Annotated in this window: 49 protein-coding genes, 2 tRNA genes and 1 pseudogene (2 of these 52 only partly in view); 22 read left to right on the plus strand and 30 right to left on the minus strand. The window is 66.4% G+C overall.

Annotated elements, in window-relative coordinates:
- Positions 1 to 1,145, plus strand: the 3' end of a protein-coding gene (locus tag NX784_RS28855; protein WP_307736082.1) for a S8 family serine peptidase. It extends 1,999 nt beyond the left edge of the window; the window shows 1,145 of its 3,144 coding nt (coding positions 2,000–3,144); its start codon lies off the left edge, out of view; its stop codon occupies positions 1,143 to 1,145.
- Positions 1,146 to 1,230: 85 nt separating this feature from the next.
- Here NX784_RS28855 and NX784_RS21640 read toward each other — a convergent pair whose 3' ends face one another.
- The gene (locus tag NX784_RS21640) at positions 1,231 to 1,677 is read right to left on the minus strand and encodes a hypothetical protein (RefSeq protein ID WP_258818765.1); all 447 of its coding nucleotides are present in this window, start codon (positions 1,675 to 1,677) and stop codon (positions 1,231 to 1,233) included.
- Between the two features lie 130 nt (positions 1,678 to 1,807).
- On the opposite strand from NX784_RS21640, the gene NX784_RS21645 reads away from it, so the two are divergent.
- The gene (locus tag NX784_RS21645; RefSeq protein ID WP_258818766.1) at positions 1,808 to 2,986 is read left to right on the plus strand and encodes an MGDG synthase family glycosyltransferase; all 1,179 of its coding nucleotides are present in this window, start codon (positions 1,808 to 1,810) and stop codon (positions 2,984 to 2,986) included.
- Entirely contained in the window at positions 2,973 to 3,446 is a 474-nt protein-coding gene (locus NX784_RS21650; RefSeq protein ID WP_258818767.1) for a hypothetical protein, read from the plus strand. Before NX784_RS21645 ends, NX784_RS21650 begins: the two co-directional genes overlap by 14 nt.
- Here NX784_RS21650 and NX784_RS21655 read toward each other — a convergent pair.
- The 3 genes from NX784_RS21655 to NX784_RS21665 all read right to left on the minus strand — a co-directional run bounded on the left by NX784_RS21655 (position 3,415) and on the right by NX784_RS21665 (position 7,054).
- Positions 3,415 to 4,146, minus strand: a complete 732-nt coding sequence (locus NX784_RS21655) for an HAD family hydrolase (protein ID WP_258818768.1) — start codon at positions 4,144 to 4,146, stop codon at positions 3,415 to 3,417. The two genes, NX784_RS21650 and NX784_RS21655, sit on opposite strands and share 32 nt — an antisense overlap.
- Before the next feature lie 78 nt (positions 4,147 to 4,224).
- On the minus strand, positions 4,225 to 4,911 hold the full coding sequence (locus tag NX784_RS21660; protein WP_258818769.1) for a hypothetical protein: 687 nt from the start codon (positions 4,909 to 4,911) through the stop codon (positions 4,225 to 4,227).
- Between the two features lies 1 nt (position 4,912).
- Positions 4,913 to 7,054 carry an alkaline phosphatase family protein gene (locus NX784_RS21665; RefSeq protein ID WP_258818770.1) on the minus strand — a complete coding sequence of 714 codons (2,142 nt, stop codon included), beginning with the start codon at positions 7,052 to 7,054 and terminating at the stop codon, positions 4,913 to 4,915.
- A gap of 316 nt (positions 7,055 to 7,370) precedes the next feature.
- On the opposite strand from NX784_RS21665, the gene NX784_RS21670 reads away from it, so the two are divergent.
- On the plus strand, positions 7,371 to 9,374 hold the full coding sequence (locus NX784_RS21670; protein WP_258818771.1) for a carbohydrate binding domain-containing protein: 2,004 nt from the start codon (positions 7,371 to 7,373) through the stop codon (positions 9,372 to 9,374).
- Positions 9,375 to 9,406: 32 nt separating this feature from the next.
- Here the strand turns inward: NX784_RS21670 and NX784_RS21675 are convergent, their stop codons facing one another.
- Both NX784_RS21675 and NX784_RS21680 read right to left on the minus strand, forming a co-directional pair.
- Complete coding sequence (locus tag NX784_RS21675; RefSeq protein ID WP_258818772.1) at positions 9,407 to 11,086, minus strand: GH39 family glycosyl hydrolase; 1,680 nt, start codon at positions 11,084 to 11,086, stop codon at positions 9,407 to 9,409.
- Positions 11,087 to 11,247: 161 nt separating this feature from the next.
- Positions 11,248 to 11,592, minus strand: a complete 345-nt coding sequence (locus NX784_RS21680) for a zinc ribbon domain-containing protein YjdM (protein WP_258818773.1) — start codon at positions 11,590 to 11,592, stop codon at positions 11,248 to 11,250.
- Between the two features lie 113 nt (positions 11,593 to 11,705).
- On the opposite strand from NX784_RS21680, the gene NX784_RS21685 reads away from it, so the two are divergent.
- The 3 genes from NX784_RS21685 to NX784_RS21695 all read left to right on the plus strand — a co-directional run bounded on the left by NX784_RS21685 (position 11,706) and on the right by NX784_RS21695 (position 16,490).
- Positions 11,706 to 12,731, plus strand: coding sequence for an extracellular catalytic domain type 1 short-chain-length polyhydroxyalkanoate depolymerase (locus NX784_RS21685; RefSeq protein ID WP_258818774.1), 1,026 nt, complete (start codon positions 11,706 to 11,708; stop codon positions 12,729 to 12,731).
- A 258-nt stretch (positions 12,732 to 12,989) separates the two neighbouring features.
- A complete protein-coding gene (locus NX784_RS21690; RefSeq protein WP_258818775.1) occupies positions 12,990 to 14,069 on the plus strand; it encodes a sensor histidine kinase in 1,080 nt (359 codons plus the stop codon).
- A gap of 333 nt (positions 14,070 to 14,402) precedes the next feature.
- Positions 14,403 to 16,490 carry a putative bifunctional diguanylate cyclase/phosphodiesterase gene (locus NX784_RS21695; protein ID WP_258818776.1) on the plus strand — a complete coding sequence of 696 codons (2,088 nt, stop codon included), beginning with the start codon at positions 14,403 to 14,405 and terminating at the stop codon, positions 16,488 to 16,490.
- 22 nt (positions 16,491 to 16,512) lie between these two features.
- On the opposite strand, the gene NX784_RS21700 is transcribed toward NX784_RS21695, so the two are convergent.
- From NX784_RS21700 to NX784_RS21710, 3 genes are read right to left on the minus strand one after another with little or no spacing between them, the layout of a single operon-like run.
- A complete protein-coding gene (locus NX784_RS21700; RefSeq protein ID WP_258818777.1) occupies positions 16,513 to 16,959 on the minus strand; it encodes a hypothetical protein in 447 nt (148 codons plus the stop codon).
- A gap of 29 nt (positions 16,960 to 16,988) precedes the next feature.
- Positions 16,989 to 17,861, minus strand: a complete 873-nt coding sequence (locus NX784_RS21705; RefSeq protein ID WP_258818778.1) for a slipin family protein — start codon at positions 17,859 to 17,861, stop codon at positions 16,989 to 16,991.
- A 46-nt stretch (positions 17,862 to 17,907) separates the two neighbouring features.
- Entirely contained in the window at positions 17,908 to 18,498 is a 591-nt protein-coding gene (locus NX784_RS21710; protein ID WP_258818779.1) for a hypothetical protein, read from the minus strand.
- A gap of 372 nt (positions 18,499 to 18,870) precedes the next feature.
- On the opposite strand from NX784_RS21710, the gene NX784_RS21715 reads away from it, so the two are divergent.
- The gene (locus tag NX784_RS21715; RefSeq protein ID WP_258818780.1) at positions 18,871 to 19,122 is read left to right on the plus strand and encodes a transcriptional regulator; all 252 of its coding nucleotides are present in this window, start codon (positions 18,871 to 18,873) and stop codon (positions 19,120 to 19,122) included.
- 147 nt (positions 19,123 to 19,269) lie between these two features.
- On the opposite strand, the gene NX784_RS21720 is transcribed toward NX784_RS21715, so the two are convergent.
- The 4 genes from NX784_RS21720 to NX784_RS28860 all read right to left on the minus strand — a co-directional run bounded on the left by NX784_RS21720 (position 19,270) and on the right by NX784_RS28860 (position 22,161).
- Positions 19,270 to 19,521 (minus strand): DUF1059 domain-containing protein, encoded by a 252-nt coding sequence (locus NX784_RS21720; RefSeq protein WP_258818781.1) that lies wholly within the window; start codon positions 19,519 to 19,521, stop codon positions 19,270 to 19,272.
- A gap of 172 nt (positions 19,522 to 19,693) precedes the next feature.
- A tRNA-Phe gene (locus NX784_RS21725) sits at positions 19,694 to 19,769 on the minus strand.
- A gap of 67 nt (positions 19,770 to 19,836) precedes the next feature.
- A complete protein-coding gene (locus NX784_RS21730) occupies positions 19,837 to 20,334 on the minus strand; it encodes an acyl-CoA thioesterase (RefSeq protein ID WP_258818782.1) in 498 nt (165 codons plus the stop codon).
- Positions 20,335 to 20,424: 90 nt separating this feature from the next.
- Positions 20,425 to 22,161, minus strand: a complete 1,737-nt coding sequence (locus NX784_RS28860) for a methyl-accepting chemotaxis protein (RefSeq protein WP_370662960.1) — start codon at positions 22,159 to 22,161, stop codon at positions 20,425 to 20,427.
- 216 nt (positions 22,162 to 22,377) lie between these two features.
- Here NX784_RS28860 and NX784_RS21745 point away from each other — a divergent pair, with 216 nt between their 5' ends.
- On the plus strand, positions 22,378 to 23,076 hold the full coding sequence (locus NX784_RS21745) for an alpha/beta fold hydrolase (protein ID WP_258818783.1): 699 nt from the start codon (positions 22,378 to 22,380) through the stop codon (positions 23,074 to 23,076).
- 103 nt (positions 23,077 to 23,179) lie between these two features.
- Here the strand turns inward: NX784_RS21745 and NX784_RS21750 are convergent, their stop codons facing one another.
- Both NX784_RS21750 and NX784_RS21755 read right to left on the minus strand, forming a co-directional pair.
- Complete coding sequence (locus tag NX784_RS21750) at positions 23,180 to 24,634, minus strand: catalase (protein ID WP_258818784.1); 1,455 nt, start codon at positions 24,632 to 24,634, stop codon at positions 23,180 to 23,182.
- Positions 24,635 to 24,897: 263 nt separating this feature from the next.
- Complete coding sequence (locus NX784_RS21755) at positions 24,898 to 25,539, minus strand: hypothetical protein (RefSeq protein WP_258818785.1); 642 nt, start codon at positions 25,537 to 25,539, stop codon at positions 24,898 to 24,900.
- 225 nt (positions 25,540 to 25,764) lie between these two features.
- On the opposite strand from NX784_RS21755, the gene NX784_RS21760 reads away from it, so the two are divergent.
- Positions 25,765 to 26,337, plus strand: a complete 573-nt coding sequence (locus NX784_RS21760) for an SMI1/KNR4 family protein (RefSeq protein ID WP_258818786.1) — start codon at positions 25,765 to 25,767, stop codon at positions 26,335 to 26,337.
- Between the two features lie 55 nt (positions 26,338 to 26,392).
- On the opposite strand, the gene NX784_RS21765 is transcribed toward NX784_RS21760, so the two are convergent.
- From NX784_RS21765 to NX784_RS21780, 4 genes are all read right to left on the minus strand, one after another.
- Positions 26,393 to 26,821, minus strand: coding sequence for an organic hydroperoxide resistance protein (locus NX784_RS21765; RefSeq protein ID WP_258818787.1), 429 nt, complete (start codon positions 26,819 to 26,821; stop codon positions 26,393 to 26,395).
- A gap of 43 nt (positions 26,822 to 26,864) precedes the next feature.
- A complete protein-coding gene (locus tag NX784_RS21770; protein ID WP_258818788.1) occupies positions 26,865 to 27,308 on the minus strand; it encodes a MarR family winged helix-turn-helix transcriptional regulator in 444 nt (147 codons plus the stop codon).
- Positions 27,309 to 27,383: 75 nt separating this feature from the next.
- Positions 27,384 to 28,235, minus strand: coding sequence for a CAP domain-containing protein (locus tag NX784_RS21775; RefSeq protein WP_258818789.1), 852 nt, complete (start codon positions 28,233 to 28,235; stop codon positions 27,384 to 27,386).
- A 158-nt stretch (positions 28,236 to 28,393) separates the two neighbouring features.
- Positions 28,394 to 28,837, minus strand: coding sequence for a nuclear transport factor 2 family protein (locus NX784_RS21780; RefSeq protein ID WP_258818790.1), 444 nt, complete (start codon positions 28,835 to 28,837; stop codon positions 28,394 to 28,396).
- A gap of 142 nt (positions 28,838 to 28,979) precedes the next feature.
- On the opposite strand from NX784_RS21780, the gene NX784_RS21785 reads away from it, so the two are divergent.
- Positions 28,980 to 30,146: a branched-chain amino acid ABC transporter substrate-binding protein gene (locus NX784_RS21785; RefSeq protein ID WP_258818791.1), complete on the plus strand. Its 1,167-nt coding sequence runs from the start codon at positions 28,980 to 28,982 to the stop codon at positions 30,144 to 30,146.
- 19 nt (positions 30,147 to 30,165) lie between these two features.
- Here NX784_RS21785 and NX784_RS21790 read toward each other — a convergent pair whose 3' ends face one another.
- Entirely contained in the window at positions 30,166 to 30,540 is a 375-nt protein-coding gene (locus NX784_RS21790) for a COG4315 family predicted lipoprotein (RefSeq protein ID WP_258818792.1), read from the minus strand.
- 133 nt (positions 30,541 to 30,673) lie between these two features.
- Between NX784_RS21790 and NX784_RS21795 the strand changes: the two genes are divergently transcribed.
- Together NX784_RS21795 and NX784_RS21800 are read left to right on the plus strand one after the other, a co-directional pair.
- Complete coding sequence (locus NX784_RS21795) at positions 30,674 to 31,189, plus strand: YgjV family protein (protein WP_258818793.1); 516 nt, start codon at positions 30,674 to 30,676, stop codon at positions 31,187 to 31,189.
- A 77-nt stretch (positions 31,190 to 31,266) separates the two neighbouring features.
- Positions 31,267 to 34,539, plus strand: a complete 3,273-nt coding sequence (locus NX784_RS21800) for a DEAD/DEAH box helicase (protein WP_258818794.1) — start codon at positions 31,267 to 31,269, stop codon at positions 34,537 to 34,539.
- A 273-nt stretch (positions 34,540 to 34,812) separates the two neighbouring features.
- Here NX784_RS21800 and NX784_RS21805 read toward each other — a convergent pair whose 3' ends face one another.
- Positions 34,813 to 35,802, minus strand: coding sequence for an alpha/beta fold hydrolase (locus NX784_RS21805; RefSeq protein ID WP_258818795.1), 990 nt, complete (start codon positions 35,800 to 35,802; stop codon positions 34,813 to 34,815).
- A 199-nt stretch (positions 35,803 to 36,001) separates the two neighbouring features.
- On the opposite strand from NX784_RS21805, the gene NX784_RS21810 reads away from it, so the two are divergent.
- Both NX784_RS21810 and NX784_RS21815 read left to right on the plus strand, forming a co-directional pair.
- On the plus strand, positions 36,002 to 37,543 hold the full coding sequence (locus NX784_RS21810) for a carboxylesterase/lipase family protein (protein ID WP_258818796.1): 1,542 nt from the start codon (positions 36,002 to 36,004) through the stop codon (positions 37,541 to 37,543).
- Between the two features lie 121 nt (positions 37,544 to 37,664).
- Positions 37,665 to 40,112, plus strand: coding sequence for a glycoside hydrolase family 31 protein (locus NX784_RS21815; RefSeq protein WP_258818797.1), 2,448 nt, complete (start codon positions 37,665 to 37,667; stop codon positions 40,110 to 40,112).
- Here the strand turns inward: NX784_RS21815 and NX784_RS21820 are convergent.
- Entirely contained in the window at positions 40,109 to 40,972 is an 864-nt protein-coding gene (locus tag NX784_RS21820) for a helix-turn-helix domain-containing protein (RefSeq protein ID WP_258818798.1), read from the minus strand. The two genes, NX784_RS21815 and NX784_RS21820, sit on opposite strands and share 4 nt — an antisense overlap.
- Before the next feature lie 137 nt (positions 40,973 to 41,109).
- Between NX784_RS21820 and NX784_RS21825 the strand changes: the two genes are divergently transcribed.
- Entirely contained in the window at positions 41,110 to 42,057 is a 948-nt protein-coding gene (locus tag NX784_RS21825; protein ID WP_258818799.1) for an alpha/beta fold hydrolase, read from the plus strand.
- Positions 42,058 to 42,104: 47 nt separating this feature from the next.
- Here the strand turns inward: NX784_RS21825 and NX784_RS21830 are convergent, their stop codons facing one another.
- The 3 genes from NX784_RS21830 to NX784_RS21840 all read right to left on the minus strand — a co-directional run bounded on the left by NX784_RS21830 (position 42,105) and on the right by NX784_RS21840 (position 45,648).
- Positions 42,105 to 43,115 carry a hypothetical protein gene (locus NX784_RS21830; RefSeq protein ID WP_258818800.1) on the minus strand — a complete coding sequence of 337 codons (1,011 nt, stop codon included), beginning with the start codon at positions 43,113 to 43,115 and terminating at the stop codon, positions 42,105 to 42,107.
- 119 nt (positions 43,116 to 43,234) lie between these two features.
- Positions 43,235 to 45,439: an OsmC domain/YcaO domain-containing protein gene (locus NX784_RS21835; protein WP_258818801.1), complete on the minus strand. Its 2,205-nt coding sequence runs from the start codon at positions 45,437 to 45,439 to the stop codon at positions 43,235 to 43,237.
- Between the two features lie 133 nt (positions 45,440 to 45,572).
- Positions 45,573 to 45,648: transfer RNA gene (locus tag NX784_RS21840), tRNA-Phe, on the minus strand.
- A 133-nt stretch (positions 45,649 to 45,781) separates the two neighbouring features.
- Between NX784_RS21840 and NX784_RS21845 the strand changes: the two genes are divergently transcribed.
- From NX784_RS21845 to NX784_RS21870, 6 genes are all read left to right on the plus strand, one after another.
- Positions 45,782 to 47,020: an FAD-dependent monooxygenase gene (locus NX784_RS21845; RefSeq protein WP_258818802.1), complete on the plus strand. Its 1,239-nt coding sequence runs from the start codon at positions 45,782 to 45,784 to the stop codon at positions 47,018 to 47,020.
- Between the two features lie 27 nt (positions 47,021 to 47,047).
- Positions 47,048 to 47,770: a DsbC family protein gene (locus NX784_RS21850; protein WP_258818803.1), complete on the plus strand. Its 723-nt coding sequence runs from the start codon at positions 47,048 to 47,050 to the stop codon at positions 47,768 to 47,770.
- A 54-nt stretch (positions 47,771 to 47,824) separates the two neighbouring features.
- Positions 47,825 to 48,283: a (2Fe-2S)-binding protein gene (locus tag NX784_RS21855; RefSeq protein WP_258818804.1), complete on the plus strand. Its 459-nt coding sequence runs from the start codon at positions 47,825 to 47,827 to the stop codon at positions 48,281 to 48,283.
- Between the two features lie 9 nt (positions 48,284 to 48,292).
- On the plus strand, positions 48,293 to 50,497 hold the full coding sequence (locus tag NX784_RS21860; protein WP_258818805.1) for a xanthine dehydrogenase family protein molybdopterin-binding subunit: 2,205 nt from the start codon (positions 48,293 to 48,295) through the stop codon (positions 50,495 to 50,497).
- A 2-nt stretch (positions 50,498 to 50,499) separates the two neighbouring features.
- Complete coding sequence (locus tag NX784_RS21865) at positions 50,500 to 51,096, plus strand: nucleotidyltransferase family protein (protein ID WP_258818806.1); 597 nt, start codon at positions 50,500 to 50,502, stop codon at positions 51,094 to 51,096.
- A 77-nt stretch (positions 51,097 to 51,173) separates the two neighbouring features.
- Positions 51,174 to 52,994 (plus strand): M61 family metallopeptidase, encoded by a 1,821-nt coding sequence (locus NX784_RS21870; RefSeq protein WP_258818807.1) that lies wholly within the window; start codon positions 51,174 to 51,176, stop codon positions 52,992 to 52,994.
- On the opposite strand, the gene NX784_RS21875 is transcribed toward NX784_RS21870, so the two are convergent.
- From NX784_RS21875 to trpC, 5 genes and pseudogenes are all read right to left on the minus strand, one after another.
- The gene (locus NX784_RS21875; RefSeq protein WP_258818808.1) at positions 52,991 to 54,550 is read right to left on the minus strand and encodes a hybrid sensor histidine kinase/response regulator; all 1,560 of its coding nucleotides are present in this window, start codon (positions 54,548 to 54,550) and stop codon (positions 52,991 to 52,993) included. The genes NX784_RS21870 and NX784_RS21875 overlap by 4 nt on opposite strands.
- A 6-nt stretch (positions 54,551 to 54,556) precedes the next feature.
- Positions 54,557 to 55,363 carry an alpha/beta fold hydrolase gene (locus NX784_RS21880; protein WP_258818809.1) on the minus strand — a complete coding sequence of 269 codons (807 nt, stop codon included), beginning with the start codon at positions 55,361 to 55,363 and terminating at the stop codon, positions 54,557 to 54,559.
- Between the two features lie 131 nt (positions 55,364 to 55,494).
- Positions 55,495 to 56,037: pseudogene (locus NX784_RS28970) on the minus strand (carbon-nitrogen hydrolase family protein); the annotation flags it as partial.
- A gap of 25 nt (positions 56,038 to 56,062) precedes the next feature.
- Positions 56,063 to 56,572, minus strand: coding sequence for a TonB C-terminal domain-containing protein (locus NX784_RS21890; protein ID WP_258818811.1), 510 nt, complete (start codon positions 56,570 to 56,572; stop codon positions 56,063 to 56,065).
- 63 nt (positions 56,573 to 56,635) lie between these two features.
- On the minus strand, positions 56,636 to 56,760 hold the end of the coding sequence (gene trpC / locus NX784_RS21895) for an indole-3-glycerol phosphate synthase TrpC (protein ID WP_258818812.1). Its footprint extends 676 nt past the window's final position; only the last 125 of its 801 coding nucleotides appear in the window; the start codon falls outside the window, past its right edge — the gene reads right to left on this strand; the stop codon is at positions 56,636 to 56,638.

Consider the following 56,760-nt stretch of genomic DNA (forward strand, 5'->3'; position numbering starts at 1 on the left):
GGGGCCAGGGTGCCGGCCACGTGGCGCCGTCCGTCGCCGTCGACCCGGGCCTCGTGTACGACGCGTCCGAGATCGACTACGCGCGCTTCCTGTGCGGCCTCGGCATCACGAACGTGTATGGCCCGTCGACCTGCTCGGCCATCGGCACGATCCAGCCGTACAACCTGAACCTCGCGTCGCTGACGGCCGCCAACGTGCTGGGCATCCTGACGATGACCCGCACGGTGACCAACGTAGGCGGCACCGCGGCGACGTACAACGCGAACGCCATGCTGCCGGGCTTCACGGTCGACGTGCAGCCTGCCACGCTGACCTTGGCGCCGGGCGCGAAAGGCACGTTCACCGTCAAGCTGACCCGCACCACCGCGCCGCTGAACACGTGGGTGTACGGCAAGCTGACGTGGAGCGACGGCATGCACACCGTGCGCAGCCCGCTGACGGCCCGCGCCGCCACGATCGCCGCACCGTCCTCCGTGGCGAGCGAAGCGACGTCCGGCACGAAAGTAGTCACCATCGGCACCGGCTTCGGCGGCCCGCTGGCGATCGCCAAGTCCGGCCTGATCCCGGCCACCGAGTTCAACTCGACGGTCGTGAAGGCCTCGGACACGTCGAACGCCGTGTGCACGGGCGGCGGCGGCACGGGTGTGAACGTCCACACGGTCACCATCCCGGCCGGCACGACGAAGGCGCGCTTCGCCCTGTACGACAGCGACACGAGCGGCGACGGCCTGTCCGATCTGGATCTCGTCGTGGCACGCGGCGCGACTGTCGTCGGCACCAGCGGCGGCTCGACGTCCAACGAGATGGTCACGCTGACCAACCCGCCGGCCGGCGACTACAAGGTCTGCGTCGTCGGCTATGCGCCGGTGGGCGGCAGCGCCACGTACAAGCTGTCCACGTGGGTGCTGAACCCGGGCGCGACCGGCGGCAACTTCAAGGTGATGGCACCGAACATGGTCGCCCTGGGCGGTACGGCGTCCGTGTCGCTGTCGTGGTCGGGCCTGCCGACCGGCAAGCGTCACCTGGGTGCGGTCGGCTTCGTGAGCGGCGGGGCCGTGGTCGCCACGACGATGGTCGAAGTCGACACGACGGATCCGATCCCCCTGTTCCAGAACGCCGGCGACAAGCAGGCGAAGGTCGAGTAATCGTCCTGGCAGGGCCGCCACAAGCGGCCCCTGCGACAAAGCCGCGGCGCTCTGCCGCGGCTTTGTCGTTTTTACGGTCTGTCAGTCAGCGCGCGACGGGCGCCGTGCCGCCGGGACCGTTGGTCGGCGCACGCAGCTGGCAGTGGCCGGCAACGCACGCGGCACCCGGATCGGGGACGACGGAGCAGGTCGACATCATGCCGGCCTTGGCATCCTCCGCGCGGCGCGCGGCCGCGTGCTCGGCCACGAGCGCGCGCAGGCGCGTGCCGTCGCCGTTCTTGCTGGACCACGCGAGATAGCGTTCGGGACCGCCGCACGCCTTCGCGCCAACGCCGATCGTGTGGCATTGCGCGTCGCTGTCGCACGCGGCATCGCCGCGCTCGGCCTCGATGCGCGCGAGCAGGGGCGCGCTGCCTCGTTCGGCGCCGGTGGATGGGAGTTGCGGCGCATCGCTGCGGCAGGCGCTGCTCGCCAGCAGCAGCGCCAGGCCGGCCAGATGCGCGAGAGAACGGGAAGGGATGAGCGGGTTCATGCCCCATGATCGCGTGCGCGGCCGCGCGTGGCAAGGGGCGCACGGTTGCTTCCACCGTGGCCCGGTCACGGCACAGTCATATTCCACCGCTACAGTGCCATGCATGGATATGACCGGCGGGGCAGGCACGATGGGTGGGCGTTTGGCGGAGGGCGAAGGCAGGGCAGGCAAGCGTGTCCTCGTGCTGAGCGTGCCCGCGGGCGCCGGCCATACGCGCGTGGCCGACGCGATCCGCGCCGGCGCGCTCGCGCGCCCGGACGACACCGACGTCATCCACCTGGACGCCACCGCCTACGCGACGCCGCGCCTGCGCAGGGTCTACGCCGACCTGTACATCACGCTCGTGCGGCGCGCACCCGCCGTGTGGAGCTGGGTGTACCAGTTCACGAACGGCGCGGCGCCCGACGGCTGGGCGCACCGGCTGCGGCGCCGGATCGAACGCCGCGACAGCGCGCCGCTGCTCGACAAGATCGCCGAACTCCAGCCGGACGCCATCGTCTGCACCCATTTCCTGCCGGCCGAGATCCTCGCGCACAGCGTCGCGGACGGCACGCTGGCATGCCCGGTGTGGGTGCAGGTGACGGACTTCGACCTGCACCGCATGTGGGTGCACCGGCACATGGCCGGCTATTTCGCCGGCAACGACGAGGTCGCGTTCCTGATGCGCAAGCACGGCATCCCGGAGGACGCGATCCACGTCACGGGCATCCCCGTCATGCCCGCCTTCAGCCGCCTGCCCGACCGCGCCGCATGCGCGCGCGAGCTGGGCATCGATCCGGACCGGATGACGTTCCTGCTGATGGGCGGCGGTGCGGGCCTGGGCGGCCTCGCGGCGCTGGCGCAGCGCCTGCTGGCCATTCCCGGCAATTTCCAGCTGATCGCGCTGGCGGGCCGCAACGCGGAAGAGCTGGCGGTCCTGCAGCAGCTGGCCGCGGCGCACCCGGGCCGCCTCGTGCCGCAGGGCTTCACCGACCGGGTCGAACGGCTGATGGCCTGTGCCGACGTGGCGATCACGAAGCCGGGCGGGGCGACGACGGCGGAATGTCTGGCACTGGGCCTGCCGATGATCGTGAATGCGTCGATCCCCGGACAGGAAGAGAGAAACGCCAATTTCCTGCTCGAGCAGGGCGCCGCGATGAAGGCATTCGACGCGGCGTCGCTGGAGTATCGCGTGCGCTACCTGATGGCCCATCCGGGCGAAGTCGACCGGATGCGCGCCCGCGCGCGGGCGCTGGGGCGGCCGCATGCCGCCGCGGCCGTGCTCGAGGCTGTCCTGAAACAACCCGAATCCATCGATGCCTACGTTTGAACTTACCCATGCCGGCCAGTTCCTTGCAACCTTGGCCGCCGTCGTCGTGACCGCCTATTTATTTGCCCGCGTCGAAGTCGAGATCGAAGGCGACGCGGGCTGGGCCGCCAACCTGCCCACGTGGCGCGTGGAAGACCACCCGCTGCTCGACATCTTCTGGGGTGGCCGTGCGATGACCGGCTACCACGCGTGGATGTTTTCCTTCATCGGCGTGATCTTCCATTTTCCGCTCGCCTTCATGGGGCAGTGGTCGCCGCAACTGGAGGCGCGGGCGCTGGGCGCCGTCATGCTGTTCTGGATCGTCGAGGACTGGCTGTGGTTCGTCGTCAATCCGGCATTCGGCTGGCGCCGTTTCAAGCGCGAGCTGGTGCCGTGGCACAAGCGCTGGTTCGCCGGCGCGCCCGTCGACTACTGGATGTTCGGCGTCCTCAGCGCGCTGCTGTTCTGGTACGCGTACTGAGCGCGCCGGCGCGGCGGCCGCCGAGGTCGAGCGCGTGGCGCACACGCTGGCACAGTTCGCCGGACGTGCGCGCGATCAGCTCGTGGGGAATCTCGAATTTTTCCGTCAGCCGGTCGTAGTCCTCGAAGCCGTACGACACCATGAACGGATGCATGCCGGTGCTCGACGCGGCCACGAAATCCTTGTGTTCGTCGCCGCACACGTACGCGCGCGCCGGGTTGATGCCGAACTGTTCGCGGATGGCGCGGAACTGGCTCGTCTTCTTTTCCGACAGCGGGATGTGGACGAGGAAGTCGAGCGCGTTGATGTCGATGTCGTGGCGCTGGAACAGCTGGCGCAGCGTCTCCAGCGGCTCGTTCGTGATGTTGCGCGTGACCATGCCGACGACGACGTCCGGCGCGGCGATCAGTTCCCGCACGAGGTCGGGGATGCCGTCGTACATGGCCGCTTCCTGCCGGTAGACTTCCGTGAGACTGTCCACGAGCCGCGCGCGGCTGTTCTTGCGCAGGTTCTTCTTGATGATCGAGGGGAACTCCTTCAGCCCGCCCAGGTATTTGAAGAGATTGTGGCGCTTCTGGAAGCGGGCCTCGTCGCCGATGTCGAGACCGTGCCGCGAGAACGCGGCTTCGATGGCGGAAAAGGCGTCGATGGTGGTGCCGTCCGCGTCGAGGATCAGCAGGCGTTTCCTGGATTTGTACATGGGCATTGTGGCAGGATTCCGTTGCCTCATCATACGCGCCGGCCTGTTACCGGCGTATGACAGGCCGGCGCGTCCCCATCAATCGCGTTCGATGTCCGCGTTCGCGTCGTTGCGGATGAAGCCTTCGTCGTGGATGACGAACACCTTGTTTGCGATCGGCTTGTGATCGACGCTCGTCACGCGCCACACGGTGCGGCCATCGGCGGCCTGGATCAGCAGCGGCAGCTTCGCCGTCGTGCTCCAGCACACGTGTGTCGTCTGCGCGCCCTGCACGAGGGCGATCCATTCGCAGGCGCCGATCCCGCGCGCTGCGCCATGCGGCGTGGCGGCCGGCACGAGGCGGTAACTGCCTTGCGGGTGGCGCAGGCCGTGGCCGAGGTCGAACCAGTCGGTGAACTGGCCGATGCGGTACAGGTTGTCGCGGTCGATGTCGGTGCGGAGCTTGCGGCCGAGGTCGAGCATGGACAGATGGTAGTCCGGACTGCCCGGCTGGCGTATCGCAAAACTCTCCGCCTTGTCGTCCGTGCGGCGGCGAATGCGGCGGTCGCCATCGCGCCAGACTTCCACGTGGTGTTCAAGTCCACCCGTGAGATACGTGGCCTGGAAGTGCGTCGCCGCGGGCTCGCCCCGTGTGCTGAAGACGTGGTCGAAATCCAGCGTGGCGGCATGGGAGCAGGTCGCGGAAAACACGGCCGCGGCCGCCGTGCAGAGCACGAGCGACCGCGACGCGTGCCTTCCGGCGCAGACAGGAAGGGCGTAGGTCATGTCAGTTGCGCACCGCGCGCGCCGAGTCGAAGTAGCGGTACGACTTGCCGCCGACGGTCAGGTCCTTCACCGACAGCTCGACGTTGTACGTGCCCTTCGTCAGCGCGGCGTCCTTCGCGGCGCCCGTAGGATCGGTCGGCAGTTCGAACGCGAGGCCGGTCGCGGCGGCGGCCGGGGTCACGGTCGACGGCGTGACCGTTGGTACGTCTTTCGTGGCCGGGTTGGCGAGGCCTTCGTTCAGCACGCGGCCGTCCGCCTGCGGCATGGACAGGCCGAGCAGGTAGGCGACGGTCGGCGCCACGTCGACGTTGCCGGACGGCGTCGCGACGACCTTATTCGCGAGGAACGACGGACCGTTCGCGATCAAGGTGTTGTGCACGTCGGCGATGCCGAAGCTGCCGTGCATGCCGCGCTGGCCGCCGACGCTTTCGAACTCGATGCCCGGCATGCCCTGCACCGACGTGTTGTAGTCCCAGTTGAACGAGACGACGACGTCCGGCTGGCCGTTGCCCTGGCGCTTCGCGTTTTCCAGGTTCACCTGCGCCATCGACAGCGTGCCCGGGATGCTGCCGTAGCGGCTGTCGACGAAGATCGCGCCGTATTCCTCGCGCTGCTGCAGGAACGTGACGAGCTTCTGCACGGTGGCGGCGTCGTGGCCCGGCACGTAGAAATAGTCGGAGCCGCCGTTCGCGGCGACGACGATGCCGTTCGCCGGCAGGCTGCCCGGCGCCGGCACCTTGAAGCTGGCGACCGGCGTCGCGAGGCCCGCGCTGACGGCCTGGTATTTCGCGTTGGCCGTGCCGCACAGGCTGCCCGTCGCGTCGACCTTGACGGGGATGACGGGCTTGCCGTCGGCCGTGAGGCCGTACATGGCGCTCGTCGAGCAACCGTTGCCGTCATACGCCGCGAAGCCGCGGTAGGTCAGCAGGTCGGCCGAGCGCACGTCGCCCGAGAACGAATAGCCGTTCGGATCGGGCGCACCGATGGACGCGCCGCTCACGCCACCGGTCGGCAACGTGGTGGACGCCGTGATGGCGCGCAGCGGGTACGTCGACACGGGGCCCGAGACGCTCGAGTGGCCGTGGTCGGACACGACGACGATGTTGGTCGAGCTGTCCATGCCGTTGGCGCGCAGCGCGGCGATCAGCTCGCCCAGGCGCGCGTCCTGCGAGCGCAGGCCCGCCTTCATGTTGGCGCTGCCCGGGCCGTAGCCGTGTTCGACGTTGTCCGGCGTGCGGAACCAGATCAGCGACAGCATCGGTTTCTTCTGCGGCAGGATGTATTGCGTGTACACGGACATCATGTACTTGTTGGCCGCGTCTTCCGGCGCGCCTTGCGTCGTGTCGGCCGAATCGCGGGCGGAGATCGCGACCTTGCCGTCGGTGTCGTACGCCGTCGTGTTGAACGTGACGTAGCCGGCGCGTGCCGTCGGGCTGCCGTTGCCGGCGGCGAGCGTGACGGCGTCGCTGCCGGCATAATTCTTGACGACGTTGGCCGGCAGTGCGAAGCCGGCGCCCTGCAGGTCGGTGACGAGGCTGCGCGGCTGCACGGTATTCTCGTCGAGGAAGTAGCCGCCCTTGCCGAGGTCCTGCAGGTAGGCCGCGCCCGACTTGCCGATGGTGGCCGTCGTCAGCCCGGCCGCCTGCGCCGTCGCGAACAGGCTTTTCACGAGCAGCAGCTGGCCGCCATAGTAATCGTTCAGCGTCGTCAGCACGGCATAGTCTTCGGTGAACACGGGGTCCTGGTAATCCTGGGCCGCGCCGCCCGCGCCGGTGCCGGCCGGGATCGCGTTGCCGCTGCCCTGCGGCGGCGTCCAGAACGTGTTGCCGTAGAAGCCGCTCGTCTTCGGGAACGAACCCGTCGCGAACGACGACGAGTTCATCATCGTGAACGTCGGGTACGTGGAGTGGTTGTCGCTGAAGTTCACGCCGCTCTGGCGCAGCGCGTACAGGTTCGGGGTATCGGTGGCGTTGACGGAATCGGGCCGCAGGCCGTCCCACACCATGATGATCGTACGGGTGGCGGCCGGTGCCGCCGATGCGGCCGGCGTCGCTGCTGCGGTGGTGCCATGGCTGTCGCTGCCGCAGGCGGCCAGCAGGATGGCGAGCGCGAGCGGGGTAATCAAGGTCGTTGCTAACCTCACGAGGAGTCTCCTGGTCAGAGTCGGAAATACGCGATCGATGGATCGGGCCGCACACAGGATCGTGGGCAGGCGTGACAGGGTCGTGACAAAAAAGGCAACGGGCGGGTTTCGTTACAAAGTTAATGTTCCGGTAATGTTGGTGCCGCTGCCTCGGCGGACGACACCGTGCGCCGCTTCCTATTGACACATTTACCACACCACAAAATGGAATCGTTTCCAATTTCGTTGGAATCAGTTTATGCTGAGCGCTCGCCAAAAATTGCCGCATGCAAGACGCCGCATCGCAGCGCGCGTCTGAAGCTGACAGGAGACAACGATGTTGCGATACAAAAATATTTTCACCACCATTGGCATCGCCTTGGCGCTGGGCGCCTGCGGCGGGAGCGGCCACGGTTCATCAGCAACGACCCCGACACCGGACCCGACACCAACCCCCACGCCAACGCCAAGCTCGACGGTCGTCTGGAGCGACGAGTTCGACGGTACCAGCCTCGACGGCACAAAATGGGTGTACCAGTTGGGCAATGGCGCCAACACCGGCAATGCGGGATGGGGTAACAATGAGCTCGAGTACTACACGGACCGTCCCGAGAACGTGCGCGTCGAAGGCGGCAACCTGATCATTACGGCCCGCAAGGAACAGTTTGTCGGCACAGCGGCGGGCGGTAACGAAGGCCAGACTTTTGCCTGGACGTCCGGCCGGATCCGCTCTTCCGGGAAATTCAGCCGGACCTACGGCAAGATCGAATTCCGCGCCAAACTACCCGTCGGCAAAGGCTTCTGGCCGGCAGTCTGGATGCTGCCTGAAGATCATGTCGGCAATCCGTACGCAAGCTGGGCAGCCAACGGCGAAATCGACATCATGGAAGGCATGGGCAGCAAGCCGACCACCGTCGTCCAGACACTGCATTACGGCGGCATGTGGCCGCATAACGTGTACACCGCCAATAACGCCGCCGTTGCGGGCAGCGGCGTCAGCGAGTGGCACACGTACACGCTGGAATGGCGCTCGAACGAAATCAAATGGTCGATCGACGGCGTGGTCACATCCACGCAAACGAAATGGTGGAGTTCGAATGCCAACCCGCCGGCTGCAGATGCCGATCTCAACGCCTGGCCCGCACCGTTCGACAAGCCGTTCTACGTGCTGATCAACCTCGCGGTCGGCGGCAATTTCGACGGTAATCCGGACGCCGCGACGGCCGACAAAGGCGAGATGGTGATCGACTATATCCGCTGGTCGGCGCTGGCCGATGAAAAGCGCGATCCCGGCCCACGCCCGGCCATGACGTATCCATGGACACCGGTGAATACGGTTGCGCGCCCTGCGATCAATGGGAATTTCATCTATAACCCGTCGTTTGACTGGACGTCCAGCAATACCGTCGTGACGCAGAATCCGACTGCGCAGACGATCGACGGCGCCACGAACTCCTATTTCTGGAACCTGTTCAAGTTGAACGGTGACGCCACGGCGAGCAACGACAACGGCGCCATCAAGATCGACGTGACCAATCCGGGCACCGACGTGTGGAATGTTCAGCTGCAGCAGAATAGTGTCCCACTGACCCAAGGGCGCAAGTACCGGCTGAGCTTCGACGCACGGGCATCCACGAACCGCACCATCACGTATACGGTGGGCGCCGGCCAGGATCGGAATTTCGAATCGTACGCCGGCGGCGACCAGACGGCTGCGCTGACGACGGGCAGTCAAACCTTCACGCGCACCTTCGACATGCTGTCCAACACCAACAACGGCGCCCGCGTCGTGTTCAATCTTGCGAACGCAGGAATCAATTCGGTGTGGATCGATAATGTCGCTCTTGAAGACGTCGGCGCCGCGGACGCATCGAGCGGACCGGCGCCTGGCGTGAACATCCTGAAGAACGGCGATTTTTCGTCCGACCTGGCCCCGAACTGGACGGTCTGGTCGAATCCGAACACCGGCCTGGATGCGTCAGTCGTGAACGGCAGCGCGCAACTGGCCATCTCCCATGTGGACCCGGCGAACAACTGGCACGTTCAACTGAATCAGGTCAACGTGGCGTTGACGAAAGGCGTGAGCTATACGCTGACCTTCAAGGGCTCGGCCAGCACCGCCAAAACGGTCGGGATCGTGATTGGCGAGAACGGCGGCAGCTACGCGCGCTACCTGGATGCGACGGCGGCATTGACGCCAACCGCCGGGACCTTCACGTACACGTTCACCGCCCCGGTCACCAATGCCGCGGCCCAGTTGCAGGTCCTGGGCGCCGTCGGTCCGGCAGGGGACAATTACACGCTGACGTTCGACGATTTCAATCTCGTCGCCAATCCCTGAGGCAAACGCCGCATGGCCGCGACGCGGACGATTCAGTAGGTCAGCGTCACCAGCGACACCGCCTGCCGCGGCAACTGCATGCGGACCGTCGCCGTACCGTCGCGCGTCCCGACGGTCGTCGCCGGACCCAGTTCCGCAAGGTCGCCTGCCTTCCGCAGCTCGGCGACCTGCGCCGGCGTCGGATTCGCGGGAGAGCCCATGCGCTTCCACGCCGCGTACGAATTACTGTGCTCCTGGTCGATGCGGTAGTGGTGCATCTGCACCTGTTTCGCAGGGATGCCCGCGATACGCAGTTCGACCGGAGAGCCGGCGTCGATGACGTCGTCGTCGTGGTAATTCCAGACCATGACGGCGATGTGGTGCGCGTCCTTCGCCGCCAGCGCGTCGATGTCGGTGCGCGCGCCGCGCACGCCGGCGGCCTGGATGCGTGCGGCGTCGTACGCCTGGTCGCCCGTGACGGCCACGCGGTCGCCGCGCATCTTGCCGAGCATGCGGAAGACGTTCAGCACGGGCTTGTCGACGCCGTTGGTCGCGAGGTCGCGGAAGCCCGCGAACCACGGCTGGTCCTCGAACTCGAACGACCAGTTCACGGCGCCGATCAGGTTGACGCCGCGCCGCGCCGCCAGGTCGTACTCGCGCGCGATGGAGGCGGCCGTGTAGCTGGCGTACAAGGTGCCGTTGCGGTAGGCGTTCTCGGGATTCGTCTGCATGCCGCAGGCGGCGCAGCCTTCCGGATCGGATTCGCCGACGATGACGGGAATGCCTTTCAGCGCCGGGTATTTTTCGACGAGCGCGAAGCCTTCGTCGAGGTGGCGGAAATGCGCGTCCATGCCCATCCGCACGACGCCATCCACCACCTTCGGCGCGCCCTTCGCGTGGAAGGCGACGAAGTCGAGCGGCGTGCCCGTCTTGCCCGTCGCGTAGTTGGTGCCGTGCAGGCAGTGCGCAAGGAAGTTGTCCATGAAGCGTCCCGCGACGGCCGTGTGCGGCCCGCCGATGCGCGCCGTGGGCAGCGCGCGCTTGACGGCGGCGGCGGCCGTGTCGTACATCCTGAAGTACGCCTGTTCGGTGTCGGGCGCGATCAGGTACAGGCCGTCCGGCTCGTTCCACACTTCCCAGTACCAGCTCTCGACCTCCTTCTGGCCGTAGCGCGCCACGCTGTGCTTGACCCATTGGTAGATCAGCTCACCCCACTTGGCGTAGTCGTTGGGCGGGGTGGCCCAGCCGGTCATGATCTCCCTGTACGGTGTGCCCGGCTTCCAGTGGTGGCGATAGGGCTGCGGGCGCTGCGACAGCGCTTCCGGCATGAAGCCGATCTGCGCCAGCGGCTTCATGCCGCGTGCGATATACGTGTCGAAGATGCCGTCGACGATGGTCCAGTCGTAGACCGGCTTGCCCTGGTTGTCCTCGCTGTACATATTGGTCGAGCCCCACTTGAGCGCATAGCTGCCGTCGCCCGACGTCATGAGGTTGTGCGCGCGCACGTAGACGGGCACGGGGCTCAGCTCGGCGATCTCGCCGAGAAGCTTCTTGCCGTTCGGCGCCGTCGTGTAATTCGGTTCGTCGTAGCCGAACCACGCCCAGATGGGCGTCATCGGACCCGTGACGCGCGTCGCGTCGATGGTCAGCTTGACGGGCTGCGTGGATGCTTGTTCGGCAGCGCACAGCGGCGCGCAGGCCGCGAGGAGGAGGGCGGCGAGGTGTCTCTTCATTGTTGTTCTCGTGGTTCGGACCGATGGCGTGATGCTAGGCCGAACCTCGAGAGGCGTCCAATGACGGTTTTTGCGCGGGCCATATCGAATCGGATATCGCTGGAAAAACAAACGCCACCCGGAGGTGGCGCTGTCGTTCGATGTCGTTGGTTGCTGGCCGCTCAGCTCTTGCGCACGAACTCCGACTTCAGGCTCATCGCGCCGAAGCCGTCGATCTTGCAGTCGATGTCGTGATCGCCGTCGACGAGGCGGATGTTCTTGACCTTCGTGCCCTGCTTGACGACGCCACCGCCGCCTTTCAGCTTCAGGTCCTTGATGACGGTGACGGTGTCGCCGTCCTGCAGGACGTTGCCGGCCGCATCGCGCCAGACGCGGGCAGCTTCGACGGCGGCGGCGTCCGCCTGGATCGGCCATTCGTGCGCGCATTCCGGGCAGACGTAGTTGCCGGAGCCGTCTTCATAGGTCAGGGCGGAGCCGCAGGCGGGGCAGGGAGGGAAAGTGGACATGACAGGAACTCGGATTGGACGGTGATTCGGTGCGGACGTCGCGGGCGGCCCGGCTGGTGCGGGCCCATCGAACGCCGTATTATGATTGCTGATTATAAACGAAGGAGACGCCCATGAAGCTACGTCCCGCCGTGTCCTGCTGCCTGATCGCGTCCGCGCTGCTGGCGTCGAACGCCGCGCAGGCGCTGCAGCTGGGAGAAAATTTCCGCCATCGCCTCGAACAGCGCCGCGCCGAACGGGCCGAGCGCAGCGGGCGCGACGAACGCAACGGCGCGTCCGCCCTGCAGGAAATGCAGGTGCAGGGCCGCAAGGTGCTCGTGCACGTGCCGGCCGGGTACGATCCCACTCGTCCGGCGCCGCTCGTGCTGGCCTTCCACGGCGGCGGTGGCGATGCCGCGTTCATGGCCGACGACAGCCGCTACGGCCTGCAGCGCGAGGCCGACCGGAGCGGCTTCATCGTCGCCTTCCCCAACGGCGCGAGCAAGCTGCCCGGCGGCCGGTTCGCCACGTGGAACGCGGGCGGCTGCTGCGGCTACGCGCGCGACCAGGGCAGCGACGACGTCGGCTTCGCGCGCGCGGTCGTGAGCGCGCTCGAGGCGAAGTATGCCGTCGACACCCGCCGCGTGTTCGCCACCGGCATGAGCAACGGCGGCATGCTGGCGCACCGGCTCGCGTGCGACGCGGCGGACGTGTTCCGGGCCGTGGCCTCCGTCGCCGGCACCGACGCGACGACGCACTGCACCCCGTCGCGGCCCATCTCCGTGCTCCATATCCATGCCCATGACGACGACCACGTGCTGTTCGATGGCGGCGCCGGTCCCGGCGCGTTCCGCGACCAGAGCATGGTGATGAATTTCGTGTCGGTGCCTGAGACCGTCGCGCGCTGGGTGCAGCGCGACCAGTGCAGCGGCAGCCCGCAGCGGGTGCTGCAGGTGGCCGGGGCGTACTGCGATGCGTACAAGAGCTGCGCGGGCGGCGTCCAGGTCCAGGTCTGCGTGACGGACACGGGCGGCCATTCCTGGCCCGGCGCGGACCGCGTACGACCGGGCAAGGAAACCGCATCGACGGCCCTGGATGCGAGCGCGACGATCTGGCGCTTCTTCGACAGCCAGGCGTCGCGCCCCGCAGCGCGACCCTGAACGACGCCGCGCTCCACCTCCAGCGCGTCAGCCGGGCAATCCGCGCGACGGGCCGATCCGTCGCGTTTCCGGCCCGGAACGATCGATTGCAATCGACCGGCATGGTGGCCGACGGCCGCGTCAGTGCGTGTCCTACAACCGGCCGCAGCCCCGTGCGGATAATGAACTGACACGACATGAGGGGGCCCCGTGACATCGATTCCTTCCAGGCGAGTGCCCACAGCGGATAGCGGAGGATGGCTGGAGAGCTACGGGCGGGTGATCGCGAAGATCGCTTGTCCGGCCTACTGCTGTACACGGGAGGGCGCGGTTGCGCACAGCAACCGCTCGGCGCGCCGGCTTTGGGGGCGGACGCCTTCTTCGGACGAGGAAGGGCAATGGGACGGTTTCGCCGCCCTGTATCAGGCCGACGGTACGTCCTTGGCGAAATCCGCGTCGCCCGCCGCGCTGGCCGCGCAAGCCGGCGCCGAGCCGCAGTCGACCGAGTTGGTCGCGGAATCGGTGGACGGGCACAGGCGCGTGCTGGTCATCCACGCACAGCCGGTCGAAGGTGCGGATGGCGCCGTCGCCGGGGTGCTATGCTCGGTGACCGACACCAGTGAGCGGCACGGTCTTGCTCGCGAAGTCCAGCGCGAGCGCGACAGCCGGGATGCGTTGCTCCGTACGCTTGCGCATGAATTGCGCAATCCGCTGTCGTCGGTCATGACGGCCGCGTGCCTCCTTCAGCGTCGGCAGGGTGCGCCCGATATCGCACGGATGGCGCGCGTCATCGAACGCCAGACGAGGCAACTCGCGCGCTTCATCGGCGACCTGCTCGAGGCGTCGCGCGTCGAGCATGCGTGCGACATTCCGGTCGAGATGCGGACCAGCAGCGTCGGCAAGGTGCTGGAGCTCGCACACGACGTGGTGGACGGTATCCTGAGCGGCCGCGGCCAGCGGCTGCGGACCGAGACGACGGCGGAAGACACGGTCCTGTGGTGCGACCCGGAGCGGCTCGCACAGGCGCTGGGCAATGCCTTGCTCAACGCCAGCGAGTTCTCCGATGATGGCGCGGAGATTTTACTGACGGTCGCGACCGATGGCTTGTTTCTCGAGATGTTGGTGACGGATCATGGCATCGGTGTCGAAGCCGACGAACTGGGCGCCATGTTCGAACCCTTCCGTAAATGCGCCGCCCATCCGGCCCGTATGCCCTCGGGCGCCGGGCTGGGGCTGGCGATCGCGCGAAGCGTGTGCCGGGCGCATGGCGGCACCGTGTCCGCCCGCAGCGAGGGGCGGGGCCAGGGTACGCGGTTGACATTCATCCTGCCGGTGGTCGGCGTCGCGGCGCCGTCGTGAGTCCGGCATGCACGCGGCCTCGGCATGCACGACGCCGCTCCGATCCGTCCCGCCGTACTGCGCAGCGACGACGATGTGCCTGCGCTCCATAACCGTTTCGCTGCGGTTGACGCTCTTACGAAAGGGCATATACTGGTCTGCACTCGGTTCCAGCAGCCACGCACGAAGCGGCCGTCTGCATCGCTGTTTGCCGCCAGGAGGACTGATGCGGCACCCGTGCCGATCATGCCGGCAGTCTCGACGTCCACCTCGCGCGCCCGATGCCGAGCCGGTTCCGGGCGTTGGCCGGTTGCGTCGGGCGTAGTCGGGAGCACGGGCGACAGCGGAGGAGACATGGCAAATCGAGTCCTCATCATTTCTCCGGATACGGAGGATACCCGTACCTTGAGACGGTCGCTGGGACATGCACGCGACGGCCCTTTCGATGTGGAGAGCGTGTTCACCCTGGCGCAAGGTGTGGAGCGCATCCGCCAGGGCGGCATCGATGCGATCCTGGCGGATTTGACGCTGCCGGACAACCAGGGCCTGGCCTGCTTCGACCAACTCCACGCAGCGGCGCGGCATGTGCCGATTTTGACGCTGTGCGACCTCGACGATGAAGCGGACGCAAAGGAAGCGGTCCAGCGCGGCGCCCAGGGTTGGTTGTCGAGGGGGTACTTCGACAATTACCTCGTGCCGCAATCCTTGCGCAATATTATCGAACGCACGAAAGTCGAGCAGCGTCTGTATGTTGCCATGGCACGCGCAGAAATTACGCTGAACTCGATTGGCGATGCCGTCATCTCGACCGACATGACGGGCTGCGTCGATTACTTGAACGCCGCGGCCGAACTAATCACCGGCTGGTCGCGCAAGAAAGCGCATGGACGGCCGATCGCGGAAGTGCTCGACATCGTCGACGGCGTCACCCGCCGCCAGGTCGTCAACCCTGTCGAATACGTCCTGCAGAGCGATCGCGCAACCGGGTTGACCAGCGATGCCGTGCTTGTCGGCGTCCACGGCAAGTGCATTCCGATCGAGGATTCGGCCGCACCGATCCACGACTGGGACGGGAAGATCGTCGGTGCCGTGATGGTGTTCCGGGACATCTCGAACGCGGTGGCACTGATGTCCAAGATGCGGCACCAGGCGCAGCACGATTTCCTCACCAAACTGCCTAACCGCATCCTTCTGAACGACCGCATCAGCCAGGCGATTGCCTCGGCCAGGCGCAACAACGCCAACCCGGCACTGTTGTTCCTTGATCTGGACAAATTCAAGCATATCAACGACTCCCTGGGACACGCCGTGGGCGATCAGTTGCTTCAGGCCGTTTCGGAACGCCTCGTCAACTGCGTGCGAGCCTCCGACACCGTCAGCCGCCACGGTGGCGACGAGTTCGTGATCCTGCTGGCGGACGAACGGCAGCCGCATGACGCGGCCCTGGCGGCCGAAAAAATATTGCTCGCACTGTCGACGCCGTTCCTCATCGAAGGGCAGCAGTTGCATACGTCAACCAGTATCGGCATCAGCGTATTCCCGCTCGACGGTATGGATGCCGCCGCCCTGATCAAGAATGCCGACACCGCGATGTATCACGCCAAGGAGCACGGGCGCAATAATTACCAGTTCTTTTCCCATGACATGAATACGCGCGCCGTGGAACGGCAACTCATTGAAAACAATCTGCGCCGGGCGCTCGAAAGCCACGAATTCAGGCTGCACTACCAGCCGAAGGTCGACCTGAAAACCAACCGCATCACCGGTGTCGAAGCGCTGCTGCGCTGGGAGCACCCGGAATGGGGCTTGGTGCTGCCCGAGCGTTTCATCATGATTGCCGAGGAATGCGGCCTGATCATTCCGATCGGGCGTTGGGTATTGAATGAAGCGTGCGAGCAGGCGGTGCGCTGGCGTAACGAGGGCATTTCGCCGGTGTCGATCGCGGTCAACGTGTCGGCGCTGGAATTCCGCCATCGCGATTTTTTCGAGCACGCACTGGCCATCCTGCAGACCACCGGCGTGGACCCGACCTGCCTGCAACTCGAATTGACCGAGAGCGTGCTGATGCGCGACGTGGCGACCAGCGCCACCTTGCTGGCCCAGTTCAAGGCGATGGGCGTACAGATCGCCGTGGACGATTTCGGCACCGGCTATTCCAGCCTGAGCTACCTGAATCAATTCCCGATCGACGTGCTCAAGATCGACCAGTCGTTTGTCAGGGCGATCGATACCGCGCAGGACAGCGATGGAGGCATCGTCAGCGCGGTGATCGGCATGGGCAAGAACCTGAACCAGCGTGTCATCGCGGAGGGCGTCGAAGATGCGGGGCAGTTTGCATTCCTCGATGCGCACGGATGCAATGAGGGCCAGGGCTACTTCTTCAGCAAGCCGGTCAACGCGGGTCAGATGCAGGCGATGCTGAATACGGGCGCGTGCATCTGACCATGTCGGCGCAAGGCGGTCGTCAACGCGGCGGTCCGGCGTGGCCCGTTTTCCTCTTATTCACACGGAAGGTCCGTTTGGCGTGCGGCTTGGCTTCAGCGCCGGCGGGGGCGCGCCGGGCCAGCTGGTGCCGGTCCTCGATGTAGACAGGGTTGGATTGCTCCATGATGCCAATGGCCCGGACCGAGTCCGGTCCGGCCGCTCCGGTGAGGGTGATGACGTGGCGTCCGGGCAGGAAGGCCGATTCGTCCACGCGCGCGGGCTCATCGTGCCACCGGCCGAACAACCGCGCGAGTATCTGCCTGAGCGCGCCTCCGGAGCCCGCGTCGGGCCTGCAAGCCGCGTCGCCGGCCTCGGGCGGGCTGACGAGCGAGGTCCCGGAGCGCGGAAATCCCGAGAGGAGCAATTCGTCCAGCACGTGCTGGGCATCGCCCCGGTTGTTGAAGACTGCTGTGAGATCGTGGCGCATGACGTGCCTCTTTTCGCTTGCGGTTTCAATCAGGCCGCGGCCTTGTTCCAGACGACTTCCGTTGGGGCGGGGGACGATGCGCCTGGTATCGGCGAGGCGGCCGACGGATTCAGGCTGTCGACCATCGAGCTGGGAATCAGGATCGTCGCGCCGCGCTCCTTCGTGGTTTCGTAGATGATGTTCATGGCCCGAAGCTGCAGGGCGGCCGGATGGCCCGCGTACATGTCGGCCGCCTCGACGAATTTCCCGGCAATGGCGGCTTCGGCCGAACCAAGAATGACCCGCGCCTGTTTTTCGCGTTCGGCCTGGGCCTGGCGGGACATGGCATCCTGGAGTACGACAGGAATGGCGACATCGCGGATTTCCACCGAGCCTACCGACACCCCCCAAGGCGCCGTTTTCTTGCCGATCGCTTCCTTGAGCTGTTCATCGGCTTCCTTGCGGTCGGATAACAGCGCTGCCAGCATCGACGTGCCGATCATTTCCCGCAACGACGTCTGGGCAACCCGGTCGATCGCCTCGCGGTAATTCGTGATCGCCAACGCGGCTTTCTCGGCATCGTGGACGTGCCAGAAGATGATGGCGTCGACGTTGACGGGGACGGTATCCTTCGTCAAAGCCTGCTCGGCGTTGAAGGCGGTGGTCTGGATGCGTCCGTCGATGACCGCAACGACATTGTCGATGACGGGAACGATGGCGAACAGTCCTGCGCCTCTGACGCTTTGCAGTTTCCCCATCCTTAATATGACGAATTTTTCCCACGTGTTTGCGACCTTCAGCGACATCGCGATGATCACCGCAAGGACAATGAACGGGAACCCTAGAAACGGGTTGACCCAATAAACGAGGACCGCGCCAACGGCAAGGCTGGCGGCGGTCAGAAACGATGTGATCGGATTCATGATGGTGTCCTGTTGACGCTGTCGGTATGCTGGAGCGGGGGACTGATCAGGACCTTACGCGATCCCAGCCATGGCGTACCGCCGCTTTCACTTTGTCCCAGGTTGACGACGCGTTGCCGGCGTGCCGTGTTTTCCACGCTGCGGCCAGCGCCGGCTCGACGTCCCGCCAATCCTTGTCGCGGTCGTTCTCGCTGCGCCGGGCTTCGCTCCCGTAGAGGTAGGCCGCCATGTAATCGTCGTGCGCGGCGCTGTCCGTATCCTGGGAGGAGGCTGGGGTGGGGACGTGCAGCCTGCCGTCGTCCGGATGGACCCATTGCGAGTCCGCGCCCATCGTTGCCTCGAAGGTGTTGCCGGTCGGCGGCGAGTCGGCACTCTGGGTGCCGAAGTAGCGACTGTCTTCATGGGCGCGGCGCTGCAGGGAGCCGGGCTCGGTACCGGGAGGGTAGGTGAATCTCGTTCCAGGCACATCCGTTCCAGCATCGACACTGCCATGGGCCGGCTCGTCATCAAGGTCTTCGATGCCGATCGGACCGACACGTGCGGTATTGGCGCGGGAATAATTAGAGGCCAGCAACTCGTCGAGTACGTGCTGGGTATCGCTTCGATGAGCGAAGACTGCCTTCAATGTGTGTCGCATGGCCTGACCCCCGATGTGAGCGTTGCAAACAGGGGTAACGGGCGATGCCGGTATGCGTCATGCCGTCGAGCATGACCGCTCCCCTGTACTACTTGCGTCGTGCCGGGGGAGTGGCCATGACCGACGGCCGGTTTCCGTGCATTGCCGTTGAATTACCGCGACCACGCGGTGTGGGTCACTTCATGCAGTACGGCGCTTGAACTATAAAATCATACGCCTATTCGGCGTCCGCCGCGCGCTGTTTCGCGCGTCGTTCTTGGGCGAGGCCGGCAAAGAGGGCCGGCAGAAATGCGGGCGCCGGATCGGGCGACGGGGCATCGTGCTAGTATCGCCTTGGATGGCCATTCACGCCGCAAGGCACGGAGGCATGTGATGAGACTGATTGAAGCGGATGAGCTCAGACAATTCTCGGAAATCCTGAAGAGCCGGTCATGTTCTCTTGCGGACTTTGAACTGTACGAGCTGGATACGACGGATCCGAAAAGCGACGAATTGTCGCCGATGAAGGGCTTCGTCCAAATACGACGTAAATCCAACGATGTGGTCAGGGAATACGTGACCGGTGACGGCACCTCATGGGTTTCCGTTTTCGAAAAAGACCTGGGCACTGGCCGCTTCGGTTGAGAAAACCTTCGCAGCTTTATTGGACCGTACGGGGAGATTTCTGGCGCCACCAACAAAAACGCCGATCGGCATGGATCGGCGTTTCTGTTTGGATGTTCGTGGTGGCCCGGGGCGGAATCGAACCACCGACACAAGGATTTTCAATCCTCAGTGCGCGCGCGGAGCGCCAGGAGTGGCGTTGCCGGGTTGCCGGCTTACGGGCAGATGTTCAGGCGGCATGCCATCCTTGAACAACTGGCGGAGCTGCTGGCGCAGCTCTGGGGTATCGTCGTGATGGTGCACCGAAACCGCATGTTCGACAGCGGCTTGCAATAACTCTTCCTCGCTGTCGGCCGAGATGGCGACAGTGCAATGCGTTTCGCTTGGAAATTCCCGGCAATCGATGAATTTGCGCGTCATGATCGGCTCCTTTACTCAATGAGCGGGCAGCGTGCCCACTCGTTTCAGTATAGGCAGAAGGTGTCGTTCGCGCTGTAAAAGTGCCAGTCGTGGCCAGCGACGGGCTCGCCGAAGCACAAAACAAAAACGCCAACCTGCATGGGTTGGCGTTTTTGTTTGACTTCAGAATTCTTGGTGGCCCGGGGCGGAATCGAACCACCGACACAAGGATTTTCAATCCTCTGCTCTACCAACTGAGCTACCAGGCCAAGGCGGCGCAGTATAGCACGGGTTACGTAAAATCCATAATTTTTGTCGCGCCGGCCGGCGCCCGGTTCAGGCGCGCGCGGCCGCGCGCTCGGCGGCCCGTTCCTCGTGCTGGCGGTCGAGCGCCATGCGCAGTTCCTTGCGGCCCTTGGCTTCCTCGTAGCGGCGCTGCTCGTCCGGCGTGAACGGGCGCAGCGGCGGTACGGGGACGGGCTGCTTGTCGTCGCCCACCGCCACCATCGTGAAGAAGCAGCTGTTCACGTGGCGCACCTGCTGGGTGCGGATGTTTTCCGCGACGACCTTGATCCCGATTTCCATCGACGTGCGGCCCGTGTAGTTCACGGCCGCCAGGAACGTCACCAGCTCGCCCACGTGGATCGGCTGGCGGAACGTCACCTGGTCGACGCTCATCGTCACGACATAGGTGCCGGCATAGCGGCTGGCGCAGGCATAGGCCACCTGGTCGAGCAGCTTCAGGATGTTCCCGCCGTGTACGTTGCCGGAAAAATTCGCGGTATCCGGCGTCATCAGGACCGTCATGGTGAGTTGGTGGGCGGGGAGGTTCATGGCGTCGAGCGTAAAGATGAAAAGAATAGGACGATGTTGCCTGAGAAACTCGGTTGCGGCAACAACGCCCTGTCCTCGACGTTGCGACCGTCAGAATTCTTCCCACTCGCCGTCGACGGTGGCGGCCGCCGGCTTCGTGGCCGGTCGGGCGGCGGACCGGGTTGCCGCCGCCGCGGGCCGGCGTGCGGGCGGCAGCGCGGGTTTCGTCGCGGCCGGCTTAGGCGCAGCCGACATCGGCGCAGCGGGCCGCGTGGACGCCGGCACCGGCCCGCCGTCCACGCGGAACAGCGCCACCAGCCCGGCCAGCGCCTGCGCCTGCTCGTGCATCGCCTGCGTCGTGGCCGCCGATTCCTCGACGAGCGCCGCGTTCTGCTGGGTCACGCCATCCATCTGCACGATCGCCTCGTTGACCTGCCCGATGCCGCTGGCCTGTTCGCGGCTCGACGCGACGATCTCGTTCATGATGCCGGTGACGCGGCCGATGCTGTCGACGATGTCCTGCATCGTCTGGCCGGCCTGGCCCGCGAGGGTCGCGCCGTCGGCCACGCGCTGCGTGGACGCGTCGATCAGGTCCTTGATCTCCTTGGCGGCGGCGGCCGAGCGCTGGGCGAGGGCGCGCACCTCGGCCGCGACGACGGCGAAGCCGCGGCCTTGCTCTCCCGCGCGCGCCGCTTCCACGGCGGCGTTCAGCGCGAGGATGTTGGTCTGGAAGGCGATGCCGTCGATGACGGCGATGATGTCGACGATGCGCGCCGACGACGCATTGATCGCACCCATCGTGTCGACCAGCTGGCCGACCATCGCACCGCCCTGTTGCGCCACGCGCGCCGCGTCGCCGGCCATGCGGTTGGCTTCCTCGGCGTTGGTCGAGTTGTGGGCGACGGCCGCCGTCAATTCCTCCATCGACGACGCCGTCTCTTCCAGCGCCTGCGCCTGGTTTTCCGTGCGGTGCGACAGGTCTTGCGCGTCCCCCGTCATCGTGGCGATGGCGGCGCCGATCGTGCCCGTGCCCGCGCGCACGTCGGCGACGATGCCGGCGAGGCTCGCGCGCATGCGTTCGAGGGCGGCCATCAGGCTGTCCTTGTCGCCGCTGCGCACGGGGACGGCCACGCACAGGTTGCCGCCCGCGATCTCGGCCGCCACCTGCGCCGCCGCGGCGGGCTCGCCGCCGAGGCGCCGGAACAGGGCGCGCGCGAACAGCGTGCCGGCCGCGATGCTGAAGACGAGCGTGCCGAGGCACAGCGCGGACAGCACGCGGCTGCTGCGGTCCGCGCTCTCGAGCACGGTCGCGACGCGCGTGTCGATCTCCTTCTGCTGCAGTTCCAGCAGGACCTTGATCTGGCCGAGGTACGCGGTCACGGCGGGCATGAACTCGTCGTCGAAGACCTTGCGTGTCTCGGCGTCGTTGCCCGCCTTCTTGAGGGCCATCACGCGGTCGCGCGTGGCGATGTAGCGGTGGCGCGCCGTGCCGATGCGCTCGAAGACGGCTTGCTCCTCCGGTGTGTCGAGCAAGGCGCCCACCTGCTTCTGCAATGCGGTGGTGCGCGTCGTCGAGTCCTGCGTCTCGGCGGCGTAGTAGGTGGCCAGTTCCGGATCGGCGGAGCGCGCGATGGCGCCCGTGCGCTTGGCGGCGATCGACGTGTTCAGCAGCCAGCCGGACATGAGGCGCTCCTTGACGAGCGGGCGCTGGGTGAGGGCCTGCGTGTCGTCCGACAGGACTTGCAGGCGCCAGATGGCGATGGCCGTCGCGAGGAACGACAGCGCGATGACGACGACGAACGTGAACCTGAGCTGGTTACGGACGCTGGCGGTGGCGGATGGGATCACGTGGGCTCCTTGGCTGGTTGAGGCAACAAGACGCAATGAGAGTCCCATCCGCAGGCGTCCACCTTGACGCCGTGCAGAGTCGTGCATTTGTTTGCTCAGGAGCAAGCCGGGCAGGAACGGTCGTATCCGCCGCGAGTGAAAAGCAGGTCAGGGTGACAACGACCGTGGCCGGATAGTCAACACCCGTGTGCGCCGGCCACGTCTGCTAGGATGCCGATGATGGCTGTCCTTCTCGTCCCCGGCTTCATGGCCGATGAAACCCTGTGGGATGACGTGGTGCCGGGGCTCGCGCGCTTCGGTCCCGTCGTCCATGCCGACCTGCGCCACGACACGTCGGTCGAGGCGATGGCGCGCCGCGTCCTCGAGACGGCGCCCGAGTCGTTCCTGCTCGTCGGCTTTTCGATGGGCGGCTACGTCGCGCGCGCGATCGCGCGTCAGGCGCCTGCGCGGGTGCGGGCGCTCGTGCTGGTCGCCACGTCGACCCGCGGCGACACGGCCGCGCTGCAGAAGCGCAAGGGCGCGATCGGGAACGCGGCGCCGACGATCGCGTTCAGCGGCTTGAGCCGCACGGCCGTCGCCACGTCGCTGCATCCGAAGAACCGCGACAACGACGCGCTGATCGAACGCGTGCGCGCGATGGGCACGCGGCTCGGCGGCGACGTGTTCCGGCGCCAGTCGCTGCTGGACCGGCCGGGCGACCTGGAACGCTCGGGCGAGATCCGCTGCCCGACGCTCGTCGTGGCGGCCGCGCAGGATCAGTTGCGCAGCCTGGCGGAAGCGCGCGAGATGGCGCACGCCATTCCCGGCGCGACGCTCACCATCGTCGAGGACAGCGGCCACATGATCCCCATCGAGGCGCCGCAGCGCCTGCTCGACGTGATCGTGCCCTGGCTCGCGGCGCACGCGGACGCGTAGCGCCGCGTCATTCAGCCCCGGCCGTTGTCGCCGCCCAGAACGGCCAGCGTCGCCCGCAGCGACAGCAACGCGGCCCGTGCCCTGCGCTGTACGCGGATCATCGTTAGGCCTCGGCGCGCACGCGGCGCAGCGCGTCGGCGACACCCTGGCCGTAGGCCGGATCGGCCTTCAGGAAGTGGCCGATTTGCCGGTCCTGGGTGGCGGCGTCCGCGCCGGCCAGGCTGCCCGCGATGTTCGCGATCAGGTTGCGCCGGCCTTCGTCCGTCAGCAGGCGGAACAGGTTGCCGGCCTGCGTGAAATGGTCGTCGGTGGCGCGGGTGTCGTAGCGGCCCGCGTTGCCGTCGACCGGCCAACCGGCGTCGCCGTGGGCGAAGCCGCCCGCGGCCGGGACATCGGCGCGCACCGGATCGTAGTTCGGCGCCGCGCCGCCATTCGCGATGGCCATCGCGCCGTCGCGCTGCTGGTTGTGGAACGGGCAGCGCGGACGGTTCACCGGCAGGTGCTGGTGGTTCGTGCCGACGCGGTACAGCTGCGCATCGTGGTAGGCGAACAGGCGCGCCTGCAGCATCTTGTCCGGGCTGTAGCCCATGCCGGGCACGATGTTCGACGGCGACAGCGCGGCCTGCTCGACGTCGGCGTGGTAGTTGTCCGGATTGCGGTTCAGTTCCAGGATGCCGACGGGGACGCGCGGGAACTCGCCCTGCGGCCACACCTTCGTCAGGTCGAACGCATCCCAGCCCGTCTTCGCTTCCCAGGCGGCGCGCTGCACGTCGTCCATCACCTGGATCTCCACGCTCCAGCGGGGGAACTCACCGGTGGCGATCGCGTTGAACAGGTCGCGCTGGGCATAGTCCGGGTCGACGCCGGCCAGGCGCTGGGCTTCGGCCGCACTCAGGTTTTTAATACCCTGCAGGGTCTTGAAGTGCCACTTGACCCACACGCGCTCGCCCGCGTCGTTGATCAGGCTGTACGTGTGGCTGCCGAAGCCGTCCATGTGACGATAGCCGTCCGGCGTGCCGCGGTCCGAGAACAGGATCGTCACCTGGTGCAGGCTTTCGGGCGCGCGGCTCCAGAAATCCCACACGTTCTGCGCCGACTTCAGGTTCGTCTGCGGATCGCGCTTTTGCGTGTGGATGAAGTCGGGGAACTTGATGCCGTCCTTCAGGAAGAACGTCGGCGTGTTGTTGCCGACCAGGTCCCAGTTGCCTTCCTCCGTGTAGAAGCGGACGGCGAAACCGCGCGGATCGCGTTCCGTGTCGGCCGAACCTTTTTCTCCGCCGACGGTCGAGAAGCGCAGGAACGTTTCCGTCTGCTTGCCGATGGCCGAGAACAGCTTTGCCTTCGTGTACTTGCTGACGTCGTGCGTGACGGTGAAGGTGCCGTACGCGCCGGAACCCTTCGCGTGCACGACGCGCTCGGGGATGCGTTCGCGGTTGAAATGCTGCAGTTTTTCGATCAGGTGGAAGTCTTGCAGCAGCACGGGGCCGCGCGGGCCGGCCGTGATCGAGTTCTGGTTGTCGGCGACGGGGATGCCGGAAGCGGTGGTCAAATGGGTCATGGCGGCTCCTTCAGGGTGAAGCTATCGAGTGTTTTTAATCGATAGCTGTGATCTATTCATGACCATGGTAGAGCTTGATCTGCATCCCTGCAAACTACATGTTTATATGGATTTGATAGATAAAATTAATTGACTGTTATTTTCTGCTAGATCGGTACTATGAATATAGCCGAAAGGAGGGCGCCGCCTATCCGATGCTCGATGAGGCAACACGAAAACCGCGTCCAGGTTTCTGAAACACGCGTGATGCGGCGCTTTGCGCGCTAGGGCATCGGCCGATTCTGCGAAATCGACCGATTGAATTCGAGCCAACTATTGCCGAGCTCCGTGATCTTGTAGTCATTGCCGATACGCTGCAAAAACATGTTCGATTCCAGCCAGATGCGAATCTCCTCACTCATCATGAGCGCACCCAAGCCGGATTGAATGCTGTTGAGCACACGCACGCAGGCAAAATGCTTGAGCGCTTGTCGACCTTTCGCAGTGATCACAGGCTTGCCGTCATCATCCAGTTGAATCAGGGCAAACCGTTGCAATTCCACGGGGCACTCGGGGATCGTCATCCTGTGCATGCCGGTGTCCGCTTCAAAGCGAAGACGGTGCAGGATCGCCATCGCTGCCGTGTCGAGCGTAACAGGTCCGGTGTCGTCAGTTGAGGTTTGATGCCGGTCAACGGACGTAGACAGCGCTTCATGGATACGACGTCGCTGCGTGCGGCGTTCCTCAGGAATAGCCAGCACACGCTCGACCAGCTCCTCCTCGAGGCCACTCCGCAAGAGCAGATTTTTCGCTGCGGCGTTGCCGAAACCGCGCCGCATGGCGAACATGGTGCGCAAGATTTTTTCGGTGACGCCATCGGTACGTCGATCTCCCGAGCGTCGATCAGTGTGAGTCACGAGGGCCATGGTCGCCAAAAGAGGTTTTGATGTTTAATGATAGCAAAAAATCATTAAAATCGGAGGCCGAGGCTGCCATGCCTTAGGTTTGAAACCGTTGGCTTCGAATCGGCTTCGGCCTGTCGTGACAGTCCGCGACTTTTCACGCTCGACGAGCTGCTATGCTGAGTCAGACTTCCCCTATCTATCGTCGAACGAAGTTCACGCCAATTTGCCACCGAGAGGAATCGTTTTATGCACGGTCTATGGACCAGATTTGAAATATGGCTGTCGGAACATTGGCCAGACGGGCTTGCCAGCCTTAATCCACCGGCGACCGACGAACAAATAGCCGGCCTTCAGAAAGCGCTGGGCGTGACTTTGCCAGATGACTACGTAGCTTGCCTCAAGATCCATAACGGCCAAGCCTCGAACTCCGGAGGGATGTTCGACGGTTATGAATTTCTCTCAACGGATGAGATATTGGCTCAGTGGACGGTGTGGAAGGAACTGCTCGACGGTGGCGACTTCGCAGGTTACAAGTCGGATCCTGCGAATGGCATTCGGGGCGACTGGTGGAATGCCGGCTGGATTCCATTCACTCACAACGGTTGTGGCGATCACTTTTGCCTGGACCTTGCCCCGGACACTGCCGGCTCTCAGGGGCAGGTGATCACGATGTGGCACGATTGGGGGGAGCGAGAACGACTGTCCCCAAGTTTTGGTGCCTGGTTCACGTCGTACACAAAACGCGTATTTTCCGGCGACGTCGTTTATTCGGACGAGTACGACAGCTTGGTGAATCGCGAGGATGCCGAGTTGTCGTAGCGTGCAATCGCGTCGCCCGACACCGGGCGACGCGATGCTCATCTCAGGCCAAGGCTCAGATCACGCTCAGCTTGACGTCGATGTTGCCACGGGTGGCGTTCGAGTACGGGCACACGACGTGGGCGGCTTCGACCAGGTCTTGCGCCGCGGCGCGGTCCAGGCCCGGCAGGCTCACGGCCAGTTCCACGGCGAGGCCGAAACCGTTCGGGATCGGGCCGATCGAGACGCTGGCGTCGATCGAGGCATCGGCCGGGACGACGACTTTCTTCTGCGCGGCGACGAACTTGATGGCGCCCATGAAGCAGGCCGAGTAGCCGGCGGCGAACAGCTGTTCCGGGTTGGTCGCGTCACCTTTGCCGCCCATTTCCTTCGGCGGTGCCAGGCGAACGTCCAGCAGACCGTCGTCGGTGCGGGATTGGCCTTCGCGGCCGCCGGTCGTGTGTGCCTTGGCGGTGTACAGGACTTTTTCGAGTTTCGTGGTCATCGCATTACCCTTTCAGTGGTTGAGTTCGTACTGCATCAAATCTTCACAGCGCGCCGGCCAGCCGGTCGCGCATCGCTTTAATTTCGCCGACGAGCTTGACGACGTCCTGCACGTCGCACCCGGTCGCGCCCAGGATGCAAGCCGGGATGCCGGCCGCTTCCTTCTTCAGCGCACGCGCCCGCTCGGTCAGCCGGATCACGACGCGGCGCTCGTCCTGCGGATCGCGGGAGCGGTCGACCAAGCCCTGCGCCTCGAGGCGCTTCAGCAGCGGGGTCAACGTGCCGGAATCCAGGTACAGGCGCTCGCCGATCTCGGACACGGTCAACGCGTCACGTTCCCACAGCACCAGCAGCACGAGGTACTGCGGGTACGTCACACCCAGCTTGTCCAGGTGCGGCTTGTACACCTTCGTCATCGCCAGCGATGCCGAGTGCAGTGCGAAGCACAGCTGGTTGTCGAGGAGGAGGGCGGCGTTGTTCGTGTCCATGCGTTGAACTATAGCGCGCAATTCAATAGCGCACAATATGTTTATTTTTATGAACGTCATAGCCGGCGCCAATGATCAGCGCGGCGTGCCGAAGACTTGCGTCCAGTAGACCGTGCGGTTGCGGTTCTGCGGATTGACGGCGTACGCGGCGCCCATTTCCGTGAAGCCGGGATTCATGATGTTGGCGCAGTGGCCGGGACTGCCCAGCCACGACGAGACGGCCTCGGCGGGCGTACGCTGGCCCGACGCGATGTTTTCGCCGACGCGGCGCCAGCGGTATCCGGCGGCCGTCGCACGGTCGGGCGGCTGGCTGCCGTCAGGCTGCCTGTGGTTGAAGTAGTGCTTCTGCGCCATGTCGGCGCTGTGCGCGAGGGCGGCCTGGCCCAGTTGCAGATTCCATGTCACGGGGCCGGCCGGCCCGAACGCCTGCGTCCCGCACGTGCGCGGCTGCGCGCGCGCGGCGTTCACGAGCGCGAGGATCTGCTGTCCCGCGTCCGGCCAGTCGGGCAGCGGCGGCATCACGACGGGCCGCGCCAGCACGACCAGCCAGTTGTCGCCGACGTGCGCCGTGCCAATCGCGGCGAAGTCCGGCGCGAGCAGGATGCGGCAGTATTTCTGCCCGATCGCGTCCATCGCCGCGCGGGCATCCTCCGGCCCCGTGATCGTGATCGCCTCCGCATGCTCGGCCTCGTAGCCCGCGCGCTGCAATGCGGATTCGAGGAACGTGCCCGACGTGATGCGGATGGCGGACAGCGCGGGCTCGATGGCCAGCGCGCGCGCCGGCGCTGCGGGCCGGCCGTCGCACGTGCCGGGCGCCGCGCGGTAGGCATTGACGAGATTGGCGAGCTCGTCCGCACGCGCGGGCGCGGCGGCGAAGATGGCGGCGAGCAGAGCGGTGAATGGGACGATACGGATGGAGGCGGGCATGGATGCAGCGGCGGAAGGGGGCTGGCATCCAGATGGGGACGCCGGCGCGGAATTCCAGCGTCGACGCGCGCAGGCCGGCCGCCGTCGCCGCGACGGCAATCATCCAGCATCCGGCCCGCAGTGCGGACGCGGCAACGCCGTGTGCACCCGCCGTCCGCTCAATGCCGCAGCGCCGTCGCGGCCGCCAACTGGTTCGGCCGGTCGGGGCGGAACGCGCGTTCGGCCGGCGCGGTGTCGAAATAGGCATGCGTGCGGATGATTTTGCCGTCGCGCATCGTGAAGACATTGACCCACGGGTTCTCGTACGTGCGGCCCGTGGACTTGACGAGCCACGTCGCCTCGCCGATGACGACGACCTTGTCGTTTTCCGCGACGATGTCGTGGACGATGAAGCGCATCGGCTGCAACGCGTTGCCCAGTTCCGAGAAGAAGCGCGCGACTTCCTGCTTGCCGTGGAAATTGCCGGCGAACGGGATGGGTTCCGATTCGGGGCTGAGCCACTCCGCGTCGTCGTGGAAGCGCTCCAGCATCGGCGCGATCTCACCCTTCTGGAACAGCTGGAGGCCATTCATGATGATCTGCTTGTTCTCTTGCGCATTCATGTCTCTCTCCTTGGTCTTGGTGTGCGGCGGCGCCGCTTCATGCAGCCTAGCCCTCCGCCGCGGGAAGTCAAGCGCGTATTGTGACTTTTGGTCGTATTGATTGCGGCTGCGAGGCCTTACAATCGGGCATTCACCTCAAGGAATGTCCATGCGCCTGACCCTCATCGCCGTCGCCCTGTCCTCGCTGGCCCTGGTGCCCGCCGTCCACGCCCAGTCGCAAGTGAAGATCGGCAGCGCGTCGCCGCTGTCCGGCCCCAGCGCGCACCAGGGCAAGGACATCGAGAACGGCGCGCGCCTCGCCATCGACGACTTGAATGCGAAGGGCGCGACGATCGGCGGCAAGAAGGTCAAGTGGGTCTTGCAGGCCGAGGACGACGGCAGCGATCCGAAGCTCGGCACCGCCGTCGCGCAAAAGCTCGTGGACGGCGGCGTGGTGGCCGTCGTCGGTCACCTGAATTCCGGCACGACGGTGCCCGCCTCGAAGATCTACAACAGCGCCGGCATCCCGCAGATTTCTCCGGCCGCCACCACGCCGCTGTACACGCACCAGGGCTACAAGACGGCATTCCGCGTCGTCGCCAATGACGACCTCGTGGGCCGCGTGCTGGCGAATTATTCGATCAACACGCTGAAGGCGAAGAAGATCGCTGTCATCGACGACCGCACCGCGTTCGGCCAGGGCCTCGCCGACCAGTTCGCGAAGGACGTGAAGCGTCTCAAAGGCGCGGAGATCGTGAGTCGCCAGTTCACGAACGACCGCGCGACGGATTTCAATGCGATCCTCACGCAGATCCGCGCGCGCCGTCCCGACGTGATTTTCTACGGCGGCATGGACGCCACGGCCGGTCCGATGCTCAAGCAGATGCGCGCGTTGGGCATCGATGCGACGTTCGTGTCCGGCGATGGCGTGTGTTCGGAAAAGCTGCCGCAGCTGGCGGGCAGCGCGCTCGGCGACGACAAGGTGGTGTGCGTCGTCGCGGGCGGTGTCGACGCGCCGCTGGAGGCGGGTATGGCGGCCTTCGCGGACCGCTATCGGAAGCGCTACGGCATCTCGTTCCAGACGTACGCGCCGTACGCGTACGACGCAACGATGGCGTTCGCCGCCGCCATGCGCGAGGCGGGATCGTCCGATCCAATAAAATTCCTGCCGGCGCTCGCGCGCATCAAGTACCAGGGCATCACGGGCACCATCGCGTTCGATGCGAACGGCGACTTGCGCGATGCGGCCCTCACGCTGTACACGTACCGCAAGGGCCAGCTGACGAAGCTGCGCGTGGTGCGCGACAGCGTGGACGGCGGCGCGCGCTGAACGCCGCCGCGCGCGTCATTCAATCCGTCACGACGTGCCAGACGTTCATCTTCTTGTCGCCTTCGCGCTCCCCCGCCTTTTTATCCTTGACGAACGTGTACAGCGGCTTGCCGTGGTAGGCCAGCTGCTTGGTGCCGTCGTCGCGCACGACGGTGGAGTAGGGTGCGGATAGGGGCGCGTCGCCTGCCTTCACGGCCGGCCAGTTTTCCGCGCACTGGCCCGCGCAGGCGCTCTTGCCGCTGCCGGCGACGTCCTTGTCGAACGTGTAGACCGTCATGCCGTGCGCATCGACGAGGATGCCGTTCATCTTCTTCACGGGGAGCGGGTCGGCGGCGTGGGCGGACAGGGCGAGCAGGGCGGACAGGCAGGCAATACCAAGGTTCACGGCTTTCATGGAATCTCCTTTGAAAACATCGGACATCGGTTGTAGGGACTGCCCGGTCATTCTAGACCAAGCCGGAAGAGGTCCGCGCGCTACAAAGCCGGCTATAATGCGCGACCCCTTCCGTCCAACCTGATAGCCCTCCATGTCCCTCGACTGGTTCGCGCCGGCGCAATGCGTCGGCTACATCGCGTTCGTCCTCGGCGTCGCCTCGTTCACGCAAAAGGACGACCGTCGCTTCAAGATGTTCATGGCCGCCGAATGCCTGGCCTACATCGTCCACTTCGCGCTGCTCGGCAACCCGACGGCCGTCGCCAGCTCGACCATGTCGCTGCTGCGCTCCGTGCTGGCGCTGTACACGCGCTCGCGCTGGGTGGCGGCGGGCGTCGTCGCGATGAACGTCGTGCTCGGGCTGTCGCTCGCCACGCGCATGACGGACTGGCTGCCGCTCGCCGCATCGTGCGTCGGCACGCTCGCGCTGTTCCTGCTGCGCGGCGTCCCCATGCGGCTCATGATGCTGGGCGGGACGTTCCTGTGGATCGCGAATAACGTGATCGCCGGCTCGATCGGCGGCACGGCCCTGGAAATCGTCATCGCGCTCGTCAACGGCACGACGATCTGGCGGATGGCGCGGGTGGGGCGCGTCGCGCAGCCGGCCTGAGCGCCGTCAACGCCGGACGTTTTGTGCGGCGCGGCGATCGGGGATAATGACGCCTCGATCCGCTTTCGTTATCGGCAATGGAATTCACTCACGACGACATCAGGCGCCAGTTCGATCCCGGCACGTTCGCCCGCGGCGAGGATTACGCCCGGCGCGACCGCGTGATCAGCCTCGAACTGGAGGGGCTCGACAGGCTCCATGGCGAAGTCGAAGGCAGCGGCGGCAGCCGCTACGTGCAGTCGATCCGCGTCGCGCAAGGCAAGTCCGGCATCCAGTTCAAGGGCGACTGCAGCTGTCCCATGACGCGCAACTGCAAGCACGTCGTCGCCGTGCTGCTGGCCGAGCTGTCGTACCGCGCGCAGGACGTGCCGGTGGCGGCCGAGCGCTGGCTGCGCAGCCTCGCCGAGGCCCGCGCGTACGCGCGCGAAATGCAAATCCTGGCGCGCGACACGTCCATCCAGCTCGCGTACGTGCTCGTCCCGGAACGCAAAGGCGCGGCGCCGGCACTGCATGCGTACACCCTCCGGCTGCGCGACGACGGCACCGTCGCCGAGGCCCTCCTCGAGACCGATGCGGCGCGCATGATGGCCGGCAGGCCGCCGCACCCTGGACGCGAGCACGACGAGTCGCTGCACCTGCTGGTCGCGATGCAGCTGGCCCACGGCACGGGCAGACCCACGGGCACGTTCGGCGCGGCACTGCTGGCGCGGCTGTGCGCCGAGGGACGGCTGTGGCGCGCCGGCTCGTTGAAGGCGGCCAGGTATGGCCACCTAGAGCGGATCGTGCCGGGCCCGCGGCGGCAGATGATGCCCGCCTGGCTGGAGGATGGTGTGGACCGCGGCACGGTGACGCTGGCCTGGCGCGTTGACGGCGGGGACATACCGGAGTGCACATTTCCGACCGATCCGCTGTACTACCTGGACGGTCTCGCGCTCGGCGTGCTCGACGTGCCCGCACAGTTTGCCGGCATTCCGTCCGCGGCCGTGCTGGACCTCGTCGCGCAGGCGCCGACGCTGCGCGCGGACCAGCGCACGGCCGTGGCGAGCGTCCTCGTCGACATGGGCCTGGACGATTTCATGCCGCCGCCCGCCGCGCTGGCGGTGCACGAGCGGCGCGACGTCGTGCCCGTGCCGCACCTGCTGCTCGACAGCCTGCAGGTGCCGGCGCGGCGCGAGTGGGTCTGGCGCAACGTCGCCGTGCTGTCGTTCGATTATGGCGGGCTGTCGACGGAAGGCATCGACGAACACGTGCTGCGCAACGCGACGGCGGACGGCGTCGAGGTGATCGTGCGCGACCGCGGCGCGGAAGCGGCCGCCGGCGCCTGGCTGGCCGCGTCCGGCTTCGTCGCGCCGCCGCCGGACGCACCCGCGCTCGACGGCTGGCCGGACGTGCTGGAGTTGCCGGACGAAGCCGCGTGGCTCGCCTTCGTGCGCGACGAATTGCCGCGCCTGCGCGACGCCGGCTGGGTGGTCGAAGTCGGCAGCGATTTCCGCTACGACCTGGCGGAGGTGGACGAGTGGTACGTCGAGGTGGACGAGGATGCATCGGGCGGCAACGGCTGGTTCGACCTGGAACTCGGCATCGTCGTCGGGGACGAGCGCCATCCGCTGCTGCCGTTGCTGCTGGCGATGATCCGGGCGGCACCGCGCGAATTCGATGCCGCTGCGCTGGCCGCGCGCGCGGACGACGCCGAGCTGCTCGTCGCGCTGTCCGACAGGCAGCGCGTGGCCCTGCCGTGGCGCCGCGTAAAACCCATCCTGGCCACGTTGGGCGAACTGTATTTCAGCGACCGCATCGGCGCGAAGATCCACCTGCCCGCGATGGATGCCGCGCGCCTCGCCGAGCTGGAACGGGCGGCGCGGATGCGCTGGCTGGGCGGCGAGCGCCTGCGCGAACTGGGCCGCAAGCTGCACGACTTCGACGGCATCCGCCCCGTGGACGTCCCGGCCGGCCTGAACGCGGAACTGCGCGGCTACCAGCGTGCGGGCCTCGACTGGATGCAATTCCTGCGCGCATACGGTTTCGGCGGCATCCTCGCCGACGACATGGGACTCGGCAAGACGATCCAGACGCTGGCGCACATCCTCGCCGAAAAGGAGGCGGGCCGGCTCGACGCGCCGGCGCTCGTCGTGGCGCCGACGACCTTGATGGGCAACTGGCAGGCGGAAGCGGCGCGCTTCACGCCCGGCCTGCGCGTGCTCCTGCTGCACGGCAAGGACCGCAAGACCCTGTTCGACCGGGTGGGCGAGGCGGACGTCGTGCTCACCACGTATGCGCTGCTGGGGCGCGACGAGGCGGCGCTGCGCCGTCACCGCTACCACCTGCTGATCCTCGACGAAGCCCAGTACATCAAGAACAGCCGGTCGAAGGCCGCGCAGACGGCGCGCCTGCTCGACGCGCGCCACCGCCTCTGCCTGACAGGCACGCCGGTGCAGAACCACCTGGGCGAATTGTGGTCGCAGTTCCATTTCCTGATGCCGGGCCTGCTGGCCGACGAGAAACAGTTCAATGCGGCGTACCGCAAGCCGATCGAGTTGCAGGGCGACGTCCTGCGCCAGGATTTATTGGCGCGGCGCCTGAAGCCGTTCATGCTGCGCCGGACCAAGGACAAGGTCGCAACGGAGCTGCCGCCGAAGACGGAAGTCGTGTTGCCCATCGACCTCGACGGCGCGCAGCGCGACCTGTACGAGACGGTGCGCGTGGCGATGGACGCGAAGGTCCGCGACGCGGTCGACCGCAAGGGCCTGGCGCGCAGCCAGATCGTGATCCTCGACGCGCTGCTGAAGCTGCGCCAGGCCTGCTGCGATCCGCGCCTGCTCGACCCCGCTTCCAAGGCCGGCTCCGCGAAGCTGGACGCGCTGCTGGAATTGCTCGACACCTTGCTGAGCGAAGGCCGCAGCGTGCTCGTGTTTTCCCAATTCACCAGCATGCTCGCCCTGATCGAGGACGCGTTGCGCGCGCGTGGCATCGACTATGCGCTTCTGACGGGCGACACGGTCGACCGCGCCGCCCCCGTGGCCGCGTTCCAGCGGCGCGACGTCGGCGTGTTCCTGATCAGCTTGAAGGCGGGCGGCGTGGGCCTGAACCTGACGGCGGCCGATACCGTCATCCACTACGACCCGTGGTGGAATCCCGCGAGCGAAAACCAGGCGACCGACCGCGCCTGGCGCATCGGCCAGGAGCAGCCGGTGTTCGTCTACAAGCTGATCGCGCGCGGCACGCTCGAAGAAAAAATCCAGGAGATGCAGCGCCGCAAGGGAGAACTGGCCAATACCGTGCTCGAGGCGGAGGCCGGACTCGCCGCCGCGATCGGACCGGACGATTTGCGTATGCTGTTCGCGCAACCGTAGCCGCGCACACCGTGCACTAGCGTACGGACGCCCGTGTCCGCGGCAGGCATCCTGAACCCATGATCAATCGCTGACGAAAGGAGAACGATCATGGGTAAATACTTCCTCGCGTGGATCCTGGGTGTGCCGGCAATCGTCCTGGTCATCCTGTACCTGTTCTTCCACTGATTGCAGTGCCCGCGGTAAGTCAACGACGCCACCCTCGCACGGTGGCGTCGTCGTTGATGGATCACGCCAGTGCGATGCTGACGTCGATATTTCCGCGTGACATTTTTACAGGTGGTCGACGGCGATGACGGCGTCGGCGAACGCGCCCGGTGCTTCCTGCGGGAGGTTGTGTCCCGCGCCGCCCTTGATCAGCTCATGCTTGTACTTCCCCGTGAAGCGCTTGGCGTACGCGGCGGGCTCCGGGTGCGGCGCGCCGTTCGCGTCGCCTTCCAGCGTGATCGTCGGCACGGTGATTGCCGGGAACCGCGCCAGGCGCGCTTCCAGCGGTGCGTATTTCGCCTCGCCCTGTGCCAGCCCCAGGCGCCAGCGATAGTTGTGGACGGTGATGGCCACGTGGTCCGGGTTCTCCAGCGCAGCGGCGCTGCGGTCGAACGTGCGGTCGTCGAAATGCCACTGCGGCGAGGCGGTCTGCCAGATCAGCTTGGCGAAATCGTGGTGGTTCTTTTCGTAGCCGACCCGGCCGCGCTCGGTGGCGAAGTAGAACTGGTACCACCATTGCTGCTCGGCGGCGGGCGGCAGCGGCTGCTTGCCGCTGTCCTGGCTGCCGATCAGGTAGCCGCTCACGGACACGAGGCCCTTGACGCGCTCCGGCCACAGCGCCGCGACGATGTCCGCGCTGCGTGCGCCCCAGTCGTAGCCGGCCAGGATCGCCTTGTCGATCTTCAGCGCATCCATCAGCGCGACGACGTCTTCCGCCAGCGCGGCCGGTTCGCCGTTGCGCACGGCGTTCTTGTCGAGGAAGCGCGTGGTGCCGTAGCCGCGCAAATGGGGCACGATGACGCGGTAGCCGGCCTGCGTCAGCCGCGGCACGACGTCGACGTAGCTGTGGATGTCGTAGGGCCAGCCGTGCAGCAGGATCACGACGGGACCGTTGGCCGGGCCCGCGTCCACGTAGCCGACGTTCAGCACGCCGGCGTCGATCTGCTTGATGTTCTGGAAGGCGGCCGGTGCGGACGTTTGCGCCTGGGCGGCGCCCAGGCTCAGGACGGTGAGGGCGGCTGCGCCGATGGCGTTGCGGACGATGTGCTTGTTCATGGATTCCTCCGGTCAGGTCAGTGGCTGGTCGAATTACTTATTGCGATAATCATTATGGCGATAAATGTATCCGACGCGGCGGCGTTTTGCAAGAACAAAACCGTTATTTCGATAATTATTTTTCGCACCCCCGTTTTAATGTGACCGGCAGCAAGTATTGCTCGTTACAATCGGCGTCGATACTTAACAAGGAGACACGATGACGAGCACGCGAACGATGGTCTTCGTCGCCGGATGCCTGCTGGCCTGTGCGGCCCAGCCGGCCCAGGTGACGGCGCCGGTGACAGTCACGGGTGGACGAATCGTCGGCACCAAGGCCGGCGACGTGAACACATTCCTCGGCGTGCCGTTCGCCGCGCCGCCGGTGGGTAACTTGCGCTGGCGCGCGCCGCAACCGGTCGTGCCGTGGCAGGGCGTGACGGCCGCGCACGCGTTCGCGCCCGCCTGCGCGCAGACGGCGCCCTGGGTGTCGAACCCGAAGAGCGAGGACTGCCTGTACCTCAACGTGTGGACGCCCGCGCAGAAGCCTGCGCAGAAGCTGCCCGTCATCGTCTGGATCCACGGCGGCGGTTTCTATGGTGGCACGGCCGCGATGCCGATGTTCGACGGCGCTGCGCTGGCGCGGCGCGGGGTCGTCGTCGTCACGCTCAACTACCGTCTCGGCATCTTCGGCTTCTTCGCCCACCCGGAGCTGACGGCGGAGTCGCCGGACAAGGCATCGGGCAACCAGGCCATCGAAGACCAGATCGCCGCGCTGCGCTGGGTGAAGGACAATATCGCGGCGTTCGGCGGCGACCCGGCGCGCGTCACGATCATGGGCGAGTCGGCGGGTGGCGAGTCCGTCGCGATCCTCGTCGCGTCGCCGCTGGCGCATGGCCTTTTCCAGCGTGCGATCTCGGAGAGCGGCAACGACGGCGTGCCGATGGACGCCAGCGAGAACGCGCCGTTCGACCGCAAGGCCGCGGAAGCCGAAGGGCTCGCGTTCGCGAAGGCCGCCGGCGCCGCGCACCTGGCCGACCTGCGCGCGCTCCCGGTCGCGGCGCTGCAGAAGCCGGCGTGGGCACCGCATCCGATCGTCGACGGCCACGTGCTGCGCGAAGACCTGACGACGACGTATCGCAACCACCGCCAGAACGACGTCCCGCTGCTGGCCGGCTGGAACGCGGAAGAGGGCAAGGACCTGGCGCCGGAACTCGTCGGCACCGACAAGTTCACGGCCGCGAGCCACCGCGCGCTCGTCGCCAAGTTGCTGGGCCACGCGCCGTCGGCCGCCGTGCTGGCCGCGTATCCGGGCGCGACGGACGCGCAAGCCAAGGCATCCATCGAGCAGCTGACGAACGATTGGTGGGGCTGGCGCATGACGCACTGGGCCGGCCTGCAGGCGCGCTACGGCCGCGCGAAACCGTACGTCTATTATTTCGCGCACCGGCCCACCGAGCCCGTGACGCCTTGCGGCTACGGTTGCGGCGCGGGCCACGGCGCCGAGATCCAGTACGTGTTCGACCACCTCGGCCAGGATGCGCGGCCCTGGTCCGCGTACGACCGCAGCCTCGCCGCGCGGCTCGCCGACACGTGGGCCACGTTCGCGCGCACGGGCGATCCGAACGGGAAGGGCTTGCCGGCGTGGCCCGCGTTCGACGGCAACGCATCGACCATCCTGCGCATCGGCGACGACGCCGACCTGCGCGCGCGCGGCAAGCTGCCGGACTTCTCGCTGTTCGGGCCGGAGGCCGGACGCTGACGTCCGTTGCACGCCGCGGCGGCTAAACAGCGGCCGATTCCTGGCGAGGCATTGCGTTTCGCGCACGGGCTTTGTATAACCGAGGGACGTGAACCCATCGTCCCGACAGGATGCATTGCCCATGCGATTCGATCGACACCTGCTCGCCGCCGCGTGCGCGGCCTTCGTATTGACCCACGCGCACGCGGCGCCGCGCACGGTCGGCGCCGTCGTGCGCACCGTGCCGTCCGCGGACGGCGCGGATCTCACCTTGTCCAGCGGCGCGCGCGTGCACGTCGGCTTCGTCACTCCCGACGTCGTGCGCGTGCGGATGGCGCCCACGGGCAGCTTCGGTCCGGACGTCTCGTACGCCATCGGCGGCACGCCACCCGCGTCCACGGCGACGGTGACGCCGGGCGACGCCAACGTGGAATTGCGCTCGGCGACGGGCACGCGCGTCGTGATCGCGACGAAGCCCGACCTGGCGATCGCCGTGTACGACGGTGCCGGCCGCCGCGTCGTCGCGGACGACCCGGCCCGTCCGATGACGTTCAACCCGGACGACGGCGCCGTCGAGACGTCGATGCGCCGCGACGACTTCGAGCTGTATTACGGCTTCGGCGAAAAGACGATGCCCCTGTCGCGGCACCAGCAAGCGATGGCGATGTGGAACTCCGACGTGCCCGACTACCCGGCGGGCCACGATCCGTCCTACGAATCGATCCCGTTCTTCATCGCCCTGCACGATGGCCGCAGCTACGGCGTGTTCTTCAACAATACGCGGCGCAGCTGGTTCGACATGGGGAAGACGGCGCCGCACCGCTACAGCTTCGGCGCCGACGGCGGCGAGCTGGATTACTACGTTTTCACCGGCGGCGCCGCGCGCACGCCCGCGAACGTCCTGCGCGACTACACGGCGCTGACGGGACGCGGCGCCTTGCCGCCCTTGTGGGCGCTGGGCTACCAGCAATCGCGCTGGTCGTACAAGACGCAGGAACAAGTGCTGGACGTCGCCCGCGGATTCCGCCGGCGCCACATCCCGGCCGACGTCATCTACCTCGACATCGACCACATGGACGGCTTCCGCGTGTTCACGTGGAACCGCACGACGTTCCCCGATCCGACAGGGATGCTGGCGCGGCTGCATGGCGACGGCTTCCACGCCGTGACGATCGTCGACCCCGGCATCAAGGTCGACGACCACTACCCGATCTACCGCAGCGGCCGCGAGCAGGGCGTCTATGTGCGCAATGCGGACGGCAGCGAACTGCACGCGAAGGTCTGGCCCGGCATCTGCGCCTTCCCCGACTTCACTCTGCCTGCCGCGCGCACGTGGTTCGGCAGCTTGTACCAGGCGCCGCTCGACGTCGGCGTCGACGGCTTCTGGAACGACATGAACGAACCCGGTGTGTTCGCCCCGGACGGATTCGACAAACCCGAGATCAGCCTGGGCCCGCAGAAGACGTTCCCGCTCGACGCCCACCACGCGGGCGACGGCCAGCCCGGCACGCACGCGCAATACCACAACGTGTACGGCATGCAGATGGCGCGCGCCAGCTTCGAGGGCTTGCGCAGCCTGCGTCCGGACAAGCGCCCGCTGGTGCTCACGCGCGCCGGGTTCGCCGGCGTGCAGCGCTACGCGGCCGTCTGGACCGGCGATAACTCGCCGACGTGGACGCATCTCGCACTGACGATCCCGATGCTGACGAACCTGTCCGTGTCCGGCGTGCCGTTCGTCGGCGCCGACGTGGGCGGTTTCATGGGCAGCCCGGGCGCGGAACTGCACACGCGCTGGCTGCAGGCGGCGGCATTGACGCCGTACTTCCGCACGCACTCGAACGACGTCTCCGCGCCGCGCGAACCGTGGGCGTTCGGCGCCGCGCATGAGCGCGTCAACCGCGCCACGATCGAGCTGCGCTACCGGCTGCTGCCTTACCTGTACACGCTGTTCGCCGACAACGAGCAGTCCGGCCTGCCGCCGATGCGGCCGTTGTGGTTCGCGTATCCGCGCGACACGCGCGCGAGCCTCGTCGACGACCAGTTCCTGGCCGGCGGCGACCTGCTGGTGGCGCCCGTGCTGCACGAGGGCCAGACGACGCGCGACGTCTATTTCCCGCAGGGCGATGCGTGGATCGACTGGTGGGACGGCACGCGGCACGCGGGCGGCACGTCGGCGCGGGTGGCCGCGCCGCTGGACCGGCTGCCGCTGTTCATCCGCGCCGGCGCCGTCGTGCCCACTGCGCCCGTCGTGCAGCACACGGGCGAGTTGAAGAACGTCCCGCTGACGCTCGTCGTCGCGGCGGGCGCCGGCGGCGGCCACGTGTTCCAGGACGCGGGCGATGGATACGGTTATCGCGACGAGGCATCACGCATGATCGCCGCGACGGCGGACGACCATGGCGTGCGGCTGGACATCCCGGCCAACCGGGGCTGGCAGAAGGTGGGCGCCGTCGAATTCACGGGGCTCGCGGCCGCACCGGCCAACGTCCGCATCGACGGCAAGCCCGCGCGCGACGTGCGCTTCGATGCGGCCACGCACCGCCTGCGCGTGCCGCTGCCCGACGAACACGTGAAGCGGATCGACTTCTAGCCGCGCAGCTGCGCCGGCGTGAGCCCCAGCAGCCGGCGCAGGCTGCGCGCCATATGGCTCGGATGCGCAAAGCCGGCTTCCAGCGCGATCTCCGTATTGCTCTTGCGCCCTTCGAGCAGCCGGAGGCGCGCCCGCTCCACGCGGCGCTCCAGCACGAAGCGGTGGACCGGCATGCCCGTCGCCTGCTTGAACAGAGCCTTGAAGTGCGACGGGCTGAATGCCGCGACGGCCGCCAGTTCGGCCAGCGTGAGGTCCTGGTCGAGGTGCGCGTCGATGTATTCGATCACGTGGCGCAGCCGCCAGGCGGGCAACGCCCGCGCGGGCGCGGGCGTCATTGCCCGGCCGCGCGACTGCAGGGCGACGAGACGCACCGCGAGCGCCGACGCGAGGCTGTCGGCGAACAGCCTGCCGCCCGGGTAGGCGTCGTGGCCTTCCGCCTGCATCATCCAGCCGATGCGTTCGATGTGCGGGTCGCGGATGTGGATCGCGGGCGCGAGGTCGAACGTGCACGACCCGAGGCCCATCTCTTCGGCCGTCGCGCGCAGGTGCGCGGGCGCGAGGCGCAGCAGCAAGGACGTCGCCGGCTTCGACACGGTCCAGCGCGTGCTCGAACCGCCCGGCACGACGCAGAACTGGCCATGCAGCCGCATGCCGTCCCGCTCGACCCGGCCGGCCCGGTACGACACGGGAACGGGCGTGCCGAGGTGCAGGCACAGCACGTGGCGCGCATCCACGGGCGAATCGAACAGGCCGGGCGGGACGGGCGACGTCAGCACGTCGAGCAGCGGCAGGCCTTTGTCGCGCAGGTCCGGCAGCAGCGCGGTGGATGGGCTGGGATAGCAGGAGGGACGGTCGATCATCGCAAGGCTCCGGGCTGGCGTTCCATGAATGTACAGGAAATCATCCGCCTGTGTCCGCGACCGGCCGCCGGTGCGCGCCGGGCCGCGAACCCGTTGCTAGCATCCTTGCATGCACAACCCATCCAAGGAGACGCTTGATGAAACGTAGGGATTTCTTGCTGGTGACCGGTGTGGCGCTTGGGGCCACGGTTGCGATGAATGCGGCGGCGCAGCCGGCCGCGCCGACCGATGCGAACGCGTACCGCCGGATGCGGCGCACCGCCGACCTGCCGTGCGGCCGCATCGCGTACGCCGAGCGCGGGCAGGGCGAGGCCGCGTTGTTCCTGCACGGCGCACCACTCAACGGCTTCCAGTGGCGCGGCGCGCTCGACCGCCTCGCGCCGTACCGCCGCTGCATCGCGCCGGACTTCATGGGCCTCGGCTATTCGCAGGTGCCGGAACGTCAGTCCGTGGCGCCCGCCGCGCAGGTGGCGATGCTGGCGGACCTGCTTGATGCGCTGCACGTGGGACAGGTCGACATCGTCGCGTCGGACAGCGGCGGCGCCGTCGCGCAGCTATTCCTCGTCCGCCATCCGGACCGCGTGCGCACCTTGCTGCTGACGAACTGCGACGCGGAGCCGAACAGCCCGCCGCCGATGATCAAGCCGGTGCTGGACATGGCGAATGCGGGCACCCTGGCCGATGACACGGCCAGGTGGCTGACGGACAAGAACCTGGCGCGCTCCACGTTCGGCGCGGCCGTGTACCACGACCCGGCGGGCCTCACGGACGCGAACATCGAGTACTACGTCACGCCGATGGTGAGCACGCCGCTGCGGCGCAAGCAGTACCACGACTTCCACAAGGCGCTGGCGCCGAATCCGCTCGCGGGCATCGAGGCGGCGCTCCGGCGCAGCACGGTGCCGGTGCGGATGGTGTGGGGAGCGAGCGACAAGATTTTCCCCGTCGCGGATGCGGTCTACCTGGACCGCGTCTTCCCGCGCTCGCAGGGCATCCGCCAGGTGCCCGAGGGGAAGCTGTTTTTCCAGGAGGAGTTTCCTGACGTGATCGCGGAAGAGGCGCGGCGGTTGTGGGGTGTGGGCTAAAGAGGGGAAACAAAAACGCCGACCTGCGTAGATCGGCGTTGTGCGGTTCAGCCCTTGGCCTTGCGGGCCCCGTCCGCTTTTTCCGCGGTCCCTGCCGTCGCGCCGGCTCCGGATGGCGACATCCAGTGCTTCCACTGCGCGACATTGTCGAAGAACTGGGTCGGCGTCAGCTGGAACAGGGACAGCAGGGACATCGCGGTCAAGAACAGGCCGGCAAACGACAGCAGGTAGCCGCGGCGCTTGTCGGCTTTGTCCTCGCGTGCCTTCTGTTTTCCGAGTGCCTGCTTTTCCAGCGCCCTCAACGCGGCTTCCTCGGTCTGCCGCTGCGCGTCGTCCGCAGCCGTCTGCTTTTCCCGCTGGTCGCTCAGCAATGCCGCGACGCCCGACAGTTGCTGGGTCAATTCCTCGCTCAGCACTTTGAGGTGATAGTGTTCGCACAAGACCTTCCACGCCGCAAACAGCTCATGGCGGTCGACCAGGACCGGCAGCGTGAAATAGTACGCGGCGTTGAAACGCAGGATATTCTCGTACAGCGCGATCGTTTCGTCGGTCCGGTTGTCCCGCACGCTTTTCGTGGTGTCGGCCATGCAGGTCTTGAAGACCTCGATGTAGGCAAGTGCCAAGGCCTGGCACAGCACGATGCGTTTGAACTGGTCGTTGTCGCCAGAAAAATAGGCAAAACCGTCGCGATCGACCAGCAGCGTGCGGTCCGCGGACAGTCGCACGCCTTTGGCAAAGGTGAGGGTGTTCGCATTCTTCCGCAGGAATAGAGACGCGTCAGGTAGCAGCCCGGCGTCATTCTTTGCATCTTTACCGTTGTCGCACCAACAGGCCCGTCCGAGAATCTTCCCCGCCACGTCGTCACTGAATTCCACATACAGCGTCTTCGCGAACGCAGAACCAATGAAAAACCTGAGCTGCCAGATCTTGCCGTCGCCCGACGTCAGGAACTCCGACGTGTCCATGATGGGGGCCGTGAAAAAAGCAATGTTCCCGTTGATCTGGAGCGGGCTGGGTGCGTTGATTGTCCTGTTGTGGAGGTGGATAAAGGCTGGCATCAAGTATTCTTGGCTCAATAGAAACCATGGATTTTACGGATTCCCATGGGAAACAGTCTCACCAATTGTCTCGATGCAGGCAGAAAAACGCCACCCAAAGGTGGCGCTCAGCCTTGACTTTATTTGGATGCAGCCGCCGCCCTGGCCCGCGCGACGTGCAGTTTCCTGTAGCTGTCGATCAGGCGATGGTGCCGGTCGAGACCTTCCAGCTTCATGCTCGTCGGCGTCAGCCCGTGGAAGCGCACGCTGCCGTCGATGGAGCCCAGTACCGCGTCCATCCGCGCATTGCCATACATGCGGCGGAAATTGACGACGTAGTCGTCCAGTTCCAGGTCGTCGTCGAGCACCACTTCCAGCACGACGTTCATCGCCTGATAAAACAGTTTGCGCTCGACGGTATTGTCGTTGTACTGCAGGAAGGCGCCCACCAGATCGTGCGCGTCTTCGAATTGCTTCAACGCGAGGTGGATCAGCAGCTTCAATTCGAGCACGGTCAGCTGGCCCCATTCCGTGTTCTCGTCGAATTCGATGCCGATCAGCGACGCGATGTCGGAATACTCGTCCAGCTCATTGTTTTCCAGGCGATCGAGCAGTGCCGCCAGGGCGTCGTCGTCCAGGCGATGCAGGTTCAGGATATCTTCACGGAACAGCAGTGCCTTGTTGGTGTTGTCCCAGACCAGGTCTTCGACCGGATAGATTTCCGAATAGCCGGGTACGAGGATCCGGCAGGCGACGGCACCCAAGTGGTCGTACACCGCCATGTACACTTCCTTGTCCATCTCTTCGAGAATGCCGAGCAGGGTCGCCGCTTCCTGTTCGTTGGCATCGGCGCCCTGGGCGGAAAAATCCCACTCGACGAAATCGTAATCGGCCTTGGCGCTGAAGAACCGCCACGACACGACACCGCTGGAATCGATGAAATGCTCGACGAAGTTATAGGGCTCCGTCACGGCGTTGCTGGCAAAGGTCGGCTGGGGCAAATCGTTCAGGCCTTCGAAGCTGCGGCCTTGCATCAGCTCCGTCAGGCTCCGTTCCAGCGCCACCTCGAAGCTCGGGTGCGCACCGAACGACGCAAAGACGCCGCCCGTCTTCGGGTTCATCAACGTGACGCACATGACCGGATAGGAGCCGCCCAGCGACGCATCCTTCACCAGCACGGGGAAACCCTGTTCTTCCAGGCCCTGGATGCCGGCCAGGATGCCCGGGTATTTCGCCAGCACCTCGTGCGGCACATCGGGCAGGGCGAGCTCGCCTTCGAGGATTTCGCGTTTGACCGCGCGCTCGAAGATCTCGGACAGGCACTGCACCTGCGCTTCGGCCAGCGTATTCCCGGCGCTCATGCCATTGCTGGCGTACAGGTTTTCGATGAGGTTCGACGGAAAATAGACGACCTCACCGTCCGAATGCCGCACGTACGGCAGCGACACGATGCCGCGCTCCACATTGCCCGAGTTCGTGTCGATCAGGTGCGAGCCGCGCAATTCGCCTTCGGGATCGTAAATGCCCAGGCAGTACTCGTCGAGAATGGCCGCCGGCAGCGCATCGTCGGGGCCGGGCTGGAACCAGCGCTCGTCCGGGTAATGCACGAACGGGGCGTTGGCGATGTCCTCGCCCCAGAAGGCGCCGGCATAGAAGTGGTTATTGCTCAGGCGTTCGATGTACTCGCCCAGCGCGGACGCCAGCGCGCTTTCCTTCGTCGACCCTTTGCCGTTCGTGAAACACATCGGCGAATGGGCATCGCGGATATGCAGCGACCAGACGTTCGGCACGATATTGCGCCACGACGCGATTTCGATCTTGATGCCCAGGCCCGCCAGCAAGCCGGACATATTCGCGATCGTTTGCTCCAGCGGCAGGTCCTTGCCCGGAATATAGGTCTGCGCGCCGGCATCGGGCTGCAACGTCAGCAATGCCTGCGCATCGGCGTCCAGGTTCTCGACTTCTTCGATGACGAATTCCGGCCCCGTCTGCACCACTTTTTTAACCGTGCAGCGGTCGATGGAGCGCAGGATGCCCTGGCGGTCCTTGTCGGAAATATCCGGCGGCAGCTCGACCTGGATCTTGAAAATCTGCTGGTAACGGTTTTCCGGGTCGACGATATTATTCTGCGACAGGCGGATGTTTTCGGTCGGAATATTGCGGGTGTCGCAATACAGTTTCACGAAATAAGCCGCGCACAACGCCGACGACGCCAGGAAATAATCGAACGGGCCGGGCGCCGAGCCATCGCCTTTGTAGCGGATCGGCTGGTCAGCGATCACCGTGAAATCATCGAACTTCGCTTCGAGGCGGAGCTTGTCGAGAAAATTGACTTTAATTTCCATGGAGATTTCCAAATAGGAAGCTGACGGGATGTTGGGCGATGACGCTGACGACAGGGCGGAACCGAATGCAGATTCGGACGCTGAAAGCAGAAACGCCAACCAATAATGGTCGGCGTCGCGTGAAACATGTTCTTGGTGGCCCGGGGCGGAATCGAACCACCGACACAAGGATTTTCAATCCTCTGCTCTACCAACTGAGCTACCAGGCCAAAGGAGGCATGATTATAGCGACGGGTTTGCGAAGCTGCAAGTCCTGTCGAGCAAATTCGTGCGCCGGCAGGGCGCCGTGCCCGTCCCGTTCACCGGAAAGCGGGGTACGGTGAAGCGTCTATAATGTGTGTCATGAGCACACAGACCACTTCTTCCGCACATCATCGCAACGTCGCTCGCCGCAGCGACGTTTGTATCGTCGGCAATGGCGCGATCGCCAAGACGGCGGCGCTGGGGCTGTCCCAGGCCGGGCACAGCGTCACCTTGCTGGTGCCGCCCGCGCGTCCGGATGCGCCCGAGGCGGCGGCCGGCGGCGAGAAGCCGTGGGACGTGCGCGTCTATGCGCTGAACCATACGGCGCACACGCTGCTGTCGTCGGTGAAAGTGTGGGGCGCGCTCGACATGGCGCGCGTGGCCCCCGTCGACGCGATGGACGTGCACGGCGATGGCGCGCAGGGCGGCCATCTCGGGTTCGACGCGTTCGGTGCCCATGCCGGTGCGCTCGCGTGGATCGTCGAGGACAGCAACCTGAACCAGGCGCTCGACGCCGCGTTGCGTTTCGCCCAGAACGTCGAGACCGTGACGGGACGCGCCTGCCGCATCGTGAATGGCAGCGACAACGTCGAGGTCGAGCTGGAAGACGGCAAGGTGCTCGCGGCCCAGCTGCTGCTCGGCGCCGACGGCCGCGATTCCTGGGTGCGCGGGCAGTGCGACATCGGCATCGATTACCGCTCGTACCACCAGCGCGGGATCGTCGCGAATTTCGCCTGCGAAAAGCCACACCACAACGTCGCCCATCAATGGTTCACTTGCAAGGACGGCATCATCGCGCTGCTGCCGCTGCCGGGCGACAAGGTGTCGCTCGTGTGGTCCGCGCCGGACACGCTGGCCGATACCATCATGGGCGAATCGCTGGGCGAGCTGGCGATCCGCCTGGGCGAGTATTCGGAAGAAAAACTGGGGCTGCTGAAGCCCCTGCAGCCGGAAGACGTCAAGGCAATCCCGCTGGCGCTCGTGCGCCCGCACGCGATCACGGCGCCGCGCGTGGCGCTCGTCGGCGATGCCGCGCACGCCGTGCATCCGCTGGCGGGCCACGGCATGAACCTGGGGTTCGCGGACGTCGTCGCGCTGCTCGACACGATCGCCGCGCGCGACGCCCACCAGGGCATCGGCGACGAGCGCGTGCTCGCGCGCTACGCGCGCGCGCGCAAGGAAGATGTCTTGCTGATGCAACTCGCGACGGATGGTCTTGAGCGTTTGTTCGGCGCAAATCTGGAACCCGTGCGCGTAGTTCGCAATTTCGGATTAAACTTGCTGGATAAGTTGCCCGTGGTCAAGCGACGGCTGATCGCCCATGCAATGGGCAGGTAACGTGCCAAATCTTTAAGGAATACATTCATGGGTAAAACGAAGCTCGCCGTCCTGCTGGCGACCGGCTTGATCACGTCGTGCGTCGGCGCGCAGAACTCGGTCGAGGCGACCATCAAGAAGTCGCTCGAACCGCGCCTGGGCGGCGCGAAGATCGAGTCGGTCAAGGAAACGCCTTACGCCGGCCTGTACGAAGTGCGCGTCGCCGGCGACATCCTGTACACGGACAAGAAGGGCGAATACCTGGTCATCGGCCACGTCTACGATGCGAAGTCCACGCGCGACCTGACGCGCGAGCGCATCGACGACATCAACAAGATCAAGTTCTCCGACCTGCCGCTGAACGACGCCATCAAGCAGGTCAAGGGCAACGGCAAGCGCGTGATCGCCGTGTTCGAAGACCCGAACTGCGGCTACTGCAAGCGCCTGCGCCAGACGACGCTGAAGGACATGGACAACGTGACGATCTACACGTTCCTGTACAACATCCTGTCGCCGGACTCGTTCGAGAAGTCGAAGAACGTCTGGTGCTCGCCGGACCGGGCGAAGGCGTGGGACGACTGGATGATCAACGGCAAGCCGGCAGCGGCCGCACCCGCGAACTGCGAAGCACCGAACGAGAAGGTGCTGGCACTGGGCCAGAAGCTGCACATCACGGGCACGCCGGCCATCTTCTTCTCGGACGGCACGCGGATCCCAGGTGCGGTCGACCAGAAAACGCTGGAAGCCAAGCTGGCTTCCCTCAAGCAGTAAGCGAAGCCCGGCACCGCCGGGCTTTTTTTGCCGACCCAAAACAAGGGAGAAGACATGGTCTCACTGAACATCAACGGGCGCGACGTCCAGGTCGACGCCGATCCCTCCACACCCATCCTGTGGACGCTGCGCGACAACCTGAACATGACCGGCACCAAGTTCGGCTGCGGCGCCGCCCTGTGCGGCGCGTGCACCGTGCACCTGGACGGCCAGGCGATCCGTTCCTGCGTCACCCCGATCTCGGCCGCGGCCGGCCACAAGATCACCACGATCGAGGCGATGGAATCGGACAAGGTGGGCAAGGCCGTGCAGGACGCCTGGGTCAAGCACGACGTCCCGCAGTGCGGCTATTGCCAGAGCGGCCAGGTGATGAGCGCCACCGCGCTGCTGCGCGTGAACAAGAAGCCGACGGACACCGACATCGACAACGCCATGAGCGGCAACATCTGCCGCTGCGGCACCTATCAACGCATCCGCGCGGCCATCAAGGATGCCGCCAAGACCCTGGCATAAGGAGGCCGCATGCGACTCGACCTGATGAAGCATGCCGGACCAATCGGGCTGTCCCGCCGCGGCTTCCTGAAAGCGGGCACCGCGGCCACGGGCGGCCTCGTGCTGGGCTTCGTGCTGCCCGCCGGCGGCCGCCTCGCGCGCGCCGCCGACGCCGCCAAGCCGACCGTCTACGCGCCGAACGCCTTCCTGCGCGTGGCGCCGGACAACACGGTGACGGTGATCGTCAACCGCCTGGAATTCGGCCAGGGCGTCCACACGGGGCTGCCGATGGTTATCGCGGACGAGCTGGACGCCGACTGGAGCCAGATGCGCGCCGAGCTGGCCCCGGCCGCCGACGTGTACAAGGACCCCGTGTTCGGCATCCAGATCACGGGCGGCTCGGGCACGATCGCCCACTCGTTCACGCAATACCGCGAAGTGGGCGCCCGCGCCCGCGCGATGCTCGTCGCCGCGGCGGCGCAGCAGTGGAAGGTCGACCCGTCCCAGTGCCGCACGGCGAAGGGCATCGTCTACGGTCCGGCGGGCCGCAAGGCGACCTATGGTGCGCTGGCCGACGCCGCGAAGGCGCAACCGGTGCCGGAGACCGTCACGCTGAAGGACCAGAAGGCGTTCCGCTACATCGGCAAGCCGATGCCGCGCCTCGATGCGCGCGCCAAGTCGACGGGCCGCCAGCAGTTCGGCCTCGACGTCAAGCCGGCCGGCACGAAGGTCGCGGTCGTCGCGCACCCGCCCGTGTTCGGCGCGAAGGTGGCGAAATTCGATGCATCGAAAGCGCAGGCCGTGCGCGGTGTGATCGCCGTGCTGGAAGTGCCGGTGGACCGGGGCGGCAGCGGCGTGGCCGTCGTCGCCGACGGCTACTGGCCCGCGAAGCAGGCGCGCGACCTGCTCGCCATCCAGTGGGACACGAGCGCCGTCGAGAAGGTCGACAGCGCCAAGCAGCTGGCGCAATTCGTGGACCTGTCGAAAACGCCGGGCACCGTCGCGCGCAAGGCCGACACGTCGAAGCTGGCCGGTGCGCCCAAGAAGATCTCCGCGGTCTACGAATTCCCGTACCTGGCACACGCGCCGATGGAACCGATCAACTGCACGGTCGATTTGAAGGACGATGCGTGCACGTTGTGGGTCGGCTCGCAATTTCAGACCATCGACCAGGCGGCGGCCGCCGCGGTGGTCGGCATGAAGCCCGAGCAGGTCACGCTGAACACGATGATGGCGGGCGGCGGCTTCGGCCGGCGCGCGACGCCCACGTCCGACTTCATCGTGGAAGCCGTCCGCGTCGCCAAGGCGTACAAGGCGGCGGGCCATGCGGGCCCCGTGAAACTGATCTGGAGCCGCGAGGACGACATCCGCGGCGGCTACTACCGCCCGTCGCACGTGCACCGCGCCGACATTGGCCTGGACGCCGCCGGCAACATCGTCGCGTGGGACCACGTGATCGTCGGCCAGTCGATCATCACCGGCACGACGTTCGAACCGTTCATGATCAAGAACGGCATCGACAGCACGATGGTCGAGGGCATGGGCGAGCCGTACGACGTGCCGCTGAACCTGACGGCGCATGCCGCCAAGGCCAACGTGCCCGTGCTGTGGTGGCGCTCCGTCGGCTCCACGCACACGGCGTTCGTGATGGAGACCTTGATCGACGAGGCGGCACATGCGGCCGGCCAGGACCCGGTCGCGTACCGCAAGAAGCTGATCGACGCGAAGCACGTGCGCCATCACGCGGCGCTGGACCTCGCCGTGGCGAAGTCCGGCTACGGCAAGAAGGCGTTGCCGAAAGGGCGCGCGTACGGCGTGGCGCTGCACGAGTCGTTCAACACGGTCGTCGCCTACGTCGTCGAGGCGTCCATCGTGGACGGCAACCCGAAGCTGCACAAGGTCACCGCGTCCGTGCACTGCAACCTGCCCGTGAATCCGATGTCGATCGAGGCGCAGGTCCAGGGCGCGGCGCTGATGGGCCTCGGTACCACGTTGCCGGGTGCGCGCATCACGCTGAAGGACGGCGTCGTCGAACAGCAGAACTTCAACGACTACACGGTGGCGCGCATGAACGACATGCCGCAGATCGACGTGTTCATCGTCCCGTCGCAGGATGCGCCGACGGGTATCGGCGAGCCGGGCCTGCCGCCGCTGGCGCCGGCGCTGGCCAATGCCGTGTTCCAGCTGACCGGCAAGCGCTTGCGCAAGCTGCCGTTCGACCTGGCGTCGGCCTGACCGTGGACGCCGCCGCGCCGGCCGGCATCCTGCTGGCCGCCGGGCGCGGGCGGCGGTTCGACCCCGCCGGGCTGCGCAACAAGCTGCTGCAGCGGCTGGCGGACGGCGAGCCCGTCGTCGTGGCCAGTGCGCGCAAGCTGCTGGCCGCCGTGCCGCGCGTCGTGGCCGTCGTCGCGCCGGACGACGGGGGCGTGGGCGCCCGTTTGTCCGCGCTCGGTTGCGAGGTCACGGTCTGTCATGACGCCGACAGCGGCATGGCGGCATCGCTCACGCATGCGATCCGCCACACGCTCGCGCGGGCACCGGCGCCGCGGGCGTGGCTCGTGGCATTGGGCGACATGCCGTACGTCGATCCGGCCACATTGCACGTGCTGGCCGCCGCCCTGGCGGGCGGCGCGGACATCGTGGCACCCGTGCAGGATGGCCGGCGCGGCAATCCCGTCGGCTTCGGCGCCGTCCATCTGGACGCGCTGCTCGCCTTGCGCGGCGACGCGGGCGCGCGCCGCCTGCTGCAGGCGTGTCCCGTGACGGACATCGCGGTGCGCGACCCGGGCATCTTCCGCGACGTCGACACCCCGGCGGACCTGTCGGAACCGTAGCACGACCGTGTGAACACCCTCATTTCTGAAAAATCCGATTACACTACGGCGCATCGGAGAGAGATTGTTCACGTCATATGAAAAAAGCACCCCAGAAGCCGCCGCCGGCCATCCTGTACACGATCGTCCCCAAGGACCTGGCCGGACACCTGTTCAACGTCACCGTCACCGTGGCCGAACCTAGCCTGGACGGGCAGGTGTTCACGCTGCCGGCCTGGATCCCGGGCAGCTACATGATCCGCGAATTCGCCCGCAACATCGTGCGCATCCGCGCGGAGGCCGGCGGGCAGGCGGTGCGGCTGACGAAGCTGGACAAGCATAGCTGGCAGGCCGCCCCTGTCGCCGGGCCGCTGACGGTGCATTGCGAAATCTACGCGTGGGACCTGTCCGTGCGCGCCGCCCACCTGGACCAGACGCACGGCTTCTTCAACGGCACGAGCGTGTTCCTGCGCGTCGTCGGCCAGGAGGCGCGGCCGCACCTCGTCGACATCCAGCGTCCTGCGGAGCCCACCGCGCGCAACTGGCGCGTCGCCACGTCGCTGCCGGAAGCGGGCGCCAAGCGCTACGGCTTCGGCACCTACCTCGCGGCCGACTACGACGACCTCGTCGACCACCCCGTCGAGATGGGCGACTTCGCGCTCGGGGGCTTCACGGCGCACGGCATCCGCCACGACATCGTGATCACGGGCCGCGTGCCGAACCTCGACATGGCGCGCCTGGAAAAAGACCTGAAAGCCATCTGCGACACGCAGATCGCGTTCTTCGAGCCGAAGACCAAGAAGGCACCGATGGACCGCTACGTGTTCCTGACGATGGCCGTCGGCGACGGCTACGGCGGCCTGGAACACCGCGCGTCGACGGCGCTGATCTGTTCCCGCACCGACCTCCCGACGACGGCCGCGCCGAAGACGGCCGAGCCGAACGAGGGCTATACCAAGTTCCTGGGCCTGTGCAGCCACGAGTACTTCCACACCTGGAACGTCAAGCGCATCAAGCCGTCCGTGTTCGCGCCGTACGACCTGCAGACCGAGAACTACACGCCGCTGCTGTGGCTCTTCGAAGGTTTTACCAGTTATTACGACGACCTGATGCTCGTCCGCAGCGGCATCATCAGCGAGGCGACGTATTTCAAGCTGCTGGGCAAGACGGTCGGCAGCGTCCTGCGCGGCACGGGCCGCACGAAGCAGAGCATCGCCGATTCCAGCTTCGACGCGTGGAGCAAGTACTACCGCCAGGACGAGAACGCGCCGAACGCTATCATCAGCTACTACACGAAGGGTTCCCTCGTCGGCCTCGCGTTCGACCTGACGATCCGCGCGAAGACGGACGGCGCAAAGTCGCTCGACGACGTCATGCTCGCCCTGTGGGACCGCTACGGCCGCGATTTCTACAGCGGCGGCGCGCGCGGCGTGACGGAGCAGGAAGTGGAAAGCCTGTTCGACGAGGTGAGCGGCGTGCGTTTGAAAACCATCTTCGACCGCTACATCCGCGGCACGGAAGACATCCCGCTGGCCAAGCTGTACGCGCCGTTCAGCGTGAAGGTGACGGAAGAGCGCAAGAACGCGAAGCCATCGCTGGACGCGGGCATCGGCCGTGACGCCGGCGGTGCCAAGCTGACGCAGGTCCACGAGGGCGGCGCCGCGCACCAGGCGGGCCTGTCGGCGGGCGACGTGCTGATCGCCGTGGACGGCCTGCGCGTGAACGGCAACCCGTCCAACCTTGACCAGCTGCTCGCGCGCTACCGCGTGGACGACACGGTCACCGTGCACGCGTTCCGCCGCGACGAGCTGATGACGTTCGACGTGACCTTGCAGGGCGACCGCGTGCCGTGCGTGCAGATCAGCGTCGCGCCAGGCGCGCGCAAGGGCCCGGCGGTGAAGCGGCCGAGCGCGAGTTAAGCCGGCAGGTACGACCGCAGCAAGTCGAAATCGATCGGTTTCGTCAGGTGGCGGTCGAACCCGGCCGCGAACGCGCGTTCGCGGTCTTTCTGCTGTCCCCAGCCCGTCGTCGCGATCAAGGTCATCCCGGCGCTTGACGGCAGCAGGCGTACCCGGCGCGCCAGTTCGTAGCCGTTCATGTCCGGCAGGCCGATGTCGAGCAGCGCCACGGCCGGCGCGAAGCCGGGCAGCATTTCCAATGCACGGGCGGCCGTCGCCGCCGTCCGGACGTCGCAGCCGTGCAGTTCCAATGTCATCGCCAGCGTCTCGGCGGCATCCTCGTTGTCATCGACGACGAGCACGCGCACCTGCGCCGGCGCTGCATCGGCGACCGGCGTCGCGGGCGCCGGTGCGCACGTGCTGCCTTGCGCCAGCGGCAGGCGGATCGTGAACGTGCTGCCGAGGCCCGGTCCGGCGCTGTCCGCATGCACGCTGCCGTCATGCAGCTCGACGATGCCGCGCACGAGCGCGAGGCCGATACCGAGGCCGCCCTTCGAGCGCTCCAGCGCCGGCTCCAACTGGGAAAACATGTCGAACACGGTGGCGAGGGCCGAGGCGGGCAGGCCGATGCCGTTGTCGCGCACGGCGATCTCGGCCCAGCCGTCCGTGCACGACAGGCGCAATTCGATCGTGCCGCCGTCCGGCGTGTACTTGGCCGCGTTGGTCAGCAGGTTGATGACGACCTGCGCCAGCCGCGTCGCATCGCCGTCGACGATCACGGGCGGCTCGGCGATGGACATGCGCAGCGTGTGGCGCGCCGCTTCCATCGTCGCCGCGAGGTCGTGGGCGGCGCCCTGCACGAGGGCCGTCAATTCGACGGGCGCGCTGCGCAGCTGCATGCATCCCTGCGTGATGCGCGAGACTTCCATCAGGTCGTCGACGAGCCGCGTCAGGTGGCGCAACTGCCGGTCGAACGCCTGCAGCAGGCGCTGGTCCTTACCGTGGCCGAACTTGAGCTTGAGGACGTCGAGCGCGCTGCGCATCGGCGCGAGCGGGTTGCGCAATTCGTGCGACAACGTGGCGAGGAATTCGTCCTTGCGGCGGTCGGCCGCGGACAGCTGCGCGTTCAGCTTCTGCAGCTCGGCTTCGGCGCTGCGGCGCGCGTCCAGCGCCGCTTCCGCCGTCTTGCGTGCCGCCAGCAGTTCACGTTCGTAGGCGCGCCGGTCGGACGCCCTGAACAGGGCCCAGTGATCGACCATGCCGTCCTCGTGCGGGCGCCGGCTGATGTTGATGAGCACGGGCACGCGTTCCTGGTGCCGGTTGCGCAAGTCGACCTGGATTTCGGCCACGGAACCCTGCGCCTGCAGGATCGGCTGGCAATGCGTGTGGTAGAACAGGCGCGCGCCGACGGGCAGCAGGTCGTGCATGCGCAGCTTGCCGACGAGTTCCTCTTCCGTGTAGCCGAGCCACGTGCATGCCGTGCCGTTCGCCCGCAGGATGACGCCGTCGGCCGCCGTCAGCAACAGGGCGCAGGCGGCATGGTCGAACAGGATGTCGCCGGTCGGCGCAGTGGGCACGGGACGTCAGCGCAGGGCGTGCGCGAGGAAGTTGTCGATGGCGTGCGAACTCGCCGTGGGCGCGCTCATGTGCGGGCAGTGGCCGACGTTCTCGATGATCTGCAAGGTGCTGTTCGGCAGGTGCCGGTGCAGGAAGTCGCCCACCGTGCGCGGCGCCACGAGGTCGTCGCTGCATTGCAGGATCAGTGCGGGCACGGTGGACCGGGGCACGTCGGCACGATGGTCGGACAGGAACGTCACGCGCGCGAAGTGCTTGGCGATCTCGGGATCGTTGCGGCAAAAGCTGTCGGTCAGCTCCGCGCGCAGCTCGGGCCGATCGGGCACGCCCATGATGGCGGGTGCGAGACTGCTCGACCAGCCGAGGTAGTTGGCGTCCATGGTCTCGAGCAGCTCGTCGATGTCTTCCCGGCTGAATCCGCCGACGTAATCGCCGTCGTTGATGTAGCAGGGCGACGGGCCGACCATCACCTGTGCGACGAATTTTTCCGGCGCCTGGATCGTGGCCAGCATGCCGATCATCGTGCTGACGGAATGGCCGACGAAGACGACGGGGCCCGTCGCGCATTCGTCGATGATCTCGAGCAGGTCGTCCGCATAGCCTTGCAGTGTGCCGTATTTGGTGCGGTCGTACGCGGACAGGTCGGAACCGCCGCTGCCGACGAGGTCGAACGAGATCGTCCGGAACCGGTCTTCGTAGGCAGGCGCGAGGAAACGCCACATGGTCTGGTCGCAACCGAAGCCGTGGGCGAATACCATCGTCGCCGGGCCGTTGCCGGCCAGCCGGATGTTGTTTCTGCGTTGCACTGTCGGCATGTTTGTAAAGAGTGTGAAATGTAACTCACGATTATAGCCACATTAATGCTGAGCGGACGCACGCCTGGCGGACCGCCATGATTGGCCATCAGCACCGCGATGCGATGGCGCGCGGCATGGCCTTGCAGGATGGCGCTGTCGAGCGGATAGCCGTCGTTGCCGATCAGGACGCCTGCCGCGTACAGGCGTGCACCGGCCTGCGCTGCCGCCGCCACGTGCGTCGGCTGGGCGAAGTCCGCGCACACGGCCAGCGCCACCGGCAGGCCGCCGGCCATGAGCAACGGGCCGCCGGCGCCGGCGTCGACATGGCGCTCTTCGCCCGCGTGCAGGTGCTGTTTCGTGTGGACGCTCGACGTTCCGTCCGCATGCAGGACGAACGCCGCGATGTGCGGCTTGCCGCGCTCGCCCGCGCGCAGCGGCAGGCCGACGACAGTCGTCATGCGCGCCTCCCGCGCGTATGCGCGCAGCGGCGCGAGCAGGGCGGTGTCCGGCGTTTGCGCGAGGGCGTCCGCGAGATCCAGTTCGTAGCCCGTCAGCGACAGCTCCGGGAACACGAGGCATTGCACGCCGAGACCGTGGGCGACGCGCATGAAGGCAAGGTGGCGGCGGATGTTTTCGGTGAGGTCTCCCGGGAGCACACTGCATTGCGCGGCGGCGAACGTCGATACGGTCATGGGCGGGCCGTGAAGTAGCGTTGGTCTATTCGGATACTTGCGGCTCGGCCAGGCTGCGCAGCTGGAACCGCTCGTCGTCCGCGAACAGGAAGGTTTCCGAAAACGTGAGGCTGCCCCCTGGCGCCGCCGGTCGCGGCGGAGGCGGCAGCGGCGCACTGCGTTGCACGGACGCCATCGCGATGGTCGAGGCGTCGGGGCTGCGCGACCGCTGCACGTTCACGTCCTGCACGCGGCCATTGGCGGCGACCGTGATCTCGAGCACGACGATGGCCGGTAGTTGCGCGGGCAGCGTGCCGGCATAGATGTGGTCGGGGTTGCGGGCGGCCACGTGGCGCGCGACCTGGGTCTTGTAGTCGGTGAGGTCGGCGGGGGCGGGCGCCGCGGCAGGCGCCGGGGCGGCGGGATGGAACACGCTCGCGGCGACCCGTTCGACGGACGAGGTGACGGCATCCGTTGCCGTTCGCACTTCCGCGCATCCGCCCAGGGCGGCCAGCAGCGGGATGGACACCAAACCGGCACGGTTGATGGTCTTCATGTCGACACCTCCAGAACGTCGCTGCGCCATTGCTGTCCCGCAGGCGCTGCGACGTCCGGCGATTCAGTCGAACAGGCGACGCAGCTCCGTGCCGGGGTCGGGGGCGCGCATGAATGCTTCGCCCACGAGGAACGCGTGCACGTCGGCGTCGCGCATGCGCTTGACGTCGGCGGGCGCCAAGATGCCGG

Origin of the sequence: Massilia pinisoli (genome assembly GCF_024753285.1) — a bacterium.
Classification (GTDB): domain Bacteria; phylum Pseudomonadota; class Gammaproteobacteria; order Burkholderiales; family Burkholderiaceae_D; genus Telluria; species Telluria pinisoli.

Excerpts from the sequence above, each read along its gene's own strand:
- NX784_RS21640 (WP_258818765.1), bottom strand. The coding sequence starts at position 1,677 with ATGAACCCGCTCATCCCTTCCCGTTCTCTCGCGCATCTGGCCGGCCTG.
- NX784_RS21645 (WP_258818766.1), top strand. The coding sequence starts at position 1,808 with ATGGGTGGGCGTTTGGCGGAGGGCGAAGGCAGGGCAGGCAAGCGTGTC.
- NX784_RS21650 (WP_258818767.1), top strand. The coding sequence starts at position 2,973 with ATGCCTACGTTTGAACTTACCCATGCCGGCCAGTTCCTTGCAACCTTG.
- NX784_RS21655 (WP_258818768.1), bottom strand. The coding sequence starts at position 4,146 with ATGTACAAATCCAGGAAACGCCTGCTGATCCTCGACGCGGACGGCACC.
- NX784_RS21660 (WP_258818769.1), bottom strand. The coding sequence starts at position 4,911 with ATGACCTACGCCCTTCCTGTCTGCGCCGGAAGGCACGCGTCGCGGTCG.
- NX784_RS21670 (WP_258818771.1), top strand. The coding sequence starts at position 7,371 with ATGTTGCGATACAAAAATATTTTCACCACCATTGGCATCGCCTTGGCG.
- NX784_RS21675 (WP_258818772.1), bottom strand. The coding sequence starts at position 11,086 with ATGAAGAGACACCTCGCCGCCCTCCTCCTCGCGGCCTGCGCGCCGCTG.
- NX784_RS21680 (WP_258818773.1), bottom strand. The coding sequence starts at position 11,592 with ATGTCCACTTTCCCTCCCTGCCCCGCCTGCGGCTCCGCCCTGACCTAT.
- NX784_RS21685 (WP_258818774.1), top strand. The coding sequence starts at position 11,706 with ATGAAGCTACGTCCCGCCGTGTCCTGCTGCCTGATCGCGTCCGCGCTG.
- NX784_RS21695 (WP_258818776.1), top strand. The coding sequence starts at position 14,403 with ATGGCAAATCGAGTCCTCATCATTTCTCCGGATACGGAGGATACCCGT.
- NX784_RS21700 (WP_258818777.1), bottom strand. The coding sequence starts at position 16,959 with ATGCGCCACGATCTCACAGCAGTCTTCAACAACCGGGGCGATGCCCAG.
- NX784_RS21705 (WP_258818778.1), bottom strand. The coding sequence starts at position 17,861 with ATGAATCCGATCACATCGTTTCTGACCGCCGCCAGCCTTGCCGTTGGC.
- NX784_RS21710 (WP_258818779.1), bottom strand. The coding sequence starts at position 18,498 with ATGCGACACACATTGAAGGCAGTCTTCGCTCATCGAAGCGATACCCAG.
- NX784_RS21715 (WP_258818780.1), top strand. The coding sequence starts at position 18,871 with ATGAGACTGATTGAAGCGGATGAGCTCAGACAATTCTCGGAAATCCTG.
- NX784_RS21720 (WP_258818781.1), bottom strand. The coding sequence starts at position 19,521 with ATGACGCGCAAATTCATCGATTGCCGGGAATTTCCAAGCGAAACGCAT.
- NX784_RS21730 (WP_258818782.1), bottom strand. The coding sequence starts at position 20,334 with ATGAACCTCCCCGCCCACCAACTCACCATGACGGTCCTGATGACGCCG.
- NX784_RS21745 (WP_258818783.1), top strand. The coding sequence starts at position 22,378 with ATGATGGCTGTCCTTCTCGTCCCCGGCTTCATGGCCGATGAAACCCTG.
- NX784_RS21750 (WP_258818784.1), bottom strand. The coding sequence starts at position 24,634 with ATGACCCATTTGACCACCGCTTCCGGCATCCCCGTCGCCGACAACCAG.
- NX784_RS21755 (WP_258818785.1), bottom strand. The coding sequence starts at position 25,539 with ATGGCCCTCGTGACTCACACTGATCGACGCTCGGGAGATCGACGTACC.
- NX784_RS21760 (WP_258818786.1), top strand. The coding sequence starts at position 25,765 with ATGCACGGTCTATGGACCAGATTTGAAATATGGCTGTCGGAACATTGG.
- NX784_RS21765 (WP_258818787.1), bottom strand. The coding sequence starts at position 26,821 with ATGACCACGAAACTCGAAAAAGTCCTGTACACCGCCAAGGCACACACG.
- NX784_RS21770 (WP_258818788.1), bottom strand. The coding sequence starts at position 27,308 with ATGGACACGAACAACGCCGCCCTCCTCCTCGACAACCAGCTGTGCTTC.
- NX784_RS21775 (WP_258818789.1), bottom strand. The coding sequence starts at position 28,235 with ATGCCCGCCTCCATCCGTATCGTCCCATTCACCGCTCTGCTCGCCGCC.
- NX784_RS21780 (WP_258818790.1), bottom strand. The coding sequence starts at position 28,837 with ATGAATGCGCAAGAGAACAAGCAGATCATCATGAATGGCCTCCAGCTG.
- NX784_RS21785 (WP_258818791.1), top strand. The coding sequence starts at position 28,980 with ATGTCCATGCGCCTGACCCTCATCGCCGTCGCCCTGTCCTCGCTGGCC.
- NX784_RS21790 (WP_258818792.1), bottom strand. The coding sequence starts at position 30,540 with ATGAAAGCCGTGAACCTTGGTATTGCCTGCCTGTCCGCCCTGCTCGCC.
- NX784_RS21795 (WP_258818793.1), top strand. The coding sequence starts at position 30,674 with ATGTCCCTCGACTGGTTCGCGCCGGCGCAATGCGTCGGCTACATCGCG.
- NX784_RS21800 (WP_258818794.1), top strand. The coding sequence starts at position 31,267 with ATGGAATTCACTCACGACGACATCAGGCGCCAGTTCGATCCCGGCACG.
- NX784_RS21805 (WP_258818795.1), bottom strand. The coding sequence starts at position 35,802 with ATGAACAAGCACATCGTCCGCAACGCCATCGGCGCAGCCGCCCTCACC.
- NX784_RS21810 (WP_258818796.1), top strand. The coding sequence starts at position 36,002 with ATGACGAGCACGCGAACGATGGTCTTCGTCGCCGGATGCCTGCTGGCC.
- NX784_RS21815 (WP_258818797.1), top strand. The coding sequence starts at position 37,665 with ATGCGATTCGATCGACACCTGCTCGCCGCCGCGTGCGCGGCCTTCGTA.
- NX784_RS21820 (WP_258818798.1), bottom strand. The coding sequence starts at position 40,972 with ATGATCGACCGTCCCTCCTGCTATCCCAGCCCATCCACCGCGCTGCTG.
- NX784_RS21825 (WP_258818799.1), top strand. The coding sequence starts at position 41,110 with ATGAAACGTAGGGATTTCTTGCTGGTGACCGGTGTGGCGCTTGGGGCC.
- NX784_RS21830 (WP_258818800.1), bottom strand. The coding sequence starts at position 43,115 with ATGCCAGCCTTTATCCACCTCCACAACAGGACAATCAACGCACCCAGC.
- NX784_RS21835 (WP_258818801.1), bottom strand. The coding sequence starts at position 45,439 with ATGGAAATTAAAGTCAATTTTCTCGACAAGCTCCGCCTCGAAGCGAAG.
- NX784_RS21845 (WP_258818802.1), top strand. The coding sequence starts at position 45,782 with ATGAGCACACAGACCACTTCTTCCGCACATCATCGCAACGTCGCTCGC.
- NX784_RS21850 (WP_258818803.1), top strand. The coding sequence starts at position 47,048 with ATGGGTAAAACGAAGCTCGCCGTCCTGCTGGCGACCGGCTTGATCACG.
- NX784_RS21855 (WP_258818804.1), top strand. The coding sequence starts at position 47,825 with ATGGTCTCACTGAACATCAACGGGCGCGACGTCCAGGTCGACGCCGAT.
- NX784_RS21860 (WP_258818805.1), top strand. The coding sequence starts at position 48,293 with ATGCGACTCGACCTGATGAAGCATGCCGGACCAATCGGGCTGTCCCGC.
- NX784_RS21870 (WP_258818807.1), top strand. The coding sequence starts at position 51,174 with ATGAAAAAAGCACCCCAGAAGCCGCCGCCGGCCATCCTGTACACGATC.
- NX784_RS21880 (WP_258818809.1), bottom strand. The coding sequence starts at position 55,363 with ATGCCGACAGTGCAACGCAGAAACAACATCCGGCTGGCCGGCAACGGC.
- NX784_RS21890 (WP_258818811.1), bottom strand. The coding sequence starts at position 56,572 with ATGAAGACCATCAACCGTGCCGGTTTGGTGTCCATCCCGCTGCTGGCC.